Raw genomic sequence first — 56,898 nt, 5'->3', positions numbered from 1 at the left:
ATCACCATCGCGGTGGGCAGACCGCGGGTGCGGAGCAGGCCGCGGCGCTCCCCCACTGCGACCGGCACTACAGCAACCTGAGAACGCCCGCCACGGCTGCCAGCACCGCCAGTGCCAGCAGCACGCCCGAGGCCAGTTTGTTGAACTTCCACATGGAGTACGCGCCGCCCGCCGCGATACCCGCGGCGATGAACAGGACGTAGACGAGGACGACGCTCACGAATGCGTCCGGTTCACAGGCTGCCCTTGGTGGACGGCACGCCCGTGACGCGGGGATCGGGTTCGACGGCCTCACGCAGTGCACGGGCGACGGCCTTGAACTCGGCCTCGGTGATGTGGTGCTGATCGCGCCCGTAGAGCACGCGCACGTGCAGGGCGATGCGCGCGTTGAGTGCGATCGACTCGAACACGTGCCGGTTGATCACGGTCGCGTACGGCACCCCCGGGTACCCGCCGATGACGGCGTGCAGCAGGTGCTCGGGTTCGCCGGTGTGGACGCAGTACGGTCGCCCGGACACGTCGACCGACGCGTGGGCGAGCGTCTCGTCCATCGGGATGAACGCGTCACCGAACCGGCGGATGCCCTTCTTGTCGCCGAGGGCCTGCCCGAGCGCCTGTCCGAGCACGATCGACGTGTCCTCGACCGTGTGGTGCGCCTCGATCTCGATGTCGCCCTTCGCGTGGACGGTGAGGTCGAAACTCGCGTGGGAGCCGAGCGCGGTCAGCATGTGGTCGAAGAACGGAACCCCGGTGGAGACGTCGACGATGCCGGTGCCGTCGAGGTTCAGTTCGACGGTGATGCTCGATTCCTTGGTGGTGCGCTCCACGCGGGCGATGCGGTCGGTCATCCTCGGTCTCCTGAGCTGGTGAGTTCGGTGGAGGCGATCTCGTCGCTCGCCACGATGAAGGCGTCGTTCTCGGAGGCCAGCCCGACGGTGGCGCGCAGGTATCCGGGGATCCCGACGTCCCGGATCAGCACTCCGCGGTCGAGGTAGGCCTGCCAGGCTCGGGCACTGTCGGTGAACTCACCGAACAGGATGAAGTTCGCGTCGCTGGGGATGACGTGGAAACCCGTGTCCTCCAATGCCTTCGACACCCGCACCCGCTCCGCCGCGAGGGCGTGTACGCTGCCGAGCGTCTCGTTCGCGTGCCGCAACGCCGCGCGGGCAGCGGCCTGCGTGACCACCGACAGGTGGTACGGCAGCCGGACCAGGAGCAGCGCCTCGATGAATGCCGGTGCGGCCGCGAGGTATCCGAGCCTGCCGCCGGCGAACGCGAACGCCTTGCTCATCGTCCGCGACACCACCAGCTTCGACGGGTACTCGTCGATCAGCGTCAGGGCGCTCGGTGCGTCGGAGAATTCGGCGTACGCCTCGTCGACGATCACGATGCCGGGCGCGGCGTCGAGGACACGGCGCAGTTCCGCGATGCCGACGCTGTGCCCGGTCGGGTTGTTGGGGCTGGTGACGAACACGACGTCGGGCCTGCGTTCGGCGATCGCCGCGGTCGCGGCCTCCACGTCGAGCGCGAAGTCGGCGCGCCGGAAGATCGGCAGCCACTCGGTCTCGGTGCCGTCCGCGATGATCGGGTGCATCGAGTACGACGGCACGAATCCCATCGCGCTGCGACCGGGACCGCCGAACGCCTGCAGCAGCTGCTGCAGGATCTCGTTGGACCCGTTGGCCGCCCACACGTTGTCGACCGTGACCGGCACCCCGGTCTGGCGAACGAGGTACGCGGCGAGGTCGGTGCGCAGCGCCACCGCGTCGCGGTCCGGGTAGCGGTGCAGTTCGCGTGCGGCCTCCCGCACGGACTCCGCGACGTCGTCGACGAGCGCCTTCGTCGGCGGGTGCGGGTTCTCGTTGGTGTTCAGCTGAACGGGGACCGTCAGCTGCGGCGCCCCGTACGCCGACTTGCCGCGCAGATTCTCCCGGATCGGCAGGGCGTCGACCCCGATCGACGAACCGGGCACGTTCGCGGCGGTCACCGCAGCGCCTCGAACCGCAGCCGCACGGCCTCACCGTGCGCGGGCAGGTCCTCGGCGTTCGCGAGGGTGATGACGTGGCCGGAGACCTCCTTCAGCGCGGATTCGGAGTAGTCGACCACGTGGATGCCGCGCAGGAACGTCTGCACGCTCAGGCCCGAGGAGTGCCGGGCGCAGCCCGCGGTGGGCAGGACGTGGTTGGACCCGGCGCAGTAGTCGCCGAGGCTGACCGGCGCCCACGGCCCGACGAACACCGCGCCCGCACTGGTCACCTTCGCGGCGACGGCGGTGGCGTTCTCGGTCTGGATCTCGAGGTGCTCGGCGGCGTACGCGTTGACCACCCGCAGCCCGGCCTCGACGTCGGAGACCAGGACGGTGCCCGATTGGGTGCCGGACAGCGCGGCGGTGACGCGCTCCTTGTGCTTGGTGATCTCGAGCTGCGCGGCCAGGGCGGTGTCGACGGCGTCGGCGAGTTCGACGCTGGACGTGACGAGCACGCTGGCGGCCATCACGTCGTGCTCGGCCTGGCTGATCATGTCGGCGGCGACGTGCACCGGGTCGGCGGTGTGGTCGGCGAGGATCGCGATCTCGGTGGGGCCCGCCTCGGCGTCGATGCCGACCAGGCCGCGGCAGAGGCGCTTTGCGGCGGTCACGTAGATGTTGCCGGGGCCGGTGATGAGGTCGACGGGGGCGAGTTCGGCACCGTTCGTGTCGGTGCCGCCGTAGGTGAGCAGGGCGACGGCCTGACCGCCGCCGACGGCCCACACCTCGTCGACACCCAGCAGGGCGGCCGCGGCGAGGATGGTCGGGTGCGGCAGACCGCCGAACTCGGACTGCGGTGGCGACGCCACCACGAGCGAGCGGACGCCGGCGGCCTGCGCGGGCACCACGTTCATCACGACGCTGGACGGGTAGACGGCGTTGCCGCCGGGGACGTACAGCCCGACGCGGTCGACGGGCACCCACCGTTCGGTGACGGTGCCACCCGGGACGACCTCGGTGGTGGTGTCGGTGCGGCGCTGGTCGGCGTGGACCTTGCGGGTGCGTTCGATCGCGACCTCGAGGGCGGCGCGGACTGCGGGGTCGAGTTCGTGGAGGGCGCGGTCCAGCTCGGCCTGCGGCACCCGCACCTGCGCGGGGCGGACGCCGTCGAACTTCTCACTGAATTCGAGGGCGGCGTCGGCGCCGCGTTCACGGACCGCCTCGACGACGGGGCGAACCTGATGCAGGACCGCGTCCACATCCACTCCACCTCGAGGAAGTGCGGCGCGAAGTTCGGCCGTGGAAGGGGTACGACCACGAAGGTCGGTGCGGGCGAGCATGAGAGGTCCTCTCTGCGACTGTCGGGACACGGTGTCTCGGACGAGCGGACTGTTCTGCGGAGAACAGGGCTCGACACCGATTATCCAGGATAGGCGCACCCCGTTTTCACCGGTCGGCGGCCGACCGGGTTTCAAGTTCGGTGGCCGCGCATGCAACAGCACCCGCCGGCGTGACGCCGGCGGGTGCCGCACTGTGCTGCGCGTCGTCCCGGCCGCGGGAATCCGGCGGCCTAGAGACGGGTCGAGTGCAGGAACCTCCTCGCCAGGTTCTCCTCGGTCGACGCGCCGGGCGTCCACTCGGTGATCCAGGGGCCGGTGCCTTCGCTGGGGTCGACCACTCCCCGCTCCAGCCACGCGTACCGTCCTTCGAGGATCGAGCGCGCGACCTGCTTGTCGGCGTCGTCGGTGTTGTGCCACAGACCGTCGAACAACTTCTCGACCCGCAGCGCCGCCTGTCGGCAGAACACGTCGGCGAGTTCGTAGGCCGCGGCGCCCTCGGCCTCGTTCTCCTCCCGCTGCATCTCCGCCTTGACGCAGGTGGCGGACATCGCGAACAGTTCGGCGCCGATGTCGACGACCCGGCCGAGGAAGCCCTGCTGCTTCTCCAGGGCAGCCTGCCACCGGGCCATTCCGTAGAACGTGGAGCGGGCCAGCTTGCGGGAGTGCCGTTCGACGAAACGCAGGTGCTTGGCCAGGACGCCGAATTCGCCGAACGACGTCGGCACCTGTCCCTTGCCCGCCACGAGTTGCGGCAGCCACTTCGCGTAGAAGCCGCTCGCCTTGGCCGCCGCCCGGGCCTTCGCACCGGTGTCGGCGTGCGGGTCGGCGAGATCGCCCGCCGCTGTGAGGTGCGCGTCCACGGCCTCGCGCGCGACCAGCAACCGCATGATCTCGCTGGACCCCTCGAAGATCCGGTTGATGCGCAGGTCGCGGTCCAGCTGCTCCACCGGCACCGCCCGTTCACCGCGGGCGGCCAGCGACGCCGCTGTCTCGTATCCGCGACCGCCGCGGATCTGGATCAGCTCGTCGGAGATGACGCAGGCCATCTCGGACGACCACAGTTTGGCGAGCGCCGCCTCGATCCGGATGTCGTTGCGACCCTCGTCGTTCATCTGCGCCGACAGGTCCACGACCGCCTCGAGCGCGTACGTGGTCGCGGCCATGAACGACAGCTTGTTGGCGACGGCCGCATGCTCGGCGATGGCTTTGCCCCACTGGACGCGGACACCGGACCATTCGCGGGCGATCTTCAGCGACCACTTGCCTGCGCCCGCACACATCGCCGGAATCGCCAGCCGGCCGGCGTTGAGGGTGGTGAGTGCGATTTTCAATCCGTCGCCCTCCCGCCCGATCAGGTTCTCCCGCGGAACGCGCACCTTGTACATACGGGTGACACCGTTCTCGATCCCGTGCAGTCCCATGAACGCGTTGCGCCGTTCCACGGTGATTCCCGGGGTGTCCGCCTCGACGACGAAGGCGGAGATGCCGCCGCGATGGCCTTCGCTCTTCGGTACCCGCGCCATGACGACGAGCAGTTCCGCGACGACGCCGTTGGTCGTCCACAGCTTCACGCCGTCCAGTTCGTAGGCGGCACCGCCCTCGATGGGTACCGCCGAGGACGCCAGCCGCGCCGGGTCGGACCCGACGTCGGGTTCGGTGAGCAGGAACGCGGAGATGGCGCCGCGGGCGCAGCGCGGCAGGAATTCGCGCTTCTGCTCCGGGGTGCCGGCCAGCTTGAGCGGTTCGGGGACGCCGATCGACTGATGGGCCGACAGCAGCGCGCCGAGGCTCGGGTGCACCGACGCGACGAGCATCAACGCCCGGTTGTACGCGACCTGGGAGAGTCCGAGGCCGCCGTACTCCTCCGAGATCTTCAGGCCGAAGCACCCGAGGTCGGCGAGGCCGCGGACGTATTCGTCGGGAATGCGGGACTGCGATTCGATGACACTGCCGTCCATCTCCTCGCAGTATGCGTGGAGGCGAACGAGGAATTCTTCGGCCTTGGCGGCGTCCTCGGCAGCCGGCCGTGGGAAGGGATGAACCAGATCCAGCCGGAACCGTCCGAGAAACAGTTCTTTCGCGAAGGAGGGTTTGTCCCAGCCGGATTCCCTCGCCTCCTCTGCGACTGCTCGTGCTTCTTCCTCGGTGACCTTCGGAGCTGAGGTGTCGACCATGACGCGCCTCCTACTGGCGGGTAGTCCTACTCGCCAGTATCCCCCAATCGGCGCACTCGGGACAGCGTTTCCGCTACTGTTCGGCCGGTGCGGACTCCCACGCGACTCCTGGGTGCCGGCGCGGTCCTGCTGTGCTTGCTGAGCCCCGCCGCCGCGGTGCACGCCGCCCCGCTCCCCGACGACTTCCTGTGGGGTGTGGCGACGTCCGGGTTCCAGTCGGAGGGTTCCTCCCCGGACAGCAACTGGCGGCGGTATTCCGACTCCGGCCGCACCCACGACGTGATCGGCACCTCCGTCGACTTCCGGCACCGGTACGCCGAGGACATCACAAGCGCAGCGGACCTGGGTGTCGACGTCTTCCGGTTCGGCGTCGAGTGGGCGCGCCTGCAGCCCGCGCCGGGCGTGTGGGACGAGACCGAGCTGCGGTACTACGACGACGTCGTCCGCGAGATCACCGGCCGCGGCATGACCCCGATGATCACCCTCGACCACTGGGTGTACCCCGGATGGGTCGCCGACCGGGGAGGGTGGGCGAACCCGGAGATCGTCGACGACTGGCTCGCGAACGCGCAGAAGGTGATCGAGCGCTATTCCGGTGTGGGCGCGCTCTGGATCACGATCAACGAGCCGACCGTGTACGTGCAGAAGGAGCTGTCGTTCGGCGGCATCGGCCCCGACCGGGCGCCGCGGATGCTCGACCGGCTCGTCGAGGTCCACCGCCGCGCCTACGACCTGATCCACGAGAACGACCCGGGCGCCCGGGTCAGCAGCAATCTCGCGTACGTCCCGGCCGCCATGGACGCGCTCGACACCACATTCGTCGACCGCGTCCGCGACAAACTCGACTTCCTCGGCGTCGACTACTACTACGGCCTCTCCCTCGACAACCTCACCGCGGTGAGCGCGATCACCGACGCGTTCTACGACATCAGTCCCCAACCGGACGGCATCTACCACGCCCTGATGCGGTACACCCGCAAGTTCCCGGGACTACCGCTGTACGTCGTGGAGAACGGCATGCCCACCGACGACGGGAAACCCCGCCCGGACGGCTACACCCGGTCCGATCATCTCCGCGATCACCTCTACTGGATGGAGCGGGCGCGAGCCGACGGCGCACCGGTGATCGGATACAACTACTGGTCGATCACCGACAACTACGAGTGGGGCACGTTCCGTCCCCGGTTCGGCCTGTTCACCGTCGACGCTCTGACCGATCCCACCCTCACGCGGCGGCCGACCGATGCGGTGGCGGCCTACCGGGACGTCGTCGCGAACGGGCTCCCGCCCGGCTACGAACCGGGCCGTCGCGCCGGAATCTGTTCCCTCGTCGATCCGCCCCTCAGCTGCACGAATCCCCCGTAACGGGAACACCGGGACGCGACGTACGATCAGCTCGTGTCGTGGCAGATGTGGTGTGCAGTGCTCGGGGCGTCCTGCGTGATCAGCCTGTCGCCGGGTGCGGGCGCGATCGCGTCGATGGCCACCGGAATGCGATTCGGGTTGCGGCGCGGCTACTGGAACATCGCCGGTCTCCAGCTGGGGTTGCTGTTGCAGATCGCGGTGGTCGCCGCGGGGCTCGGGGCGCTGCTCGCGAACTCGACCCTCGCGTTCACGGTGATCAAGTGGTTCGGCGTCGCGTACCTGGTGTTTCTCGGCGTCCGGCAGTGGCGGGCGAGCGTGACCGATGTGTCCGGCGTCGACGGCGAGGTCGCCGAGACCAGCGGGCCCGCGATGACGCTGCGCGGTTTCCTCGTCAACGCCAGCAACCCGAAGGCCGTCGTCTTCATGCTTGCGGTGCTCCCGCAGTTCATCACCCCGTCGGCGCCGCTGCTCCCCCAATACCTGATCATCGCCGCCACCATGGTCGCGGTCGACGTCGCCGTCATGACCGGCTACACCGGCCTGGCGTCGAAGGTCCTGCGGCTGATGCGTTCACCGCGCCAGCAGCGGGCCACCAACCGGACGTTCTCCGGGTTGTTCTTCGTGGCGGCCACGTTCCTCGCGACCATTCGCCGTGCCGTCTGACCCGTGAGTACTTCTCAACCGCCGGCGGTTGAGAAGTACTCACGGGTGGGGTCACATGTCGAGGCCGAGATCCAGCACGGTCACCGAATGGGTGAGCGCGCCGACCGCGAGGTAATCGACTCCGGTCGCGGCGTACTCGGCCGCGACGTCCAGCGTGAGACCACCCGACGATTCCAGCCTGGTGGCGGGGGCGTTCGCGTCGCGGCGCTGCACCGCGATCTGCGTCTGCCACAACGGGAAGTTGTCGAGCAGCACCAGTTCCACGTTCTCGGCGAGTACCTCGTCGAGTTGCGCGAGGCTGTCGACCTCCACCTCGCATTCGATGTCCGGCGCCGCGGCGCGGACGGCCCGCAGTGCCGCCACCACCGACCCCGCGGCGGCGACGTGGTTGTCCTTGATCAACGCGGCGTCGCCGAGACCCATGCGGTGGTTGACGCCGCCGCCCACCCGGACGGCGTACTTCTGCAGCGACCGCAGTCCCGGCAGCGTCTTGCGGCTGTCGCGGATCTTCGCCCCGCTGCCCTCGACCGCATCCACCCACGCGGATGTGGCGGAGGCGATGCCGGACAGGTGGCAGACCAGGTTGAGCATCGTCCGTTCCGCGGTGAGCAGTCCCTGCGTGGGCGCGGACACCGTCAGCACGGCCTGGCCGGGCACGATCCGGGTGCCGTCGGCGACCCTGTCGAGGACCTCGTAGCGGCCCGCCCCGATCACCTCGTCGAGCACCAGCAGTCCCACGTCGAGGCCGGCGACGGTGCCGTGCGCACGGGAGACCACGGACGCCTTGGCGACCGCGTCGGCCGGGACCGTGGACGCGGACGTCACGTCGGGTCCGTACCGCAGGTCCTCGTCCAGGGCGAGGCGCACGAGCGTACGGACCTCGTCCGCGTCCAGACCGCCGGGAAGGACGTGGTCGGCCATCACAGCACTCCTGTCAGTTGGGGTTGGAGAAGCTCGAGTTCGCCGCCGCGCAGGCGCACGTGCGTGCTGCGGCGCCACTCGCCGGACGTCTCCGGGTAGTCGCTGCGGGTGTGGCATCCGCGACTTTCGGTGCGCGCGCCTGCGGCGAGCACGAGCGCTGCCGCCGTCAGGGTCAGCGCGGCGTCTTCGAGCGCGGTCTGTCCCTCGGGCACCGTGCGCGGCGCGGCGGCGAGGGCGGCGGTGACCGCCTCGAGGCCTGCGCCGTCCCGGACGACGGAGGCGTTGCCGGTCATCAACTGCTGCACCAGTTCCCGCGGCGCGGACGGCAGTGCGTGGCGGCCGGGATCGGCCGCCTCGACGCGTAGGTCGGCGCGTTCGACGGCTGCGGCGCCGGCCCGTTCGCCGACCACCAGGCCTTCGAGGAGGCTGTTGGAGGCCAGCCGGTTCGCGCCGTGCAGCCCGGTGCGAGCCACCTCCCCCGCCGCGTAGAGGCCGGGGACCGAGGTGCGTCCGTCGACGTCGGTGACCACGCCGCCGCACGAGTAGTGGGCGGCAGGTGCGACCGGGATCAGCTGTTCGCGCGGGTCGATCCCGGCTTCCAGGCAGGACGCCGTCACGGTCGGGAACCGCTGCGCGAACCCGGGCAGCTGACGGGCGTCGAGGTAGACGTGGTCGTGACCGAGTTCCCGCAGCCGCGACGCGATGGCCCGCGACACGACGTCGCGGGGTGCCAGGTCGCCGCGCGGATGCACGCCGGCGGTCACCGAATCGCCGTTGGCGTCGACGAGGATCGCGCCCTCGCCGCGGACGGCCTCGCTGATCAGCGGGCGCCGGCCGAGACCGCCGGGGGTGAACAGCACGGTCGGGTGGAACTGCACGAACTCGAGATCGGCGACGGCCGCGCCTGCGTCGAGTGCGAGGGCGATGCCGTCGGCGGTGGCGCCGGGCGGGTTGGTACTACAGGCGTACAACTGCCCGAGTCCGCCGGTCGCCAGGAGAACGGCGGGTGTGTGGATCACGCCGAGGCCGCGCGGGGAGTCGACGAGCACCCCGGTGACTCCGCGTGCATCGGTGAGCACGCGGACCGCGGAACTGTCGAACAGGACCGGAAGCCCGGCCGCGCCCAGCGCGCGCTGCACCTCCGCGCCGGTGGCGTCGCCGCCGGCGTGGATGATCCGCCGGGTGCTGTGCCCGCCCTCGCGGGTGCGTGACACGGTGCCGTCGCGGCCGCGGTCGAACACCGCACCCAGATCGGTCAATGCGGCCACGGCGTCGCGGCCGCCGGCCACGATCGACCGCACGGCGTCCTCGTCGCACAGGCCGACGCCGGCCTCGCACGTGTCAGCGACGTGAGAGTCCACCGAATCGGTGACGGCGTCACCGACCACGGCGATGCCGCCCTGCGCGTACTGCGTCGCGGTGTCCGTCGCCCCACCCTTGCTGACGGTGAGCACGGTCAGCCCGCGCAGTGAGGCGGTGCGTGCGGCCGTCAGTCCGGCCACACCACCGCCCACCACTACGAGGTCGGCGTGCTCTTCCCAGGAAATCCCCCGGGCCGGGCTGCTCACTCGCCGCCGCCCGGATTTCCGATCTCGATCATCCGCTGCACCGACTTGCGGGCACGCTCGGCGGTCGCGAGATCGACGTGAACCTCGTCCTTGCCCTCGAGCAGGCAGCGGAGCAGGGCGGCGGGGGTGATCATCTTCATGTACGGGCAGGACGCGCGCTCGTTGACGGCCTGGAAGTCGACCTCCGGCGCGGCCTTGCGCAACTGGTGGAGCATCCCGACCTCGGTGGCCACCAGAACCTGCTTGGCCCCGGTGGCGCGGGCGGCGTCGAGCATGCCGCCCGTCGACAGGATCTTCACCTTGTCCTCGGGCACGAATCCTTCACCGGCGAGGTAGAGCGCCGAGGTGGCGCAACCGCATTCGGGGTGGACGAAGAGTTCGGCACCGGGGTGCGCCTTGGCCTGCGCGGTGAGCTCGTCGCCGTTGATGCCGGCGTGGACGTGGCACTCGCCGGCCCAGATCTGCATGTTCTTGCGACCGGTGACGCGCTTGACGTGGGCGCCGAGGAACTGGTCGGGCAGGAACAGGACCTCGCGGTCGGGGTCGATCGACGCGACCACGTCGACGGCGTTGGACGACGTGCAGCAGATGTCCGTCAGACCCTTCACCTCGGCGGTGGTGTTGACGTACGACACGACGACGGCGTCGGGGTATTCCGCCTTCCACTCGCGCAGCTGATCGGCGGTGATCGAGTCGGCGAGCGAGCAGCCCGCGCGCTCGTCCGGGATCAGCACCGTCTTGGCGGGGCTGAGGATCTTCGCGGTCTCGGCCATGAAGTGCACGCCGCAGAACACGATGGTGTCCTCGGGGGCTTCGGCCGCGATGCGCGAGAGTGCCAGCGAGTCGCCGACGTGGTCGGCGACGTCCTGGATGGCGGGCAACTGATAGTTGTGTGCGAGGAGGGTTGCTCCCCGCTCACGCGCCAGCCGTTTGATCTCGGCAGCCCACTCTTCGCTCGCCTCGACGCCCGCGTAACCGCCGGGACCGTCCTGAATCTGCGGGTTGGTACCCGCCCACAACGTCGTGGTCGTCATGGCTTGCTCCTTCACCGTGAACTCGGGCGGGCTGGCCCGAATTTCCGCAATCGAGGTTTTCGACTTAGGATCGAAAACATGCCCAATAGTAACACCACGCATGAAGTGCTTACCGCGGTGTTCCAGGTTCGCCACTTTCCCGACCACATCGCCGCAGGTCACAGCGGTGATGCGCGTCACGCGGCGGGCACCGGCGAGCTCGCCGTGCTGCTGTGGCAACGGGCCCTCGATCCGCAGGCGGGCGCCTGGTCCCTGCCCGGCGGATTGCTCCGCGAGGACGAGGACCTCACGACGTCCGCGCGACGCCAGCTGGCCGAGAAGGTGGACGTGCAGGAGGTCTCGCACCTCGAGCAGCTGTCGGTGTTCAGCGATCCGCGACGGGTGCCCGGTCCGCGCACCATCGCGTCGACGTTCCTGGGGCTCGTCCCCCTCCCCGCCGACCCGCAGTTGCCGCCGGACACCGCGTGGCATCCGGTGTCCGCCCTGCCCGAGATGGCGTTCGACCACGGCACCGTCGTCCGGCACGCCCGGACCCGCCTCGCGGCCAAGCTGTCCTACACCAACATCGCGTTCGGTCTGGCGCCCGACGAGTTCTCCATGTCGACGCTGCGCGAGATCTACTGCGCCGCACTCGGGTACCAGGTGGATGCGACCAACCTCCAGCGCGTCCTCGGACGCCGCGGGGTGCTGACCCCCACCGGCAACACAGCACCGTCCGGCCGCGCCGGTGGTCGCCCGGCCGCCCTCTACCGCTTCACCGACTCCACCCTGCGGGTGACGGACGAGTTCGCGGCGCTTCGACCGCCGAGCTGAATCCGATCGTCAGGCGGCCGCGGATCCACCCTCTTGCGTGGTGCGCCGCCGCCACGCCGACGCGACCGAGGGCTCCGCGCCGAGCACCGAATCGATGCGGCCGAAGCGGCCGAGAACGCGGTCGAGAAACTGCTCGACCTGGCGGGGGTCGTCCGGATCGGCGGCGACCGCGAGGAGTCGGTGACCGGACATGCCCGGCATGATCCGGGCCAGTTCCGCGACCGTGCGTGCGGTGACCGCAACGCACCAGCCCGAATCGAGCAACTCCTGCGCGGTACGCCTGCCCTGCTCGCTGCCGGCGGCAGTCACCACCACGACACCACGGGCCGAGCCGGCTTCGTCGGTACGCATCATCTTCGCCTCCTGGGGATCGACATTTCCGACTCCAGGTAAGCGCCAGTACTCGAGACTGCGACGGGAGTGCGCTGTGAGATCGCCGGGAGACGGTGTCACGCCCGGGCGAGACCCCGCCAGAACGTGTCGGATGCGGCGGTGACCACTTCGTCCACCGGCGCGTCGTCGAGCATTCCCCCGGCGGCGAGGGTCGCGATCCCGTGGAAGGTCGCGAACGCGACCAGGGCGATGCGCGAGGCGTCCCCGGGTCCGATGTCGCCCGCGGCCTGGGCCTCGGTGACGATCCGGACCGTCAGGTCCATCGAGGTGTGGCCCGCCTCCACGACCTGGGAGGCGGCCCCGGGCGCGTGCTTGTTGCCGTACATCAGGGCCAGCAACTCCCGGTGCGCGAGCGCGAAGGTCACGTAGGCGTCGGCGAGCGCCGCGAAGCGGGCCCGGGCATGGGGTTCGGCCTGGTCGACCGCGCGTTCGAGGGCGGCGGTGAGCCGCCGGAAACCGGATTCGGCGAGTGCGTCGAGCAGCGCCTGACGGTCGCGGAAGTGCTTGCTGGGTGCGGCGTGACTGACCCCGGCCTCTCGGGCGAGCTGTCGCAGGGACAGGCCGTCGACGCCGTCCCGCTCGAGGGTGCTCTCGGCGCGTGCGAGCAGCACCTGGCGAAGACTCCCGTGGTGGTAGGGCTGTTCGGCGGCGGACACGGCGCAAGCCTAGCAAAATGTTGTCATTGACTACATAGATGGCACTGACTACATTCGGAATCACCCCACCGCTAGGAGCAGACATGCCTTTCGACGCATCCGGAACCACCGTCCTCATCACCGGCGCGAGCGCGGGCCTCGGTGCCGAATTCGCCCGCCGGTTCGCCGGGCGCGGCGCCGACCTCGTCCTCGTCGCGCGGCGCGCCGACCGGCTCGAACAACTCGCCACCGAACTCCGCGCCGCACACCACGTGACGGTCACCGTGCTCCCGTTCGACCTCGCGGCACCCGGCGCAGGCGCGCGGTTGCGCAGCGAACTCGCCGCGCGCGACATCCGCGTCGACTCGCTGATCAACAACGCGGGATTCGGGACGCACGGAGACTTCGCGTCCGCCGACCTGGAGCGGCTGACCTCCGAGATCCAGCTCAACGTCACCACCCTCGTCGAGTTGTCGCACACGTTCCTGCCCGACCTGCTCCGGGGACGCGGCGCACTCGTCAACGTGGCGAGCACCGCCGCGTTCCAGCCGACGCCGGGCATGGCCGTCTACGGGGCGACGAAGGCGTTCGTCCTGAACTTCACCGAGGCGTTGTGGGCGGAGGCGCGAGGAACCGGCCTCACCGTGCTCGCCGTCTGCCCGGGCCCCACCCGCACCGAATTCTTCGACGTCGTCGGCTCCGACGACGCCGCCGTCGGCCGCATGCAGACCGCCGACCAGGTGGTCGCGACGGCGCTGCGAGCCCTGGACCGGCGCAGCACACCGCCGAGCGTCGTCTCCGGGCTGATGAACTGGGTGTCGTCGGTCAGCACCCGCTTCGCGACCCGCCGCATCGGCGCTCTCGCCAGCGGGCGCCTGCTCGGTGACGTCCGGATGCAGGCCTCCGTCACCCGGTAAGCGTCACGAAGTCACCGTCGCGTCGCGCTCCTCCGGCTCGTCGAGTTCGACCGGCGCATCACCGACGCCGAGATCGTCGTACGGGTTGAGCGCGGCGAGCACCAACGTCACGACGCACGCGACGAGCGGTTGGAAGATCAGCACCAGCGGGGTCCCGATCCCCGGCGCGACCGCCACGACGGCACCGGCGGTCGAGGTGTCGGGATCGGGGAAACGCAGGGCCGCCACACCGATGCCGCCGAGGGCCATCACACAGGCCCCGGCCACGCTGCCGGCGAGTACAGCGCCCAGTGCCACCGGTCCGCGACTTCGCCGCGCCGTCCACGCCGCGACCGCGGTGAGGATGCCGACCACCAGGCCGGCACACGCGAACATCCCGATCGCGTCGAACCGGTGCACGCTCTCCCCCGTCAGCGACACCCCGCGGTCGGGGGACACCACCAGCAGATGTTCGGGTGGTGCCAGGAGTCCCCACAGCACCCCGGCGAGCACGCTCGCCACCACCGTCCCGCAGAAGATTCCGGCGGCAGATCGAACCCTGAAGCGCGGGAGCGTGGTCACGCGTGCGACGCTACCGCCGTCCGCGGCAGATCGAGTCGAACACACCGTGGCGGGAACATTTCGCCCACCAGCCGTCGGGGCTGATCTGCACCACCATCCGGCGGCCGCACGCCTCGCAGAAGCGGGGCGGTTCCAGCCCGAGTTGCGCGGCGGTGGAGACCGTGTCGTCCACACCGGCCACCACGCGGCGGCCGGTGTACGGGTTGTAGCGCTCCTCCAGACCGTCGGCGTCGCCCGCGGTCGTCTCCATGGTCGTCACAGGGTCTCGTTCAGGGCCTTGATCGGCATCTGCAGATCGACGAGCAGGTCGAGGTCCTGTTCCGCCGGACGGCCGAGGGTCGTCAAGTAGTTGCCGACGATGACGGCGTTGATGCCGCCGAGGATGCCCTGCTTGGCACCGAGGTCGCCGAGGGTGATCTCGCGGCCGCCCGCGAAGCGGAGGATGGTGCGGGGCAGCGCGAGCCGGAAGGCGGCCACCGATTTGAGAGCCTCGCTCGCCGGCAGCACCTCGAGGTCGCCGAACGGGGTTCCCGGACGCGGGTTGAGGAAGTTCAGCGGAACCTCGTCGGGTTCGAGTTCGGCCAGGTTGGCCGCGAACTCGGCGCGCTGCTCGAGGCTCTCACCCATGCCGAGGATGCCGCCGCAGCACACCTCCATGCCGGCTTCGCGGACCATGCGGAGGGTGTTCCAGCGTTCGTCCCACGTGTGGGTGGTGACGACGTTCGGGAAGTGGGACTTCGACGTCTCCAGGTTGTGGTTGTAGCGGTGCACCCCCATCGCGGCGAGCTGGTCGACCTGTTCCTGGGTGAGCATGCCCAGCGAGCAGGCGATCTGGATGTCGACCTCGTTGCGGATCGCCTCGATACCAGCGGCGACCTGGGCGAGCAGCCGCTCGTCGGGCCCGCGGACGGCGGCGACGATGCAGAATTCGCTGGCACCGGACTTGGCGGTCTGCTTGGCGGCCTCGACGAGCGACGGGATGTCGAGCCACGCGGCGCGCACCGGCGACTGGAACAGCCCGGACTGCGAGCAGAAGTGGCAGTCCTCGGGGCAGCCGCCGGTCTTGAGGCTGATGATGCCCTCGACCTCGACCTCGGGGCCGCACCACTTCATCCGCACGTCGTGCGCGAGGGCGAGCAGGTCCTCGAGGCGGTCGTCGGGAAGTTGCAGGACTTCGAGCACCTGGCTCTCGTTCAGCGCTTCGCCGCGCTCGAGAACCTGCTCACGCGCGAGGGCGAGAATGTCTGTCTGTACCGGGGCCGAGGTCACACGTATCTCCTGGAAAACGGGCCGATCACGTGCCGTGAGTCGACGGAACCGAAAAATTGAACACCGTACAAGTTGAACGGTGTTCACGTTAGATCCGTGATGGAATACTGTCAAAGCCGGAGCAAGCTTTTCGACGAGATTGGGAGATCACACAGTGCAATTGCGACGCGGCGACGTACTCGACGGCGCAATGGCCATCCTCGACGAGTTCGGCCTCGCCGACCTCACGATGCGCAGACTCGCAACGGCCCTCGGCGTGCAGCCCGGCGCGCTGTACTGGCATTTCCCCAACAAGCAGACGTTGCTCGGTGCCCTCGCCGACAAGATCCTCGAAGACGTCGACGCCCCGGTCACGGCGCCCGGATGGGACGCGGAGTTCACCGAACTGGCGCATCGGCTGCGCACAGCGCTGCTCGCCCACCGTGACGGCGCCGAACTGGTCTCCGCCACCTACGCGTCCCGCATGACCAACTCCCGGGTCCGGGAAAGCTTCGCGGCCGTGGGTCTGCGATCCGGGCTGTCCCGCGAACACGCCGAACTGTCGTCCTACTCGCTGCTCTACTACGTCCTCGGCCACACGGTCGACGAGCAGTCGCGGGCGCAGATGGAATCGGCAGGCGCCCTCACCCGCGCCGCGCTCTCCCCCGACGCCCCGCAGTCGCAGATCGCGGCGTACGACGAGGATCTCCTCGACGGCGATCCGGCGGTGCGGTTCGACTTCGGCTTGTCGCTGTTCGTCGACGGAATTCGCGCGCGACTGAAAGAGCCCGCCCACCGCCCGTGAGCGGGCACAATTGAGTGGACGCCGCGCCGGCCACTCGCGGACCGCGCGGCGCCTCCCACGGCCCAGGGACGGACGCGATGACGTCTTCGCTCGGCCGCCGCGCCGGAACGGCCCTCGCGGCGGCACTCGCACTGTCGCTTCTCGGCGCGCCCACGCCGGCGCCGGCGCAGACCGCGGTGGGCGATCCCGGTGCCGTCGTCGCCGAGACCCCGGTGGCGCCGGACGCGCGGCCGGCGGGTGTCGCCGAGGCCACGTACGTCACGTACTGGACGACAGGGCCGATGAACGAACCCGCGCTCAGCACCGGCGCGGTCCTGCTGCCACCCGGTGACGCGCCACCCGGCGGATGGCCCGTGGTGTCCTGGGCCCACGGAACGGTCGGCATCGCCGACGCGTGCGCGCCGACGGTGACGGGGAAACTCGCCGGACCGTACGTCAAGGCCTGGCTCGACCAGGGGTACGCCATCGTCGCAACGGATTACGTCGGCCTCGGCACACCCGGCGTGCACCCGTACCTGGACGGACCCACCGAGGCGCACAGCGTGATCGACATGGTGCGCGCGGCGCGGGCCGTCACGCCGTCCCTGTCGAACCGGTGGGTCGCGATCGGTCAATCGCAGGGCGGCCACGCCGCTCTCGTCGCCGCCTCGATGGCCACCACCTACGCACCCGATCTCGACTTCCGCGGCACCGTCGCCACCGGCGCCCCGTCCAATCTGGAGAACCTCGCGCCCCTCGTCGGCCCAGGTTTCCCGCAGATCCCCCTCACCGGGAGCACGGTGTTCGTGGCGTACGCGCTCGCGGGACTGCGGGCGTCGCGGCCCGACCTGGACGTCGACAGCTACCTCACCCCGCTCGGCGTCGACGTCCTGAATCGTGTCGAGTCGCTCTGCTACGAGGAGGCGGCCCCGCAACTCGCCGGCATCTCCATCGGGCAGTTGATGTCGCGCCCCCTCGACGACCCGGCGGTCCTGGCGGCGCTGCGCACCACGCTCGGAGTCCCCGTCCGGGGCTACGACCGGCCGTTGTTCATCGGTCAGGGATTGTTCGACGACGTCGTCCCCATCGCCCTCACCTGGAAGTTCACCGCCGACCTCACCGCGAACGGGCAGCAGTTCCTCTTCCGGACGTATCCGACGGGCCACCTCACGACCATGCCCGCGTCCCTGCCCGACACCACCGCGTTCGTCCGGAGCCTGTTCGGTTGAGATTCACTGGTAAGACCACTTGACCTCTTACCTGTAGCCGTTCTAGTGTCGGGTCATGATGTTCGAGCCGATCGCGCGGAAATCCGCCTCCACCGAAGTCTTCGACCAGATCACCGCGCGCGTACTCGGCGGCGACCTCGCCGCCGGCGAGGCCCTGCCCAGCGAGCGGCGCCTGGCCGAGGCGTTCGGGGTGTCCCGGCCCGCGGTCCGGGAAGCGATCCAGAAACTCGCCCAGGCCGGGCTCGTCGAGGTCCGGCAGGGCGACGCCACCTCGGTCCGCGACTTCCGGCAGCACGGCGGGCCCGAACTGCTGTCCCAGCTGCTGATCCGCGGCGGTGAACCCGACTGGGCGGTGGTCCGCAGCATCCTCGAGGCCCGGCGGATGATCGGCGTGCAGATCGCCCGGCTCGCCGCGGACCGGGCGACCGAGAAGTCGGCCGCAGCTCTCCGCGAGGCCGTGGATCACCTTGCTGCCGAGAGCGATCCCGTCGCGCAGCAGGTCGGCGCGCTGGCCTTCTGGGAGCGCGTCGTCGACACCGCCGATTCCATCGCGTTCCGGCTCATCTTCAACAGCCTCCGCAACGCGTACGAACCGACCATGACCGCGATGGCCGCCGTGATGGTCGCGGAGGTCGGCCGCGCCGACCTGTACCACCGGCTTGCGGACGCCATCTCCGCACACGACGAAGACCTCGCGGCGCACACCGCCACCACCCTGCTCGACCTCGGGACGGCGGCCGTGACCGCCGTGATCGACACACTGCAACACCACGATTCGGAGAAGGACACATGACCACGACACCTCCCGCAGATCGCCGCCAACGCAGGTCGATCACCCTCCGCGACGCCGCAGACCAGTTCCGCCGCCACCCGTCACCGTGGATGATCGGCGGCATGCTCGCCGCTGCAGCGGTCGCCCGCGTCGTCGTCGGCGACTGGCAGGTCACCGATGCCGTCGTGCCGCTGGTGATGCTGGCGGTGTTCCCGTTCGCCGAATGGGTCATCCACGTCTGCATCCTGCACTGGAAGCCCCGGAAGGTCCTGGGCCTGACCGTCGATTCGCTCCTCGCCCGGAAGCATCGCGAGCACCACGTCGATCCCCGCGACGTGCCGCTCGTCTTCATTCCGTGGCAGACCCTGATGTGGCTGATCCCGGTTCTCGTGGCGCTCGCAGTGTTCACGTTCCCCCGCACCGGGCTCGGGCTGACCTTCCTCGTGGTGCTGAGCGTCCTGGGCGTCCTCTACGAATGGACGCACTACCTCATCCACAGCGACTACAAGCCGAACTCCCGCCTCTACCGCGCGATCTGGCGCAACCACCGCCATCACCACTACAAGAACGAGCACTACTGGTTCACCGTCACCACCTCGGGAACCGCCGACCGGATCCTCGGCACCGACCCGGACCCCGAGTCGGTCGAGAAGTCGCCCACCGCCCGCAACCTCCACGCCGTGCGCTGACGCACCCGTGAGTACTTATTAACGTCGGGCGGTTAACAAGTACTCACGGGCCCGAAGGGCACTAACGGCAATGCCGCGCAGTTAGGGATTGTCCTGGCAGGTCAAGTTGGGCGTGTCGTGAGATAGGGCAACGGAACTCCTGGTAGGGAAGCTTTGTCCGCCAAAGACAAGCCTCTCCGGGAGTTCCGTTGCCTGTTCAGTCTGTCATCAAACATGAGTCGGTGGTTGCCGCCGGGCGGTTCGCGCCGGGGCATATCGGTGAGTTGACGCGGATCGTGCCGTTCGAGATGGTCGATGCCGCGCTCGAGTCGGCGAGGGCCACGCAGGCTCGACTGCGGGAGTTGCCGTCGCGGGTCGTGGTGTACCTGCTGCTGTCCGCGTGCCTATTCCCTGATATCGGCTATACCCGGGTGTGGACGAAGCTGACCGCGGGACTCGGAGGAGCGGTGGCCGATCCGGGTTCCTCGGCGTTGTCGCAGGCCCGCCTCCGGGTCGGCGCCGCACCACTGAGGGAATTGTTCAACCTGATCAAAGGCCCGGTCCCCGGTACCGCTCGGTGGCGGGGACTGTTGGTGTGCGCGATCGACGGCACCTCGATGTTCGTGCCCGACAGCGTAGCCAACCTCGGTGCCTACCACCGTCAAACCGGCGGCCCCAACGGCGACTCGGGCTACCCGATGGTGCGCATGCTCGCCGTGGTGGCGTGCGGTACCCGTACCATCGTCGATGCTGTGTTCGGAACCTACGGTGTCTCCGAGATCGCCTATGCGCCCCAGCTGTTGGGGTGCCTGCGCGATGGCATGTTGTTGTTGGCCGACCGCAACTTCGCCGTCGCCTCGTTGATCGAGCAGATCGCGGACACCAAGGCCGACCTGCTCATCCGCTGCAAGAGCAACCGCAAGCTTGCCTCCATCGAACGGCTGCCCGACGGGTCCTGGCTCGCCCCGATCGGCTCGGTGGTCGTCCGGGTCATCGATGCCGAGATCGTTGTCACCCCGAAAGGTGGCACACCCCGCACCGGCCGATACCGGCTGATCACCACCCTCAACGATCATCGCCGCTACCCGGCATCGGAACTGGTCCGGCTGTATCACCAGCGATGGGAGATCGAGACGACCTATCTCGAGCTGAAGTCGACCATCCTCGGCGATGCGATGCTGCGGGCCCGCACCCCGTCCGGGGTCGCCCAGGAGGTCTACGCGTTGTTGACCACCTACCAAGCGCTGCGTATCGCGATCGCCGACGCAACGACCGGTGCGGATGTCCCACCGCTGCGCGCGAGTTTTACGATCGCCCTCACCACCGCCCGCGACCTGGTGGTACTCGCGTCAGGCGTGATCGCCGGCACGACGATCGATCTGGTCGGCAAGATCGGCCGCGCAGTCCTCGCCGAACTCAATCCCGTACGCCGAGCACGTGATTGCCCCCGCGTGGTCAAACGAGCGATTTCCAAACACCGCGCCAAAGGCGACATCGACCGCACCAACTACCCCACGGTCAACATTGCCATCAACGTTCTCGAACCGCCCGATTGGACAGGCAGCCCAAACCCTTAACTGCGCGGCATTGGCACTAACGGCGGCGAAAGAGCTTGTTGCCCAACCAGACGATCGGGTCGTACCGCCGGTCGACCACCCGTTCCTTCATCGGAATGATGGCGTTGTCGGTGATCTTGATCCCTTCGGGGCACACCTCGGTGCAGCACTTGGTGATGTTGCACAGCCCGAGACCGAAGTCTTCCTGCGCCGCGTCACGACGGTCCGCCGTGTCCAGGGGATGCATCTCCAGTTCGGCGACACGGATGAAGAAGCGGGGACCGGAGAACGCCGGCTTGTTGTCGTCGTGATCACGGATGACGTGGCACGTGTTCTGGCAGAGGAAGCACTCGATGCACTTGCGGAATTCCTGCGACCGTTCGACGTCGATCTGCTGCATTCGGTACTCGCCCGGCCCGAGTCCCGGCGGCGGGGTGAACGACGGGATCTCCCTCGCCTTCTGGTAGTTGAACGACACGTCGGTGACGAGGTCCCGGATGACGGGGAACGCCCGCAGCGGTGTCACCGTCACCACCTCGTCCTCCGTGAACGTCGACATCCGCGTCATGCACATCAGCCGCGGCTGGCCGTTGATCTCCGCGGAGCACGACCCGCACTTGCCCGCCTTGCAGTTCCATCGCACCGCCAGGTCCGGGGTCTGCGTCGCCTGCAACCGGTGGATGATGTCGAGCACCACCTCACCCTCGTTGACGGGAATGGAGTAGTCCTCGAGGGCGCCGCCGTCGGCGTCGCCGCGCCATACCCGGAACTGCGCGTCGTATCCCATCTCAGGCCGTCCTTCCCGGATGTTCCGCGAGTTCGGCGTCGGTGTAGTACTTGGCCAGTTCGTCGATGTCGAACAACTCCAGCAGTTCCGGTCGCATCGGAAGCTGCGGCTCGCGGGTGACCGTGACGTCCGGGACCACGGAATCGGGGTGCGCGGACATGTCGCCGACGACGCTGCACACCAGCAGGGTGTTGCGCCACTCCGCCTCCATGCTCGGGTGGTCGTCGCGGGTGTGCCCGCCGCGACTTTCCGTGCGCAGCAGGGCCGCCTGCGCGACGCATTCGCTGACCAGCACCATGTTCCGCAGGTCCACGGCGAGGTGCCATCCCGGGTTGAACTGGCGGTGCCCCTCCACCTCCACGCCCCCGATCCGGCCCTTGATCTCCGTGAGTTTCTCCAAGGCGCGGACGATCTCGTCTTCCTTCCGGATGATGCCGACGAGGTCGTTCATGGTCTGCTGCAGTTCGGTGTGGAGCGTGTACGGGTTCTCGGTGGTACCGCCCTCCCCGACCGCGGGATCGAACGGCGACAACAGCATCCGCGCCGCCGCATCCACGGCGGCCGCGGAGACAACCGGCCGCTCCTGCAGCGACTTCACGTACTCCGCCGCCCCCAGTCCGGCGCGACGCCCGAACACGAGAAGGTCGGACAGCGAGTTGCCGCCGAGCCGGTTGGAGCCGTGCATCCCGCCCGAGCACTCCCCCGCGGCGAACAGACCCGCGACGCTGGACGACCCGCTGTCGGGGTCGACCTCGATGCCCCCCATCACGTAGTGGCAGGTGGGCCCGACCTCCATCTGTTCCTTGGTGATGTCGACGTCCGCGAGTTCCTTGAACTGGTGGTACATCGACGGCAGCCGCCGGACGATCTCGTCGGCGGGCATGCGCGAGGCGATGTCGAGGTACACGCCGCCGTGCGGAGTCTGCCGTCCGGCCTTGACCTCGGAGTTGATAGCGCGGGCCACCTCGTCGCGGGGCAGCAGATCCGGTGTGCGGCGGTTGTTGTCGGAATCCTTGTACCAGCCGTCGGCCTCTTCCTCGGTCTCCGCGTACTGCCCTTTGAAGACCGGCGGGATGTACGAGAACATGAACCGCTCGCCCTCGGAGTTCTTCAGGACCCCGCCGTCGCCGCGGACGCCTTCCGTCACGAGGATGCCCTTGACGCTCGGCGGCCACACCATGCCGGTGGGGTGGAACTGCACGAACTCCATGTTGATGAGGTTGGCGCCTGCGCGGAGAGCGAGGGCGTGACCGTCGCCGGTGTACTCCCACGAGTTCGACGTCACCTTGAACGACTTGCCGATCCCGCCCGTGGCCATCACCACGGCGGGTGCCTCGAACAGCACGAAACGTCCACTCTCGCGCCAGTATCCGAAGGCACCCGAGATCCGGTCGCCGTCCTTGGTCAGCTCGGAGATGGTGCACTCGGCGAAGATCTTGATCCGCGCCTCGTAATCGCCGGTGGCGGCGAAATCTTCCTGCTGCAACGACACGATCTTCTGCTGCATGGTGCGGATCAGTTCCAGCCCGGTGCGGTCACCGACGTGCGCGAGCCGCGGATACGTGTGACCGCCGAAGTTGCGCTGGCTGATCCGGCCGTCGGGGGTCCGGTCGAACAGGGCCCCGTACGTTTCGAGTTCCCACACCCGGTCGGGAGCCTCCCGGGCGTGCAGTTCGGCCATCCGCCAGTTGTTGAGGAACTTGCCGCCGCGCATCGTGTCCTGGAAATGCGTCTGCCACGTGTCCTTCTCGTTGGCGTTCCCCATCGCGGCGGCGCAACCGCCCTCCGCCATGACGGTGTGCGCCTTGCCGAACAGCGACTTGCAGACAACGGCCACGGACAGGCCCTGCTCCCGGGCCTCGATGACGGCTCGCAGTCCGGCGCCCCCGGCACCGATGACCACGACGTCGTACTGGTGCCGTTCGACTTCCGTCATTCCACTCCCTCTTCGGTGAAGTCAGTTGATCAGGCGCAGGTCGGAGATGGTGCCGCTCGCCACGAGCATCACGTAGAAGTCGGTGACGATCAGTGTGGCGAGGGTGGTCCAGGCGAGCTGCATGTGCCGGGTGTTCAGTTTGCTGACCCCGGTCCAGAGGCGGTATCGGATCGGGTGCCGGGAGAAGTGGGTGAGCCTGCCGCCGGTGACGTGCCTGCAGGAATGGCAGGAGACGGTGTACGCCCAGAGCAGGATCACGTTGCCGACCATGATGAGGGTGCCGAGCCCGATTCCGAAGCCGCCGTCGGCGCCGTGGAACGCGCGGATCGCGTCGTACGTGTTGATCAGCGACACGACGAGTGCGACGTAGAAGAAGTAGCGGTGCGCGTTCTGGACGATCAGCGGCAGCCGCGTCTCCCCCGTGTATTTGCCGTGTGGTTCCGCGACCGCACACGCGGGCGGCGAGAACCACACCGACCGGTAGTAGGCCTTGCGGTAGTAGTAGCACGTGAGCCGGAAGCCGAGCAGGAACGGCAGCACCAGGAACCCCAGCGGGATGATCATCGGCAACTCGCCGATGGGTGTCCCGAAGTCGCTCGAACCGGGCACGCACGAATCGCTCAGGCACGGCGAGTAGAACGGCGTCAGGTAGTGGTAGTCCTCGACGAAGTACGCCGTGCGGACCCACGACCGGACCGATGCGTACACCACGAAGACGGACAGGCCGAGCACCGTCAGCAGCGGCGCCAGCCACCACCGGTCGGTGCGGAGCGTGCGTTCCGCGATCCGGGCACGCGTCGGCGCCCCCACACCGGCACTTTCGGAATTCTTCGGCGGCGCGCTCATCCGCGCTCGTAGTGGAGCCCGCCCAGCCCCTCGTCATCGATACCGAGCCACATCGACGCGTCGTACGGGGTGTCCGACACCTTGATTCGTTCCACCGGTTCGCGGTGGACGACGTTCGGTGGCGAGGAGTCGAGGTCGCGCGCGTCGATCTCGAGGCGCTCCAGATCGTTGCTCAGCCGCCGCACGGATGCGGCGTCGCCGTACATCGTTCGCAACGAACCGACTGCGCGCCGGAGGCGGTCGATGGTGCGATTCAATTCGAGCATTTCGGAGGTCGACATGTGACCCCTCCCAACCCAGCCGGATGTATCCGTGACCTGAATCACACTACCGATATTCCGGGAACCCGGGGCAGCTTTCGGCCCGCGGAAAACCGGGGCGATGAATTTCGCCGGGCGGCCGAGTCGATACCTGTAGGACAACCGAAACCGAACCCTCACCGGGAGGAAATCATGGCCGACGCCACCATCGGAAGCATCCTGCTCGCCAGCACACACCCCGAACGATTGAGGGACTGGTACACGGCCGCGTTCTCGCCGAAGGTCGACCGCACGCCCGGCGAACCGGGCTACGACGTCCTCGATTTCGACGGTTTCTACGTCATGCTCGACCGGCGCGACGACGTCGGCGACACGAACCCCGAACCCGGGCGTGTCCTCCTCAACGTCGAGGTCGGCAACGCCCGCGCCGCGGCCGGCCGCCTCGACGAGCTCGGGGCGACGTGGCTGTCCCCGCTCGAGGATCGTGACGGCAGCTGGTTCGGCACCGCCGTCGACCCCGACGGCAACTACGTTCAGATCATCCAGCTCAGCGCGCGGGCGCGCGCCGAGATGTCCTGACCACCGGCAGTGGAAGAGAGACCGACATGTTGAACAACGCCAGAGCATTCAGCGGATTCGCCGTCGACGACATCGCCGCGGCCAAATCCTTCTACAGCGACACCCTGGGGCTCGAGGTCACCGAGGAGGAGATGGGCCTGCTGGGCCTGCATCTCCCCCAGGGTCCCGTGGTGCTGATCTACCCGAAACCCGATCACACGCCTGCGACGTTCACGATCCTGAACTTCGCGGTCGACGACGTCGAGAAGGCCGTCGACGCGCTCACCGAACGCGGGATCCGGTTCCTGCGGTACGACGGTTTCGATCAGGACGACAAGGGAATCATGCGCGGCAACGGGCCGGACATCGCCTGGTTCACCGACCCGGCAGGCAACGTGCTGTCGGTGCTCGCGGAATCCTGACCGTCCCGCTCAGCGAGCCGTGATCGTCGCCTTCAGCCACGTACCGTCGAACCACGTGGACGCGGACGCGGCGAACGACGCCGGGTCGAGACGGCCGCTGCCCGCCGGGATCGAGCCGGCCAGTTCGACGCCCGTCACCGCGGGCAGGTCGTCCAGATTGCACCGCTCGGCGAGTCCGGGCTCGTCCGGCCACGACCCGATCACCGTGCCCGCGCAGGCGATCCCTGCCGCCGCCAGAGCCCGGGTCGTGAGTTCGGTGTGGTTGAGCGTGCCGAGTCCGGCCGCCGCGACCACGACGGCCGGTGCGCCGAGCGTGAGCGCGAGATCGACGAGCGTGAAGCCCTCGGCGCCCATCCGCACCAGCAACCCGCCCGCACCCTCGACGAGGACTAGATCGTGCCGGTCGGCGAGGGCGCGGACCGACTCGACGACGTCGCCGCACCGCAGCATCGGCAGGCCGCTGCGCCGGGCGGCGGTGTCGGGGGCCAGTGGCTCCGGATAGCGGGCAAGTTCCACCACCGCAGTGACACCGGACAGGCGGGTCACCTCCGCCAGATCGCCCGGTTCTCCTGGCGCGACCCCGGTCTGCGCGGGCTTGCACACCGCGACGGACAGCCCCGCCTCGCGCGCGGCCGCCGCGAGCGCCGCCGTCACCACCGTCTTGCCGACGTCCGTCGACGTTCCGGTGACCATGAGGATGCTCATGCCGACGCCCCCGCCAGGACGTCGGTGAGCACGGACTCGATCCGGGCCAGTTCGTCCTGATCGAGCGTCGCGCGGGCGGTGAGCCGCAGCCGCGACGTGCCCTCGGGCACCGACGGGGGCCGGAAGCAGCCGACGTGCAGCCCCTGCTCGCGGCAGGCGGCCGCAGCGTCGAAGGCGCGTTGCGGATCCCCGAGGATCACCGAGACCACCGCCGACTCCGGTGCCGCGGCACCGGTGAACCGCGCGAGATCCCGGGCGCGGTTCAGGACGGAGTCGGCGCGGTGCGGTTCACGCCGCAGAACGGCGAGGGCGGCCCGGGCCGCACCGACGGCGGCCGGGGCCAGTCCGGTGTCGAAGATGAACGTGCGCGCGGCGTCGACGAGATGTGCGCGCACCTTCTCCGACGCCAGCACCACACCGCCCTGGCTGGCCAACGACTTCGACAGCGTGGCCGTGACGACGATGTCGGGTTCGCCCGCGAGCCCCACCTCGTGCACGAGTCCGCGGCCCCCTGCGCCACGGACTCCGACACCGTGGGCCTCGTCCACCACGAGAAACGCGCCGTACTCGCGGCACACGCGGTGCAGGTCGACGAGGGGCGCGAGATCACCGTCCGCGCTGAACACCGAATCCGTGACGACCAGCGCCCGCTCTTCCGGCCGGGTGGCCAGTGCGCTGCGGACGAAGTCGAGATCGGCGTGCGGTGCGACGGCGACCCTGGCCCGGGACAGCCGGCACGCGTCGACCAGCGACGCGTGGCTGCCCGCGTCGGAGACGATCAGCGATCCGGCGCCGGACAGTGCGGTGACGGCGCCGAGATTGGCGGTGTATCCCGAGGAGAACACCAGCCCGGCGTCGGCGCCGACGAACTCGGCCAGTTCCGTTTCGAGCAGTTCGTGCTCGGTGGTCGAACCGGTGACCAGTCGCGAGCCGGTGGCTCCGGCGCCCCACCGCCGCAGCGCGGTCATCGCGCCGTGCAGCACCTCGGGGTGCCGTACGAGCCCGAGGTAGTCGTTGGACGCCAGATCGATGAGCGCGCTGCCCGGCGTGCGTGGACGCAGCTCGCGGCGCAGTCCCGCAGCGCGCCGCCGCTCCTCGACGTCGTCGAGCCAGGTGGTGAAGGTGTGGTCGGTACTCACACTCGGCACCATACGCGACTTGAACGGTGTTCAACCCGGGTGGACCCGTTTTTCCTCCGATGGCTAGGGTCGAGACCGTGACCTCCCCGAGCCTGTCCGCCGACGACATCACCTCCCTCGATGCCTCCCTGCTCTGGCATCCGTACGGCGCCTTTCCCGCGTCGACCACCCCGCTCGTGGTGGCCGAGGCGAGCGGCACCCGCCTCACACTCGCCGACGGACGCGAACTCGTCGACGGCATGAGTTCGTGGTGGGCGGCGGTCCACGGCTACCGGCATCCCGTCCTCGACGCGGCGGCGACCGCGCAGCTCGGCCGGATGAGCCACGTGATGTTCGGCGGGCTGACCCACGAACCGGCCGCGCGGCTCGCCCAGCTGCTCGTGGAGATCACCCCGGACGGACTCGACAAGGTGTTCCTCGCCGATTCCGGTTCGGTGTCCGTCGAAGTCGCCGTCAAGATGTGCCTGCAGTACTGGCGCAGTCGCGGCAGGCCGGAGCGGCATCGGCTGCTGACCTGGCGCGGCGGCTATCACGGCGACACGTTCGCGCCGATGAGCGTCTGCGACCCGGACGGCGGCATGCATTCCCTGTGGACGGACGTTCTCGCGCGGCAGGTCTTCGCGGGACCGCCGCCGCGCGAGTTCGACCCGCGGTACGTCGCGGAGTTCGAGCGCCTGGTGGCCGCGCACACCGGCGAACTGGCGGCCGTCATCGTGGAGCCGGTGGTGCAGGGCGCCGGAGGCATGCGTTTCCACGACCCCCGGTACCTCTCGGAGCTGCGCCGCATCTGCGACGAGCACGGGCTCCTGCTGGTGTTCGACGAGATCGCCACGGGCTTCGGCCGCACCGGCGAACTGTTCGCCGCGGACCACGCCGGGACCCGCCCCGACATCATGTGCGTCGGCAAGGCCCTCACCGGCGGATACCTGACCCTCGCCGCGACGCTCTGCTCCACCGACGTCGCCGAGACCATCAGCGCCGGCGACGCAGGCGGGCTGATGCACGGCCCCACGTTCATGGCGAACCCGCTGGCCTGCGCCGTCGCGGTGGCGTCGATCGAACTCCTGCTGTCGCGCGACTGGCGCGGCGAGGTCGAGGACGTGCGCCGGGGGCTCGAATCGGGTCTCGCGCCTGCCTGGGAACTGCCCGGCGTCCGGGACGTCCGGGTGCTCGGCGCGATCGGAGTGATCGAACTCTCCGAGCCCGTCGACATGCGGGCCGCAACCGACGCCGCGGTGGCGGCGGGGACCTGGTTGCGGCCCTTCCGCAACCTGATCTACGCGATGCCGCCGTACGTGTGCACCAGCGAGGACGTGCGGAAGATCACAACCGGAATGCTTGCTGCCGCACGGACCTCCACCCGGGGCTGACGGTGCGCTCTCGTCGGGCTGAGAGCGACGCGAACGCGGGCTAGTGTTCTCGATATGGAAGCGAGCGAGTCGACCGGCACCACGCCCATTCCCGTGTGGCCCGGCAGCGCCTACCCGCTGGGCGCCACCTACGACGGGGCCGGGACGAACTTCTCCTTGTTTTCCGAGGTCGCCGAGGCGGTCGATCTGTGCCTGATCGCGAAGGACGGCACGGAGACGCGGGTGCGCCTCGACGAGGTCGACGGCTACGTGTGGCATGCATACCTGCCGACCGTCGTGCCCGGGCAGCGGTACGGGTACCGGATCCACGGCCCCTGGAACCCCTCGGCCGGGCACCGCTGCGACCCCAGCAAGCTTCTCCTCGACCCCTACGGCAAGGCGTTCGACGGCGAATTCGACGGCGACCGGTCCCTGTTCTCCTACGACATCGACGCGTCCGCGGAGGACGCCCTCGCGGACGCCGGGGACGAGGAATCCGGGGACGACCCGCTGATCGTCGACACCGACGACGACATCGAGGCGGAGGACGCCGAGGACGCACGCGCAGCGGAAGCCGAGGCCGACTCGGCGCCGGGACTGCCCGGACACGATTCGCTCGGCCACACGATGACGACGGTCGTGATCAACCCGTTCTTCGACTGGGCCGCCGACCGCGCACCGAAACACCCGTACCACGACACCGTGATCTACGAGGCCCACGTCAAGGGCATGACGGCGACGCATCCCGGTGTGCCGGAAGAACTTCGCGGCACGTATGCGGGCCTCGCGCATCCGGTGATCATCGACCACCTCGTCGACCTCGGCGTCACCGCGATCGAACTGATGCCGGTGCACCAGTTCATGCACGATCAGACCCTGCTCGACAAGGGGTTGCGGAACTACTGGGGCTACAACACGTTCGGCTTCCTGGCCCCGCACACCGGGTATTCGTCGGCGGAGAAGCCGGGCGCCGCGGTGTCGGAGTTCAAGGCGATGGTCCGCTCGTTCCACGAGGCGGGCATCGAGGTCATCCTCGACGTCGTCTACAACCACACCGCCGAGGGCAACCATCTCGGTCCGACCATCTCGTTCCGCGGCATCGACAACGCCGCCTACTACCGGCTCGTCGACGGCGACGCCGAGCACTACATGGACTACACGGGCACCGGGAACAGCCTCAACGCCCGGCACCCGCACACCCTGCAGCTGATCATGGACTCGCTGCGGTACTGGGTCACCGAGATGCACGTCGACGGCTTCCGCTTCGACCTCGCGTCCACGCTCGCCCGCGAACTGCACGACGTCGACCGGCTCTCCGCGTTCTTCGACCTCGTCCAGCAGGATCCGATCGTCAGCCAGGTCAAGCTCATCGCCGAACCCTGGGACATCGGCGAGGGCGGCTACCAGGTGGGCAACTTCCCCGGACTGTGGACGGAGTGGAACGGCAAGTACCGGGACACCGTCCGCGACTACTGGCGGGGCGAACCGGCGACGCTCGGCGAATTCGCGTCCCGGCTCACCGGCTCCTCCGACCTGTACGAGGCGACCGGCCGCCGCCCCGGCGCGAGCATCAACTTCGTCATCGCCCACGACGGGTTCACCCTGCACGACCTGGTGTCGTACAACGAGAAGCACAACGAGGCCAACGGCGAGGACAACAACGACGGCGAGAGCCACAACCGGTCCTGGAACTGCGGCGTCGAGGGACCCACGGACGATCCGGAGATCCTCGATCTGCGGGGGCGGCAGACCCGCAACATCCTGGCCACCCTCCTGCTCAGCCAGGGGACGCCGATGCTCGCGCACGGTGACGAGATGGGCCGCACCCAGCAGGGCAACAACAACGTGTACTGCCAGGACTCGGAACTGTCGTGGATGGACTGGTCGCTGGGGGACACCAACGCCGACCTCGTCGAGTTCACCAAACGGGTCATCGCGCTGCGGATGAAGAATCCGGTGTTCCGCCGCCGCCGGTTCTTCGAGGGCACCCCCATCCGCAGCGGCGACCAGACCCGTGACATCGCCTGGCTCACCCCGTCCGGTGAGGAGATGACCCCCGAGGACTGGGACAGTGGTTTCGGGAAGTCCCTTGCGGTGTTCCTCAACGGCGAGGGCATCCCCGAACCCAACCACCGCGGCGAGCGGGTGGTCGGCGACTCGTTCCTGCTGTGTTTCAACGCGCACGACGAGGAGATCGAGTTCTCCACGCCGAACTCCGATTACGCCGACGAGTGGGCGGTCGTGCTCGACACCGCCGTGCCGACGGGGGCGAAGGACGCGGTGATCAAGGCCGGGAATTCGCTGCAGGTCGAGGCCCGGTCGCTGGTCGTGCTGCGCCGGACCGCCTGAGCCGGGGACGACGATGGGGATCACGGCGACCTACCGGCTGCAACTGCGCGGAGACTGCTTCACCCTGGCGGACGCCGCCGCCGTCGCCGACTATCTGGACGACCTCGGGATCTCGCACGTCTACCTGTCGCCGATCCTGACGGCCACCACCGGTTCGACCCACGGTTACGACGTCACCGACGTGACCCGCGTGTCCCCCGCCCTCGGTGGCCGGGAGGCGCTGGCCGCGCTGTCACGGGAGTTGCGCGGCCGCGGCATGGGCATCGTCGTCGACTTGGTCCCCAACCATGTGGGGGTCGCGAATCCGCGTGAGAACGCCTGGTGGTGGGACGTTCTCACGCACGGTCGCGGCTCCGGGTACGCCGGCTTCTTCGACATCGACTGGAGCGAAGACAACGGCGCGGGCGGACGGCTCGCGCTGCCCGTCCTCGGGTCGGACGCCGACCTCGAGTCGCTGACCGTCGACCGCTCGGGACCGGAGCCGCTGCTCGCGTTCTACGAGCACCGGTTCCCCATCGCCCCCGGCACGGACGCGACCGAGCCGGAGTCGGTGCACGACGCGCAGGCGTACCGCCTGGTTCCGTGGAACTCCGGGCTCATCGGGTACCGCCGATTCTTCGCGGTCAGCGAACTGGCCGGGATCCGTCAGGAAGATCCCCGCGTGTTCGAGGCCTCGCACCGCGAACTGCGGAGCTGGGTGGCGGACGAGTTGATCGACGGCGTGCGCATCGACCACCCCGACGGGTTGTCCGATCCGGCCGAATACCTCGACCGGCTGCGCGGCGTGATCGGCGCGGACCGCTGGCTCGTGATCGAGAAGATCCTCGGCCACTCCGAACCCCTGGACGATCACCTGCCGATCGAGGGCACCACCGGCTACGACGCACTGGCCGAACTCGGCGGCGTGTTCGTCGACCCGTCGGGAGCTCCCGCGCTGACCGCCCTGTCGGCGTCCCGCACGGGCGACCGGGGTGACGCGACGTGGATCCACGGGCACGAAACCGCGATCAAACGCGACGTCGCGAGCACCGGCCTCGCCCCGGAGATCCGGCGCCTCGTCCGCGCGATCCGCGCGGAGACCGGCACCGATTGCGCAGATCCTGACCTGCGCGACGCCGTGGTGGACGTCGTCGCGGCGATGCCCGTGTACCGGTCCGACTACAGCCCGCTCGCCGGGCTCGCGACCCGCGTGATCGGTGACGCCGCGCGGCGCGAACCGGGGCGGTCCGCGGCGCTGTCCGCCCTCGCCGCCGCCCTGATCGCCGGCGGTGAGGCGGCCACCCGCTTCCAGCAGGTCTGCGGCGCGGTGATGGCGAAATCCGTGGAGGACTGCCTGTTCTACCGCACGGCCCGGCTGGTGTCGCTGCAGGAGGTGGGCGGCAACCCCGCGAACGTCGGCGTCTCCCCCGCCGAATTCCACCTCGCCGCGGCCGAGCGCGCCACCCGGTGGCCGCAGGCGATGACGACGCTCTCGACGCACGACACCAAACGCGGCGAGGACGTCCGCGCCCGGATCGGCATCCTGTCGCAGGTGCCGGACCTGTGGGCCGAATGCGTCGACCAGTGGGAGCGCATTGCCCCCAGCCCCGATCCCGCCACCGGACTGTTCCTGTGGCAGAACCTGTTCGGGGTGTGGCCGGTCGACGGCCGGGCCGCGGGCGAGGTGCCCGACTTCCGTGACCGCGTCCACGCGTACGCGGAGAAGGCCGTCCGGGAAGCCGGGACCCGGACGTCGTGGAACGACGTGAACGAGGACTTCGAACGCGACCTCCACCGCTGGCTGGACACGGTGATCGACGGCACCGTCGGCAAGGCCCTCGGATCGCTGTGCACGCAACTGGCGCCGCACGCCTGGTCCGATGCGCTCGGCCAGAAGCTCCTCCAGCTGTGCGGGCCCGGGATCCCGGACGTGTACCAGGGCACCGAACTGTGGGAGGACTCGCTCGTCGACCCCGACAATCGCCGCCCCGTGGACTACGACGTGCGGCGGACCGCGCTCGCGGGGCTGGGCACCCCTCCGGTCGACGCCACCGGCGCGGCGAAGATGCACGTCGTACGGACGGCCCTGCGCCTGCGCCGGGACCGTCCGGGGAGCTTCGTGGGCGGCACGTACGCGCCGGTCTTCGCATCGGGGACCGCGGCCGAGCACCTGATCGGTTTCACCCGCGGGCCCCAGGGATCGGCGCCGGACGTCGCGGCCCTGGCCACCCGGCACAGCGTGGGGCTGCAACAGGACGGCTGGGGCGACACCGCGGTGACCCTCCCGGACGGAACCTGGACCGACCTGCTCACCTCCGCGACGCACCCCGGCGGCCGCGTCGACACGTCCACCCTGTTCGCCCGCTACCCCGTGGTGCTGCTGGCCCGTGAGTACTTCTTAACCGCCCGCGGTTAAGAAGTACTCACAGGGGTACTGGCCTGTGTATGCGACGTGTGGTTGCCCGGGCGTACGGAGGGCCGGAGGTCCTCGCGTTGGTCGATGCGGAACCGGCGGGTCCGGCACCGGGTGAGGTGGTGATCGAGGTCCGCGCGATCGGGGTCAACCCGATCGACTACAAGCTGTACAGCGGCGCGTTCGGCGCCGATCCCGCCGTCCTGCCGATGCGGCTGGGCAGCGAGGCGGCGGGCGTCGTCGCGGAGGTGGGTGACTCCGCCACGGGGCCGAGGGGCCCGATCGCGGTGGGCGACGAGGTGATCGCGTACCCGTTGTCGGAGGCCTACGCGGACCGGCTTGTGGTGTCCGGTGATTCGGTGGTCCCGAAACCGGCGTCGTTGCCGTGGAACGAGGCCGCCGGACTTCTCGCGGTGGGTGCCACCGCGGTCGACACCCTCGACACGGCGAACGTCGGCACCGGCGACCTGCTGCTCGTGCACGGCGCGGCAGGCGGCGTGGGGTCGTTCGTCGTGCAGTTGGCCCGGGCCCGCGGCGCCACGATCATCGGCACTGCCCGCCCCGGCAACCACGACTACGTGCGGTCGCTCGGCGCGACCCCGGTGTCGTACGGGGACGGCCTGAGCGACCGGATCCGTGTCCTGGCACCGGACGGGGTGGACGCCGTCATCGATACCGCGGGCAGCGACGAGGCCGTCGACGTGTCCGTGGACCTGGTGCGGGACCGGTCGCGGTTGGTGACGACCGTTCCGGGGACACGGGCGGGCGAGGCCGGGTTCCGGATCGTGGGGGCGCTGGGGCCGGAAGGCATGGAACTGCGTAAACGTTTCCGAGCCGCCCTCGTCGACCTCGCCGGCAACGGTGACGTGCGGGTGCGGGTCGCGCGCACGTACGCGCTGTCGGAGGCGGCGCGCGCTCACGCCGATCTCCGGAAGCCGCACGCGGCGGGCAAATTCATCCTGTTGCCGTAGGCGGGGATGTCGGCCCTCAGTAGAGCAGGCCGGCCCGGATCGTCGCCTTCACCCAGTTCCGGTACTCGTCGACATCCCACCCGCACTGCACGCGCAGCATCGAATACACCTGCGGCGACACGACCGTGAACAGCACGTCGGCGGCCCGCTGGACGGAGATCTCGGGGCGCAGCAGTTCGTGGGCGGCGAGTCCCTCGGCGAGGGTCATCGCATTCTCGGCGGACGCCCGCGCGCCCTCGTCGGCGAACCGCCGCATGTCCTCGTCCGCCCCCGAGGATTCGATCGACGTCGCCATCAGGGTTCCGGCCCGCTCCAGGACGTCGGTGCTGTAGCCCACCATCTGTTCGAGGATCCGCTCCACAGGGTCGCCGTCCCGGGGTGTGCGGGCACCACGCGCGGCGTCGGTCTCGCTCTGAATCGCCGCGTGCAGTGCCTGGTGGAACAGTTCCGCCTTGCCGCCCGGAAACGCGGTGAACACCGTGCGGGTCGACACCCCGGCTGCTTCGGCCACGTTTCGCACCGTGGTGCTGACGTATCCGCGTTCGGTGAACAACCGGGCCGCGGCATCCCGGACGAGGAGGCGGGTCCGGCGCGCCGATTCCGCACGCAGCGGCGAAGAGTAGGGCCTCTTGGCGGAGTCGGGCACCGTCTCACGATAGACGCATTCGATTCATCGATCGTGCAACCAATGAGGCACGGCGATCCGCCGCGCCTGGACCGGGCGAAACGCCCGATGCCTATGACTTCGGGTGTTCCACCCAGGCATCGGATCCGGGAAACACGAGGGCCTCGTGGCCGTCGTCGTATCGGACGAGATAGGGCGGTTCGCCGTTCTCGCCGTGTACCTCCACGACCTCGGCGGTTGTCTCGTGCACTCCGACCACCCGGCCTTGAACGTGCAACCGGTCTCCCACTGCTACGTGCATGACTGCTCCTCGCGACGTTCGAGTCCGTACTCTCAGCTTGCTACTTCCGGATGCGGGGCGAAAGGGCCGACTCGCCGCCATCTCTGCCGCCGTGTGCCATCGTGGGGACATGGCTACGTATCGATACCTCGACAAGGACCGTAACGTGCTCGAGGAGCAGGACTTCGGCACCGTGCAGGACGCCGAGGAACACCGGTTGTCGGTTCTCGGCGCCGAGATAATCGAGGAGGTCGAGGACTCCGGCACGCCCGAGAGCTGACTGTCCTGCGCGGCCCGCCCGGCCGAGGCATGCTGATCGGGTGCACACATTCGAGGTATGGGCCCCGATCCCGACATCGGTTTCCGTGGAGGTCGACGGCAGGCGCCACGAGATGACCCCGTCACCGGACGGGTGGTGGCGGGCCGACGTCGACGCGTCACCGGACTCCCGGTACGCGTTCCTCCTCGACGGCAGTGACACCCCGCTCCCCGATCCCCGGTCGCCGCGCCAGCCCGACGGCGTGCACAGCGCGTCCCAGCTCCACACCCTCGACGAGAGCCTCTGGACCGACTCGCAGTGGACCGGGCGGCAACTCGCCGGCTCCGTCGTCTACGAATTGCACGTGGGCACGTTCACTCCGGAGGGCACCTTCGCCGCCGCGGTCGACCGGCTCGACCATCTCGTCGGCGTCGGCGTGGATTTCGTGGAACTGATGCCCGTCAACGGGTTCAACGGAACCCACAACTGGGGATACGATGGCGTCCTCTGGTACACGGTGCACGAGGGCTACGGTGGACCGGACGGGCTGCAGACCCTCGTCGACGCGTGCCACGCCCGCGGTCTCGGCGTGGTCCTCGACGCCGTCTACAACCACCTCGGACCGTCGGGGAACTACCTCGACCGGTACGGCCCGTACCTGGCGCAGGGCGCCAACACCTGGGGCCGCAGCATCAACCTGGACGGACCGGACAGCGGCGAGGTGCGCCGCTACATCATCGGCAACGCGCTGCGGTGGTTCCGCGAGTTCCACATCGACGCGCTCCGACTCGACGCCGTCCACGCGCTCGTCGACCACACCGCCACCCATCTTCTCGAGGATCTGGCCATCGAGACCCGCCGGTTGTCCGCGCACCTGAGGCGACCGCTGACGCTCATCGCCGAGAGCGACCTCAACGATCCGCGCCTGATCACGTCGCGGTCGGCAGGCGGCTGCGGCCTCGACGCCCAGTGGGACGACGACGTGCATCACGCCATCCACGCTGCGGTGTCGGGCGAGAGGCAGGGCTATTACGGAGATTTCGGTTCGATGGCCTGCCTCGCGGACACCCTGCGCCAGGGCTGGTTCCATGCGGGCACGTTCTCGACGTTCCGGGGTCGCACGCACGGCAGGCCGCTGGACACGCGGCGGACCCCTGCCAGTTCGCTGGTCACGTACACGTGCACGCACGATCAGATCGGCAACCGGGCGACCGGCGACCGGCCCGGCACGTATCTCGATTCCGGGCAGCTCGCCGTGAAGGCGGCGCTCGTGCTCTGCTCGCCGTTCACGCCGATGCTGTTCATGGGCGAGGAGTGGGGGGCGAGCACCCCGTTCCAGTTCTTCACCTCGCACCCGGAGCCGGACCTCGCGCGGGCGACGGCGGAGGGACGCAAGGCCGAGTTCGCGGAGCACGGCTGGAGCACGGACGACGTTCCCGACCCGCAGGACCTGGAGACGTTCGAGCGGTCCAAGCTCGACTGGGACGAACCGGTCCGGCAGCCGCATGCCCGGCTGCTGGACTGCTATCGCTCGCTGCTGCGGCTACGGCGGGAGCGCACCGAGCTGACGGATCCGTGGCTCGAGAACCTGTCCGTCGACTACGACGAGGCGCAGCAGTGGATCGTGGTGCACCGCGGCGCACTTCGCCTCGCCTGCAACCTGGGTGCCGAACCGGTGACCGTCCCGGTCGGCGGCTCCCCCGTGCTGTGGTGGGAGCCGCCGACGCAGGACGGGACCGGGTCGGCGACGGTGCTACCGGGTCACTCGTTCGTGGTGCTCGACAGCTCACCCTGACGGTCGCGCAGCATCCGCAGGACGAGGATCGCGGTCGTGAACAGGATCACGGCCGTCGCGCCCGCGGCGACGTGCATGCCGTCGACGAACGCCGACTGCGCGGACTCCAGGAACACTGCCCGCGCCGCCTCGGGAAGATGCTGAGCCTCCGCGACCGCGGCGCCGAGCGTGCCCTGGGCGGGCTCGATCTGTTCCTGCGGCAGCATCGACGTGTCGAGGCCGTTCCGGAAGATCGCCATGACGACGCTGCCGAGCACGGCGACACCGAGCGCGATGCCGAGTTCGTACGCGGTCTCGGACACCGCGGAGGCGGCGCCGGCCCGTTCGGGCTCGACGGCGCTCACCACGAGGTCGGACGTCAGCGTCAACGCGATACCGACACCCGCTCCGGCGAGACCGAAGCCGACCACGAACATCGTCGGGGCACCGTCCACGCCGAGCGTGAGCATCAGTGCCGCACCCACACCCGCGACGGCGAGGCCGCCGCCGAGCACGTGCGAGGTGGCCCACCGGCGCACCATCCAGGCCGCTGCGAGCGCGGTGACCGCGCTCATCAGCATCCCGGGCAGCATCAGCACACCCGATTCGAACGCAGTGTTGCCGAGCACCAACTGCAGGTACTGCGAGCCGAAGAACAGCACACCGGCGAGCGCGAAAATGGACAGCAGGTTGGTGAGGACGGCGGTCGAGAACGCGGGCTTCGCGAACAGTCCGATGTCGATCATCGGGTCCTTCATCGACTTCTGCCTGCGCACGAACACCACACCCGACACGACACCGACGAGACCGACGCCGAGGAGCACCGGGTCGACGCCGTGCACCACGGTCTCCTTGACCGCGTACACCAGCGGCAGCATCGTCGTCATCGACAACGCCGCGCTGAGCAGGTCGAACCGTCCCGGCGCGGGGTCCTTCGACTCGGGAATCACGATCGGTCCCACGGCGATCAGCACCAGCATCACGGGGATGTTGATCAGGAACACCGAGCCCCACCAGAAGTGCTCGAGCAGCCAGCCGCCGATCAGCGGGCCCGCCGCGGTGCCGCCACCGGCCATCGCTCCCCACACGCCGATGGCGAGGGTCCGCTGGCGCGGGTCGACGAAGATCGTGCGGATCAGGCCGAGGGTCGCGGGCATCAGGGTGGCACCCGAGATTCCCTGCAGCACACGGGCTGCGATCAGCATCTCGGGTGTCGGCGCCCATGCCGCGATCAGCGAGGCGATACCGAATCCGGCGGCGCCGAGGAGCAGTAGCCGGCGCCGCCCGATCCGGTCGCCGAGCGTGCCCATGGTGATGAGCAGTCCGGCGAGGACGAAGGAATAGACGTCGATGATCCACAGCAGCTGCGTGCTGCTGGGCTCGAGGTCGGCGCTGATGAACGGCAGTGCGAGGTCGAGCACCGTGCCGTCGACGGCGATCAGGAGGACGGCGAAGGCCAGGACGACCAATCCGAGCCAGTCTCGGCGTGATGCGGAGGACTGACCTGGCGCGCCGTAGGCGTCGTTGATCCCGCGATCCGTGGAGACAGACATTTATCTTCCTGCGACTTTCCGATTGGGGCCGGCAGCGTGATGAACCGTCCGGCCGGTACAGTTTCGTTACCTTACCGTGAACCGTCCGGACGGTAAAGTTATTTCCCGGGTACAGTCCCTCACCATGGCTGCCGGTACGCGCGATCGAATACTCGACGCCCTCGAGAAGCTGCTGCTCGACGTGGGTATAGCCCAGGTGACCCTCGAAGCCGTCGCTGCGGAGGCCGGGGTGTCCAAGGGCGGACTGCTCTACCACTTCCCCAGCAAGGAAGCGCTTCTCGCCGCGATGGTGCGCCGGCTCGGCGAGCGGGCGGACGCCCAGCTCGCCGACGCCGTGTCCGGCGGCACCTCGCTGTCCGAGTGGTATCTCCAGGTTCCCGACGCGAGCACCACCGAGGAACTCGCCCTCTATCGTTCGACCATCGCCGCGCTACGGAGCGTCGACGGTCAGCACGACGAGATCCAGAAGGCCGTTACCGAAGTGATGCGCGGCTGGGACGAAGGTCTCCAGAGCGAGATCGACGATCCCGTGCAGGCCGAGATCGTGCGCCTCGTCGGCGACGGCATCTACCTGGCCGCTCTGCTCGGGCTCCCCATGCCCGAGCCCGAGCTGTACACGAAGGTCGTCGCGCGGCTGCTGCAGAAGTAGCGGCTCAGGTGAGGTAGCGGTAGGCGGGGCTCCCCGGCTCCAGGCGTTCCACCTGCATCCGGGACTGCTCCATCCGCTCGAGCAGCTCGCCGAGCCCCTCGGCCTTACCGAGTTCGATACCCACCAGGGCGGCGCCGGTCTCCCGGTTGTTGCGCTTCACGTACTCGAACAAGGTGATGTCGTCCTCGGGGCCGAGCACCTCGTCGAGGAAGCGGCGGAGCGCGCCCGGCTCCTGCGGGAAGTCGACGAGGAAGTAATGCTTCAGGCCTAGATTCACCAGCGAGCGTTCCAGGATCTCGCCGTACCGCGAGACGTCGTTGTTGCCGCCGGAGATCAGGCACACCACCGTGGAACCCGGTTCGAACGTGATGTTCCCGAGGGCCGCCACCGACAGGGCGCCCGCGGGCTCGGCGATGATGCCCTCGTTCTGGTACAGCTCGAGCATCGCGGTGCACAGCGCGCCCTCGTCGAGGTTGGTCATCACGAACGTCTCCGGATCGAGCCGGATCGTGGACGCCCCGCCGGCCTGGCCCAGCGACGTGTGCGTCACCACCTCGGCGCCGAGGGCGGAGACCACGGCGTAGGGCAGGTCGCCGACCCGCTTCACCGACGCGCCGTCGACGAACGGGTCGATCTCCGTCAACGTCACGGGACCACCGGCGACCAGGGCCGCCGTCATCGACGCCGCTCCCGTCGGCTCCACGCCGACGATGGCCGTGCGCGGTGCGTGCGCATGCAGGTAGGTGGCGATGCCGGCGATGCACCCGCCGCCGCCGACCGGGACCAGGACGGAATCGGGGGCCGCGCCGAGCTGGGCGAGGATCTCGGCGGCGATGGTGCCCTGACCGGCCGCGGTCCGGGCGTCGTCGAACGGCGCAACCATCGTCGCGCCCGTCCGCCGCACGTCGGCGGCGGCCGCAGCGGCGGCGGCGTCGTACGTCTCCCCCGTCAGGATCAGCTCGACGAACTCGCCGCCGTGCGCACGGATGCGGTCACGCTTCTGCTTGGGTGTGCTCGACGGGACGTAGATGCGGCCGGTGATTTCCATTGTGCGGCAGGCGAACGCGACGCCCTGCGCATGGTTGCCTGCGCTGGCGGTCACGACTCCGGCGGCACGCTCGGCGGCGTCGAGCTGGGCCATGAGATTGTAGGCGCCGCGAAGTTTGTAGGAGCGCACGACCTGCAGGTCTTCACGCTTGAGGTAGACGTTCGCGCCGGTCAGGGTCGACAGGCGGTCGCTCCACTGCAGTGGGGTGGCGTCGATCACGTGGGAAATTCGCTCGATAGCCGCGTCGATATCGCCCACCGTCAGGGGCGAGGTGATGTTCTGGGCTGCGGTATCGGGCGATGTGGACACCCGGATATGTTCCCACTCTCCGGCCATGGGATACCAGTCGGGTTCAGCCGCGCGGATCGAACTGGGACGGTCGCGGCACGTTCCGGACGTTCGACTTCGCCATTTTCACGGCCTCGCCGACACCCCCGTTCATCACCATCTTCGACAACGCCAGTGCGAAACCGGTGAGCTGCCCACCCGTGATGGTCGGCGGCAGCGACAGCGCCAACGGGTCGGTGACGAGATCGACGAGGGCCGGTCCGTCGTGATCGAACGCCTGACGCAGACCCGATTCGATGTCGGCCGGATCCTCGATCCGGCGGGCGAAGATGCCCAGCGCGGACGCCACCGCCGAATAGTCGACCGGCGCGACGTCGACCCCGAAATCCGGCAGCCCGTCCACCAGCATCTCCAGCTTGACCATGCCGAGAGTGGAATTGTTGAACACCACGACCTTGACCGGGAGCCGGTACATCGCGACCGTCACCAGTTCCCCCAGCAGCATCGACAGCCCGCCGTCGCCCGACACGGACACCACCTGCCTGCCGGGCGCGCACACCTGGGCGCCGATCGCGTGCGGCAGGGCGTTCGCCATCGATCCGTGCAGGGCCGAGGAGAGGAAACGCCGCGAGCCGTTCGGCGTCAGGTAGCGCGCCGTCCACACGTTCGACATTCCCGTGTCCGTGGTGAAGATCGCGTCGTCGGCAGCGAGATCGTCGAGGATCGACGCGGCGTACTCGGGATGGATCGGGACGCGCTGCTTGGCCGGTTTCGTGTACGCGCCGACCACCTTGTTCATCAGCATCCGGTGCTTCTCGAGCATGTCGTCGAGGAATCGGCGGTCGTCCTTCCGCCGGATCAGCGGGACGAGCGCACGCAACGTGCTCTCCACGTCGCCGTGCACCGCCAGATCGACGTCCGTTCTCCTGCCGATTCGCTGTGCGGCCCGGTCGATCTGCGCGGTGCGGACGCCGTCGGGGAGGAACTGGTTGTACGGGAAGTCCGTTCCGACGAGCAGCAGGAGATCGGCGCCGTGCATCCCGTCGTGCGCCGCCCCGTACCCCAGCAGCCCCGTCATCCCGACGTCGAAGGGGTTGTCGTACTGGATCCATTCCTTGCCGCGCAGGGTGTGACCGATCGGCGCACCGATCGCGTCGGCAAGGCCCAGCAACTCCTCGCGTGCCGCGCGCACCCCTTCCCCGGCGAAGATCGCGACCTTCCCTGCCGCGTTCACGGCGTCCGCGAGTGCCTGCACGTCGGACTGGTCCGGCACGACCGACGGCGCAGCCGTGCGCGGCACCGACGGCGCCCGCCCCTCGGCGGGGCGGTCCGCGATGTCACCTGGCAGGGTGATCACCGCGACGCCGGACAGCGCGGTCGCATGCGCGATGGCGGACGCCATGACGCGCGGGGCCTGGGCGGGACTTCCGATCAGCTCCGTGTACCGGGAGCACTCGACGAACAGCCGGTCCGGGTGGGTCTCCTGGAAGTAGCCGAGACCGATCTGCTCGCTCGGGATCTGCGCCGCGATCGCGAGCACCGGCGCCCCGGACCGGTCCGCGTCGTAGAGACCGTTGATCAGGTGCAGATTGCCCGGCCCGCACGAGCCGGCGCAGACCGCCAGTTTGCCGGTGACCTGCGCCTCCGCGGCCGCGGCGAAGGCGGCGGCCTCCTCGTGCCGGACGTGGATCCAGTCGATGCCGCCGTTGTCCGCCCCGCCCGAACGCCGGACGGCGTCGACGACGGGATTGAGGCTGTCGCCCACGATTCCGTAGATCCGCCGGACGCCGGCGTCCTGGAGTTGACGTACCAGTTGATCGGCAACGGTTTTCGCTCTCATCGGGCCTCCGGTCGGGGACGGTCGAACGGCGAACGACAGCGGCGGGGCGAGACTCAGGCGGGTTCGAGCACGAACACCGGGATCTCCCGATCGGTCTTGGTCTGGTACTCGGCGTAGTCGGGGAACGCGGCGACAGCCCGCTCCCACCACGTGGCCTTCTCGTCGCCCGTGACCTCACGGGCCACCATGTCGCGGGTCGCCGAGCCGTCGCGGAGTTCGACGTGCGGTTCGGCCTTCACGTTGTAGTACCAGACCGGGTTCTTGGGGGCGCCGCCGAGCGAGGCGACGATCGCGTACGTCCCGTCGTGCTCGACACGCATCAACGGCGTCTTGCGGATCTTGCCGGATTTCGCGCCCCGGGTGGTCAGCAGGACGACGGGCCTGCCGCCCAACGTCGTGCCCTCGGCCCCGTCGGTGGATTCCATCAACTCGGCCTGATCCGCTGCCCACTTGGACGGACTGGGTTCGTATTCACCTGTGAGTGGCATGCGTCCAGTCAACACCTGATCCGCGAGAGCCCGCCACCGATTCCACCGAACCAGCGCGCATGCGAAGGACCGCATCCGTTTGTTCGTTGCGCCGAACTCCGGATTCCGAGTACCCTGATCGCACGCGGGGCCGTCCGCTCCCCCGACCCACTCCAGTGAGGTGACCTGCGATGACGACACACGACGCTTGGGTGCGCCGCGATGTGCCCCGCAGCACCCCCGCCCGGACCGTCGATCTGGCCGGCACCGAGTGGCCCCTCTACAAGCTGGAGGCCCTGGCAGTCGCGCTGCTGGTCTTCGTCACGATCCTCGTCGTCACCCAGACGCTGCAGGCGGCCGTTCTCACGGCCGCCGCTGCCGCCGTCGTGGTGTGGTGGGCGCGGCGGCTCTTCCCGCCGCGCTCGTAGCCTCACCCATCGAAGCGATCAGACGGACAGGCAGCTCGGTCCGAGCAGCGCCTTGAGGTCGCCCATCAACGCCGACGACGGTTCCACCCGGAGCACGTCGTCCACCTTCCACAACGTGACCTCGGTGCCGCCGATCAACCGCACGTGCACGTCCGAGGTGCCCGGATGGCGGGTCAGCACCTGACGCAGCGCGCCGATCTTGTCCTTGGTGCACTGACGCAGCGGCAGACTGACCGCCAACGGCTTCGCTACCCCCACCGCCGAGAGGTCCGGCACCGCAAGGTCGTTGGCGATGAGTGAGATCCGGTCGTCACGGATCGACACGCGCGCCTTGACGAGCACCACGGAGTCCTCGGTGACATCCATCCCGTACACCGAGTAGGCCTGCGGGAAGAACAGCACCTCGATACCACCGGTCAGGTCCTCGAGCTGCGCGGACGCCCAGGTGAGACCGTTCTTGTTGATCCTCCGGTTCACCGACGCGAGGATGCCGCCGACGGTGACCTGGGTGCCGTCCTTGATGTCGCCTTCGAGGATGGTCGGGATCGCGGTGTCGGACTGCGCCGACAACACGTGCTCGACACCGTTGAGCGGGTGCCCGGACACGTACAGTCCCAGCATTTCCCGTTCCAGCGCCAACCGGTGCTTGGAGTCCCACTCCTCCTCGGGGATCTTCACGTTGAACACCGAGGCGATCGACTCGTCGGCGTCGTCGCCGCCGAACAGGTCGAACTGGCCGATCGCCTCCGCCTTCTTGGTACCCATCACCGCGTCGATGGCGTCGGCGTGGACGAGCATGAGCCCCTTGCGCGGGTGGCCCAGCGAGTCGAATCCGCCTGCCTTGATCAGCGATTCGGTGACCTTCTTGGAGCAGGCGGCCGCGTCGATCTTGTTGAGGTAGTCGGAGAAGTCGACGAACTTGGACTTCTCCTTGCGCGCCTTGATGATCGAGCCCACCACGTTGGCACCGACGTTGCGGACGGCGCCCATGCCGAACCGGATGTCCTCACCGACGGAGGCGAAGTTGACCTCCGATTCGTTGACGTCCGGCGGCAGCACGGTGATGCCCATCTTGCGGCAGTCCGCGAGGTAGACGGCGGCCTTGTCCTTGTCGTCACCGACCGAGGTGAGCAGACCGGCCATGTACTCGGCCGGATAGTTGGCCTTGAGGTACCCGGTCCAGAACGACACCAGGCCGTACCCGGCGGCGTGCGACTTGTTGAACGCGTACCCGGCGAACGGGAGGATGGTGTCCCACAGCGCCTTGATGGCGGGCTCGGAGAACTCGTTGGCGAGCATGCCCTCGCGGAAACCGGCGTACGCCTCCTCCAGCACCGACAGCTTCTTCTTACCCATGGCGCGGCGGAGAATGTCGGCCTGCCCGAGCGAGTACCCGGCCACCTTCTGCGCGATCTGCATGATCTGCTCCTGGTAGACGATCAGGCCGTACGTGTCGGCCAGGATCTCCTTCAGGGGCTCCTCGAGTTCCGGGTGGATGGGTTTGACCTCTTGCCGCCCGTTCTTGCGGTCGGCGTAGTCGTTGTGCGCGTTCATGCCCATCGGACCTGGCCGGTACAGCGCGAGCACCGCGACGATGTCCTCGAAGCCGGTGGGCTGCATGCGGCGCAGCAGATCGCGCATCGCACTGCCGTCGAGCTGGAACACGCCGAGAGTGTCGCCGCGCGAGAGCAGTTCGTACGTGGCCGTGTCGTCGAGCGCGAGGGTGTCGAGATCGAGTTCGATCCCCCGGTTCGCCTTGATGTTGTCGATGGCGTCACCGATGACGGTGAGGTTCCGCAGTCCGAGGAAGTCCATCTTCAGCAGGCCGATGGCCTCGCACGACGGGTAGTCCCAGCCGGTGATGATGGCGCCGTCCTGGGCGCGCTTCCACACGGGAATCGCGTCCATCAGCGGTTCGGACGACATGATCACCGCGCAGGCGTGGACGCCGGCGTTACGGATCAGGCCCTCGAGCCCCTTGGCCGTCTGGTAGATCTTCGCGACGTCCGGGTTGGAGTCGATGAGGGCGCGAACCTCCACCGCTTCCTTGTAGCGCTCGTGGTTCGGGTCGGTGATGCCGGACACCGAGATGTCCTTGGCCATGATCGGCGGCGGCAGCGCCTTGGTGATCTGGTCGGCGATCGCGAAACCGGGCTGACCGAACTGGACGCGGGCGGAGTCCTTGATGGCCGCCTTCGTCTTGATGGTGCCGAACGTGATGACCTGGGCGACGCGGTCGCTGCCCCATTTGTCCGTCGCGTAGCGCACCATCTCGCCGCGACGGCGGTCGTCGAAGTCGATGTCGATATCAGGCATGGACACGCGCTCGGGGTTCAGGAACCGCTCGAACAGCAGGCCGTGCGGGATGGGGTCGATGTTGGTGATGCCCATCGCGTAGGCGACGAGCGAACCGGCGGCCGAGCCTCGGCCGGGGCCGACCCGGATGCCGACCTCGCGCGCGTGGTTGATGAGGTCGCCGACGACGAGGAAGTAGGCGGGGAAACCCATTTCGAGGATGACGCCGATCTCGTAGTCGGCGCGGGCCAGGTACTCTTCGGGCGGTCCGTCGGGGAACCGGCGGTCCAGCCCGCGCATGACCTCCTTGCGCAGCCAGGTGCCCTGCGTCTCGCCCTCGGGGACCGGGAAGATCGGCATCCGGTCGTGGTGCGCCCACACGTCGTCGTACGGCTGGACACGCTCGGCGATGAGGAGGGTGTTGTCGCACGCGCCGGGGACCTGGTCGTCCCACAGGGCCCGCATCTCCGCGGCGGACTTGAGGAAGTAGCCGTCACCGTCGAACTTGAACCGGGTGGGGTCGGACAGCGTCTTGCCGGTCTGGATGCACAGCAGCGCCTCGTGGTTCTCCGCGGCGTCCTTCGTGACGTAGTGGCAGTCGTTGGTGGCGAGCGGCGGAATCTCGAGCTTCTTGCTGATCTCGAGGAGGCCCTCACGCACGCGTCGCTCGATCGACAGCCCGTGGTCCATCAGCTCGAGGAAGAAGTTGTCCTTGCCCCAGATCTCCTGCCACTTGGCTGCCGCCTCGAGCGCCTCGCGGTCGTGGCCGAGTCGCAGCCGCGTCTGGATCTCGCCGGACGGGCAGCCCGTGGTCGCGATGATGCCCTCGTGGTGGGTGGCGATGAGGTCTTCGTCCATTCGCGCCCACTTGCCGAGCTGACCTTCGATCGACGCGAGCGAGGACAGCTTGAACAGGTTCCGCAGACCGGTCGCGTTCTCGGCGACCATCGTCATGTGGGTGTACGCGCCGCTACCGGAGACGTCGTCGGACTTCTGGCTGCGGTCGCCCCACAGCACACGCTTGGTGTTGAAGCGGGACTCGGGCGCGACGTACGCCTCGATGCCGATGATCGGCTTGATGCCCTGGTTCTTCGCCACGTTGTAGAACTCGCTGGCGCCGTACATGTTGCCGTGGTCGGTCATGCCCACCGCCGACATCTCCAGCCGCGCGGCCTCTTCGAACAGGGGGCCGACCTTGGCCGCACCGTCGAGCATCGAGTACTCGGTGTGATTGTGCAGATGTACGAACGAGTCAGCCACGTGCGCCTCTCTGAAGGTCTGGGAGCCTCACGAGTGTAGGCCCTCGGACCGACAGCTCCGGTCGCCGACAGCGGGTGTCGGCGAAGTCGTGACGCGAGTTACGGGACGGGCGCCTGGGACGGGGCGGGATTGCGCCGCTCGCGCCGGACCCGTACCAGCGCATCGGTACTGAAGATCGCGAGCGCCACCCAGATCAGGGCGAAACCGATCCACCGCGACGCGGGCATGTCCTCGTGGAGAACGGCGACGCCCCACGCCATCTGCAGCGCCGGTGTCAGGTACTGCAGCATGCCGAGTGTGCGCAACGGCACCCGTTGCGCCGCGGCGCCGAACAGCAGCAGAGGCAGGGCGGTCACCGGGCCTGCGGCCATCAGCAGCAGGGTGTGCCCGACCCCGAACCCCAGGAACGTGCCTGCGCCGGTGAGGGCGAGGAACACGAGATAGCCGACCGCGACGGGTGCGGCGACGATGCCCTCGGCCGTGAGGCTCGTCCGCGGATCGAGCGGCATCACCTTCTTGCACAGCCCGTACAGCGCGAACGAGGCGGCCAGGGTGAGCGCGATGTACGGCGGATGCCCGTAGTCGACGGTGATCACGATCACCGCGACGGCGGCGAGGGCGAGCGCGACGATCTGGGCGGGCACGAGCCGTTCCCGGAAGATCACGACCCCGAGCAGCACGCTCACCAACGGGTTGATGAAGTAGCCGAGCGCGGTCTCGACCACCCGGTCCGACGTGACCCCGTAGATGTAGGTGCCCCAGTTCACGGCGATGGCCGTCGACGCGGCCGTGACCAGCAGCCAGGTGCGCGCGCTGAGCCCGCGCAGCGAGCGGAGCCGGCCCGAGACCGCGAGGACGACGAACATGAGTGCGAGCGTCCACACCACGCGGTGCGCGAGGATCTCCACCGACCCGGCCGGGCCGAGCAGACCGAAGAACGCGGGGAACGCACCCCACAGCACGTAGGCGCCGACTCCGCAGGCGGCGCCCACGGTTTCCGCCTTCCGCGCCGTCACGAACCGCTCCCCGGGACGGCCCCGTCGTCGGGGCCGGGCGCGACGGTCTCGACCTGCTCCGGCAGCAGCGGGCGCACAGCGAACCGCCCGGCCACGGCGTCGGCGCCGAGCGCCTCGACCGCCCGGACGTCCGGTTCGGACCGCAGCGCGGCCAGCGCGTCGTGATCACCGCGGACGACGACGCCGATCACACACGCGCAGTTCCGGGCGAGTTCCGCCGACGAGACCGCCGCGACCTGCGCCTGCCGCGCCGTCTCTCCCGTCATCGCCTGGACGCGGCCGGCGGCCAGGACGCTCGCCCGGGCGAGGGCCGCGTCGCCTGCCGCGACGGACACGGGCACGAGGGGGGTCTGCACCCGGCCGAGCGGCACGCGGAAGAGCACCTGCGACACCCGGGTGCCGGGGGCGGCGCCCCGGACGGTCTCCGTGGTCACCGGACGCGTGAACGAGACCAGCGCCCAGTGCTCGTGGCGACCGTCCGCCTCGTCGAGCGATCGGTCCGCCCGAGCCAGGTAGTCGGCCACCGCTTCCCCGTTGTCCGGGCCCAGCGTGTCCGTCGACACGGGCGCCCGCCGAACGGGGTTCAGTGCCCCGAGCACGACCGTCACCGCGATCAGCACGACGACGGTGAGCACTGCCGGCACCGCGGCACCGCCGGGGCGCGGGAGCCGCACCTCAGCTCGCCCGCAGAACCCCGAGAGCGTCCTCGAGATCCTTCGGGTACTTGGACGTGATCTCGACCCACCGCCCGTCCGCGGGATGCGCGAAACCGAGCGACCGGGCGTGCAGCCACTGGCGCTCCAGCCCGAGGCGCTCCGCCAGCCGCGGATCGGCCCCGTACGTGAGGTCGCCGCAGCACGGGTGCCGCAGCGCCGCGAAGTGGACGCGGATCTGATGGGTCCGGCCCGTCTCCAGGTGGATGTCCAGCAGGCTCGCCGCCTGGAACGCCTCGACCGTGTCGTAGTGGGTGATGCTGGGCTTGCCGTCGGCGGTGACGGCGAACTTCCAGTCGTTGCTGCGGTGCCTGCCGATCGGCGCGTCGATGGTTCCGCTGCTCGGATCCGGGTGACCCTGCACCAGCGCGTGGTACCGCTTGTCGATGGTCCGCTGCTTGAACGCACGCTTGAGGAGTGTGTAGGCGCGCTCCGACGTGGCCACCACCATCACTCCGGACGTGCCGACGTCCAGCCGGTGCACGATGCCCTGACGCTCGTGCGCACCGGACGTCGAGATCCGGAAGCCCGCGGCGGCGAGGCCGCCGATCACCGTCGGACCGGTCCACCCCACGCTGGCGTGGGCCGCGACCCCGACCGGTTTGTCGACGGCGACCACGTCGTCGTCGGCGTACAGGATCTCCATGCCCTCGACGGGTTCCGCCTCGATGGTCAGCGGCCGCGGCGGTTCGGGCAGTTCCACCTCCAGCCAGGTGCCTGCGGACAGCCGGTCGGACTTGCCGACGGGCGCGCCGTCGACGAGCACCGAGCCTTCCTCGGTGAGCTGCGCGACCGCGGTGCGCGACAGACCGAGCAGCCGGGCGAGGCCGGCGTCGACCCGCATCGCTTCGAGCCCGTCCGGGACCGGCATCGACCGTGTTTCCCTCACTTCTCTACCCCCTTACGTGTTCCGTCCGGTTCCAGCCCCACCAGCGTGAGCACGACGAGCAGGATCGCACCGCACACGATCGCGGAGTCCGCCACGTTGAACACCGGCCACCAGCCGACGGAGACGAAATCGACGACGTGCCCCTGCATCACTCCGGGGGCCCGGAAGAACCGGTCGACGAGATTGCCGAGGGCGCCCCCGAGCACCAGCCCGAGACCGAGCGCCCACCACGGCGACCGCAGCGTCCGGCCGATCCGGACGACGCCGATCACCACACCCACGGCGACGAGGGTCAGCAGCCACGTCATGCCGGTGGCCATGGAGAACGCCGCGCCCGGGTTGCGCACGAGCCGCAGCGAGACGAGGTCCCCGATCAGCCAGACCGGGCGGCCGGGCTCGATGTTGGCGACGGCGAGGATCTTCGTCAGCAGGTCGGTCGCGAGGATCGTCCCTGCGATCGCGAACAGCAGCAGCCTGCGCTGATGCTTCGCCGGCCGGGGGGCTACGGCGCCGGACGTGTCACCGTCGTTCCGGTCTTCGGCGTCGGTCTCGTTCTCTGCCGTGGGGTCTTGACTCACCCGTTCATCATCCACTACGGAGGCAAGCCTCCGTTCACGCGCTCCCGCGCGCACTAGCCTGGGGTCGTGCCACTGTTCTCGAAAGCTCTGCGACCCGGATTCTGCCTACTCGCCGCAACCCTCTCCCTGGTCGCTCTGACCGCCGGGTGTGGAGGTGACGGCGACTCCTCGGAGTCGACCCCCGCAGGGTCCACGTCCACTCCCGCCGAAGTGACCGTCCCGATCTCCGCCACCACCGTCGAACTGATCCAGCCCGGCGAGGAACCGCGGGAGGTGATCTCGCGGAGACCGCCGGCGGGAGTCACGCAGGACGTCCAGCTGACCACGGACGCGCAGGTGTTCCAGCAGATCGACGACCAGCCCGCCCAGGACTTCTCCTCCCCCCAGGTGACGCTCCCCCTCACCGCGGCCCTCGGCCGGGCGACCGAGGACGCGGACGGCGGCACCACCGTCGACCTCACGCTCGGCGACGTCACCAGCCCCGACGGCCGCCTCGGCAGTGCGCTCGAAGCCAGTGCCGGTTCCGGCGCCGGCTTCACCGTCGATCCCACCGGTGCGATCACGGCGCTGCGCCTGCGACCGGACGCCGAGTCCCAGGACATCGCCCGCTCCGCGATCGAGCAGGCCTTCTACCAGGCCGTGTACCGCACGGTCCCGTTTCCGGCGGAACCGGTCGGCGTGGGCGCCCAGTGGACGATCCGCCAGCAGGTGATGAGCGGCATCGCCCTCGACCAGACGACCGTGGCCACCCTGACCGCGCGGGACGGCAACCGCCTCACCGTCGACTACACGATCGACCAGAAGCCGAAGTCGCCCGTGTGGGAACTGCCCGGAGAGGCAGGCACGCTGAACGTCGACCAGTACGTGATGCAGGGCTCGGGCACCATGACCGTCGACCTCGGTCTGCCGCTGCCGGTGTCCGGGACCGTGACCGTGGGCGGTGACCAGCAGTACAGCGACCCCGACGGCGCCACCCGCCTGCACCAGACCACGTCGAACTCGGTCCGGTGGGGTTCCTGATGCGCCGCGGACCCGTCGCCGCCTCCTGCTCCTTGCTGGCCGTGCTCGCGCTGTCGGCGTGCTCGTCGAACGCGTCCGGCGACGCGGGCGACGCCACCGCGCTGGAGCCGCTCGGTCCGGTGGTGACCGCCGCGCCGGACGCGGCGGGTACACCGTTCGCCGATCAGGCCGCGCTGAAGGCGGCGCTCCTCGACGTCGGCGACCTTCCCGTCGGATTCACCCCGGTGCCCGATCCCGAGGACGATCTGGGGTTGCCGCCGGCGTCGGAGTCGGCGGAATCCGACAAGTCGAGCACGGATCCCGCGGACTGCGGCGCGGTGCTGTCACCGGTCGCGGACCAGCGCGCGGGAGCGGCGGCCTCGGCGTCCGGCTGGTTCACCGGCCCGGGCTTCGCGACCATCGACCAGGACGCGGCGAGCTACGCCACCGGCGCCGATGCGTCCCAGGCCTTCGCCGCGGTGCAGGAGCGGCTGCCGGGATGCACCCAGTACAGCGGCACGGACGCCGACGGCGTGCAGGTGCAGTACCGGATCGGGGGCCGCGAGCAGCAGCCCGCGGGCGACGCGTCGACGGCGTTCCGGCTCGTCACCACCAGCGAGGGCGTCAGTCTCGTCTCGGACGTGGTGGTGGTCGTCGTCGGCACCACCGTCACTCAACTGGTCGCGACGGGACAGGACCCGATCGACGCCGGCGTCTTGAACGGCCTGACGAGCACCGCCGTGGCGAAGCTCGCGCCCGCACCCGCCGGCTGACCCGGCCCCCGTAGACGACCGATGCCGGCGTCCCCGAGGGGACACCGGCATCGGTGCGGGAACGCGGCGATCCGTCAGGACCGCACGGTTCGGCCTGGAATCAGGCAGGGCATGCAGGCGAGGTCAGCTGCGCGAGCGACACGATCTGGCATGCGGTGATCTTCGACAGCTTCCACGTTCCGTTCTCGCCGGGAACGAAGATGGCCGGAACGCCACCCTGCTGGACCTGGCCGTTGACGGTCAGCTGCAGCTGGCCGCTGGCGGTGCCGTCACCGTTGTCGATGACCGGGTCGAGAACGGTGACCTCGGCGTTGTTGGCCTTGGCGGCCGCGGCGACCTGGTTGATGAGCTCCGGATCCTGCTCCGAGCCCTCGACCATCGCGGACTTGACCTCGAGCGGCGTCGCCGGGTCGAGGCCCTGCACCAGAAGCGCGTTGAGATCGGCCGCGGTGGGCACCTCGATGGCTTCCGAGGTCTCGGCAGCTGCGGAAGTCGTCGTCGTGGTCTTGGCCGCCGTGTCGCCCTCGTCGGAGCCACACGCGGACATCGTGAGGGCTGCGGCGATTGCAACTCCGGCAACCGTGATCTTACGAAGCTTCAACTCAATAACCTCTTCATTCTCGGTGTTCGTTCTCGGACGATCTGAGCTCGTTCGCTACCCGGGCGACATTACCCAAGGGTAGGCATCAGCGCCCGAGGCTACCTTCTCGTGGAGCCGGTCTCCACTCCCTCGTTCGGGCGGCGGGTCCGGTCACGCGAGCGAGCCTTCCACATCGGCCGGTTCGAGCTGCCCGTCGTCCTCCTTGAAGGTGCGGGCCTTTCCCGGACCCGTTGTGCGCGTTTCGAATCGAACGGTCACGACACCGTGCCCGGCACCCTGCACCCAGCCGTGGCCGAAGTCCGGGTGCGCCACGTCGAGACCGGGATGCCACCGGGTGTCGATCGCCCGGGCGGGTGCCGGGACGGGCTCGGAGAGGCCGTCGTCACCGGCCGCCTCCGTGATCTTCGACTCCTGGTATCCCGGCACGTCCAGGTCCAGTTCGGGGAACAGCGAGCCCTGGCGCACCGTCGACAGTCCGGCGAACCCCACCCCGACCAGACGCACCGGCCCGAGTTCGATCGGGTCGATCACCTGACGCTGCGCGGCCGCGACCAGAATCTGACGGTCGAGTGTCGCGTAGGGCAGCGTGACCGAACGCGTCACGATGCTCATGTCCGACTTCTTCAGCTTCAGCACCACCGTGCGCGCGGCCCGGCCGTCCTTCTGCAGGCGCACGAACGCGGACGCCGCGCTCGACTCGACGGCGCCCCGCAGTTCCGCCATCGTGACGATGTCGGTGGCGAAAGTCGTCTCCGCACTGACTTGTTTGGACTCGGCACGCTCGGCGACCGGCCGATTGTCGATGCCCTGCGCCAACCGGTGCAGGCCCGGTCCGATCGTGGTGCCCAGAATCGACGCGACCTCCGATTCGGGGGTCCGCGCGAAACCGCCGATGGTCTCGATGCCGAGCCGCTTCAGTTTCTCCTCCGCGACCGGGCCGATGCCCCACAGCTTCCGCACCGGAAGCTCGTCCAGCACCGCGTGCTGCTCGTCCGGCGAAATCACCGTGATCCCGTCGGGTTTGGCGAGACCGGACGCGATCTTGGCCACCTGTTTCCCCGACCCGGCCCCGATGGACGCGACGAGCCCCGTCTCCCCGAGGACCAGGGCCCGCAGACCCTCGCAATAGCGTTGCACCGCGGCCGCATCCGCTCCGGCCAGTTCGGTGGGTTCGCCGAACGCCTCGTCCATCGACAGCTGCTCGAGCACCGGCATCGGCCCGCGGAGCGCGTCGAACACGGACTTGCTGAGCATGCCGTACAGCCGGCCCCGCGGCGGCAGCACCACCGCACCCGGGCCCACCAGCCTCCGGGCCTGATGCATCGGCATGGCCGACCGCGCGCCGAACACCCGCGCCTCGTAGCTGGCCCCGGCGACGACACCGCGTCCGCCGAGACCACCGACGAGAACCGGGCGGCCGCGGAGCGTCGGCCGGGTGAGCTGCTCGACGGACGCGAAGAACGCGTCCATGTCGAGGTGCAGCACCCACCGACGACTCACCTGGTGCAAAATACCCGCCCGGTCCGACAGGTCACGCCTTCGTGATCGCCGCCCGCACACCCTCACCGAGTTCGACGGCATCGCCCGGCGCTTCGGCCAGTTCCAGCTCGACGGCGAGGATCTCGCCCGCGATCAGTTCCCGGTGCGCGAGCGCCCAGTCCCGCCGTTCCGCGGGCACGTCGAGGACGACGGTGATCCGATCCGACACCTCGAGCCCGGCCGCGCGGCGCGCGTCCTGCAACTCGCGGATCCGGTCCTTCGCCCAGCCCTCGGCTTCGAGTTCCTCGGTGACCGCCGAGTCCAGGACCACCAGACCGGCCCCGTCGGGCAGGGCCGCCGTGGATTCCGGTTCGGCGGCGACGAGCCGCTGCGTGTACTCCTCCGGCAGCAATTCGATCCCCGCGGCGACGACGACGCCGTCCGAATTCTCCGACCAGTCACCGGCCTTCACGGCCTTGATGACGGTCTGCACGTCCTTGCCCAGCCGCGGCCCCGCGGCACGCGCGTTGACGACGAGCTCGAAGCGGCCGTGCACGTCCACGTCGGTGGTGAGGTCGACCTTCTTGACGTTGACCTCGTCGGCGATGAGACCGAGGTACGGGCGCAGCCGCTCCGCGTCCTCGGACGCGACCGTCACCTCGGGCAGCGGCAGCCGCACCCGCAGGTTCTGCGCCTTGCGCAGACCCAGCACCGTCGAGCACACCGACCGCACCTCGTCCATCGCCGACACCAGCTCCGCATCCGCGGGCAGTTCACCCTGGGCCGGCCAGTCCGCGAGATGCACGGACCGTCCGCCGGTCAGCCCCCGCCAGATCACCTCACTGATGAGCGGCAGCAACGGGGCGGCAAGCCGGGTGACCACCTCGAGCACCGTGTGCAGCGTGTCGACGGCCTCGGCGTCCTCGTCCCAGAACCGCGAACGCGACCGCCGCACATACCAGTTCGTCAACGCGTCGCAGAACGTGCGCAATTCGTCGCACGCCCCGGCGATGTCGTTCGTCTCGAGCGCGTCGGTGATGACGTCCCGGGTGCCTGCCAGCTTCGCGAGGATGTACCGGTCCAGGACGTTCGTCGAATCCGTGCGCCACTCACCGGACGTCGGCGCGTACAACTGCAGGAAGCTCCACGCGTTCCACAGCGGCAGCAGCGCCTGCCGGACACCCTCCCGGATGCCCTGCTCGGTGACGACGAGATTTCCGCCGCGCAGGATCGGCGAAGACATGAGGAACCAGCGCATGGCGTCGGAGCCGTCGCGCTCGAACACCTCCTTGACGTCCGGGTAGTTGCCCTTGGACTTGCTCATCTTCAGGCCGTCCTCGCCCAGGACGATGCCGTGGGCCGCAACGGTCTTGAACGCGGGACGATCGAACAGCGCCGTCGCCAGGACGTGCAGCGTGTAGAACCAGCCGCGGGTCTGCCCGTTGTACTCGACGATGAAATCGCCCGGGAAATGCGCAGTGTCATCCCCCGTCGCTCCGCTCGCCCCGATGAACCACTCCCGGTTCTCGAATGGGTAGTGCACCTGCGCGTACGGCATCGACCCGGACTCGAACCAGCAGTCGAGGACCTCCGGAACGCGCCGCATCATCGACTTCCCGGTCGGGTCGTCCGGGTTCGGGCGCACCAGATCGTCGATCATCGGGCGGTGCAGATCCGTCGGCCGCACCCCGAAGTCACGCTCGAGTTCGTCGAGGGAGCCGTACACGTCCGTGCGCGGATACGCCGGGTCGTCGGACACCCACACCGGAATCGGGCTGCCCCAGTACCGGTTGCGGCTGATGTTCCAGTCGCGGGCACCCTCGAGCCACTTGCCGAACTGTCCGTCGCGGATGTGCTCGGGCACCCAGGTGATGTCCTGGTTCAGCTCCACCATGCGGTCGCGGAACTTGGTGACCGCGACGAACCACGACGGGACCGCCATGTAGATCAGCGGCTGTCCACTGCGCCAGCTGTGGGGGTACGAGTGCTCGATCGTCTCGTGCCGCAGCAACTTTCCAGCAGCCTTGAGGTCCTTGATGATCACCGGGTTCGCGTCGAACACCAGGAGACCCTCGTACGGCGGCACCATTGCCGTGAACTTGCCGCCCGGATCGAGCGGCTGCACCAGTTCGATGCCGTTGCGGACGCAGTAGTCGTAGTCCTCCTCACCGAAAGCCGGTGCCATGTGCACGATTCCGGTACCGGACTCGGTGGTCACGTAGTCGGCGGACAGCACCACGTGCGCGTTGTCGTGGCCGGCGAAGAAGTCGAACGGCGGGTCGTAGCTGAGCCCGACGAGCTCGGAACCCTTGTGCTCGGACAGCACCTCCGGCGCCTCGCCGAGTTCGCGGGCATAATGCCCCAGCCGGTCCTTCGCGAGCACGTAACGCTTCCCGTCGCCGCCCGCGACCTGCACGTAGTCGATGTCCGGGTGCACTGCGACGGCGAGGTTGGACGGCAGCGTCCACGGGGTGGTGGTCCAGATGATGGCGTTGGCGCCGTCGAGCGGGCCCTCACCGCGGAGCGGCATGTCGACCGTGACGGCGGGATCCTGGCGCATCTTGTAGGCGTCGTCGAGCCGCGTCTCCTGGTTCGACAGTGGCGTCTGCTCGTACCAGCTGTACGGCAGCACGCGGAAGCCCTGGTAGATCAGGCCCTTGTCGAACAGTTCCTTGAACGCCCACATGACCGACTCCATGAAGTCGAGGTCCAGGGTCTTGTAGTCGTTGTCGAAGTCGACCCACCGGGCCTGACGGGTCACGT

General features: G+C 69.2%; 55 protein-coding genes (2 of these 55 running past the window's edge). 21 read left to right on the top strand and 34 right to left on the bottom strand.

The features are described 5' to 3' along the window. The 6 genes from BLV94_RS42130 to BLV94_RS42110 all read right to left on the bottom strand — a co-directional run. Positions 1–68, bottom strand: partial view of an MFS transporter gene (locus tag BLV94_RS42130; RefSeq protein WP_072945246.1) — the beginning only. 1,114 nt of this gene lie to the left of the window's left edge; 68 of the gene's 1,182 nt are visible here — the first part of the coding sequence; it begins with the start codon at positions 66–68; its stop codon lies beyond the left edge, outside the window. Next, a complete protein-coding gene (locus BLV94_RS49755) occupies positions 68–220 on the bottom strand; it encodes a hypothetical protein (protein WP_167372216.1) in 153 nt (50 codons plus the stop codon). The genes BLV94_RS42130 and BLV94_RS49755 overlap by 1 nt, the downstream gene beginning before the upstream one ends. 13 nt (positions 221–233) lie before the next feature. Then, positions 234–848: an imidazoleglycerol-phosphate dehydratase HisB gene (gene hisB, locus BLV94_RS42125; RefSeq protein ID WP_005247522.1), complete on the bottom strand. Its 615-nt coding sequence runs from the start codon at positions 846–848 to the stop codon at positions 234–236. Beyond that, positions 845–1,987: a histidinol-phosphate transaminase gene (locus BLV94_RS42120; protein ID WP_072945248.1), complete on the bottom strand. Its 1,143-nt coding sequence runs from the start codon at positions 1,985–1,987 to the stop codon at positions 845–847. Before BLV94_RS42120 ends, hisB begins: the two co-directional genes overlap by 4 nt. Further along, positions 1,984–3,306 (bottom strand): histidinol dehydrogenase, encoded by a 1,323-nt coding sequence (gene hisD, locus BLV94_RS42115; protein WP_072945250.1) that lies wholly within the window; start codon positions 3,304–3,306, stop codon positions 1,984–1,986. The genes BLV94_RS42120 and hisD overlap by 4 nt, the downstream gene beginning before the upstream one ends. A 230-nt stretch (positions 3,307–3,536) precedes the next feature. Beyond that, a complete protein-coding gene (locus BLV94_RS42110) occupies positions 3,537–5,480 on the bottom strand; it encodes an acyl-CoA dehydrogenase family protein (RefSeq protein ID WP_072945252.1) in 1,944 nt (647 codons plus the stop codon). Positions 5,481–5,567: 87 nt separating this feature from the next. Between BLV94_RS42110 and BLV94_RS42105 the strand changes: the two genes are divergently transcribed. Both BLV94_RS42105 and BLV94_RS42100 read left to right on the top strand, forming a co-directional pair. Then, on the top strand, positions 5,568–6,845 hold the full coding sequence (locus tag BLV94_RS42105) for a glycoside hydrolase family 1 protein (RefSeq protein WP_072945254.1): 1,278 nt from the start codon (positions 5,568–5,570) through the stop codon (positions 6,843–6,845). Positions 6,846–6,878: 33 nt separating this feature from the next. Further along, positions 6,879–7,508 (top strand): LysE family transporter, encoded by a 630-nt coding sequence (locus BLV94_RS42100; RefSeq protein WP_072945255.1) that lies wholly within the window; start codon positions 6,879–6,881, stop codon positions 7,506–7,508. Positions 7,509–7,559: 51 nt separating this feature from the next. Here the strand turns inward: BLV94_RS42100 and nadC are convergent, their stop codons facing one another. From nadC to nadA, 3 genes are read right to left on the bottom strand one after another with little or no spacing between them, the layout of a single operon-like run. Then, the gene (gene nadC, locus BLV94_RS42095) at positions 7,560–8,429 is read right to left on the bottom strand and encodes a carboxylating nicotinate-nucleotide diphosphorylase (RefSeq protein WP_072945257.1); all 870 of its coding nucleotides are present in this window, start codon (positions 8,427–8,429) and stop codon (positions 7,560–7,562) included. Beyond that, on the bottom strand, positions 8,429–9,997 hold the full coding sequence (locus BLV94_RS42090; protein ID WP_072945258.1) for an L-aspartate oxidase: 1,569 nt from the start codon (positions 9,995–9,997) through the stop codon (positions 8,429–8,431). The genes nadC and BLV94_RS42090 overlap by 1 nt, the downstream gene beginning before the upstream one ends. Continuing rightward, positions 9,994–11,031 carry a quinolinate synthase NadA gene (nadA, locus tag BLV94_RS42085; protein ID WP_072945259.1) on the bottom strand — a complete coding sequence of 346 codons (1,038 nt, stop codon included), beginning with the start codon at positions 11,029–11,031 and terminating at the stop codon, positions 9,994–9,996. Before nadA ends, BLV94_RS42090 begins: the two co-directional genes overlap by 4 nt. Positions 11,032–11,109: 78 nt before the next feature. Between nadA and BLV94_RS42080 the strand changes: the two genes are divergently transcribed. Continuing rightward, positions 11,110–11,844, top strand: a complete 735-nt coding sequence (locus BLV94_RS42080) for an NUDIX hydrolase (protein ID WP_072945260.1) — start codon at positions 11,110–11,112, stop codon at positions 11,842–11,844. A gap of 9 nt (positions 11,845–11,853) precedes the next feature. Here the strand turns inward: BLV94_RS42080 and BLV94_RS42075 are convergent, their stop codons facing one another. Continuing rightward, on the bottom strand, positions 11,854–12,198 hold the full coding sequence (locus BLV94_RS42075) for an SDR family NAD(P)-dependent oxidoreductase (RefSeq protein ID WP_095865259.1): 345 nt from the start codon (positions 12,196–12,198) through the stop codon (positions 11,854–11,856). Positions 12,199–12,293: 95 nt separating this feature from the next. Continuing rightward, positions 12,294–12,893, bottom strand: coding sequence for a TetR/AcrR family transcriptional regulator (locus BLV94_RS42070; protein WP_072945261.1), 600 nt, complete (start codon positions 12,891–12,893; stop codon positions 12,294–12,296). 83 nt (positions 12,894–12,976) lie between these two features. On the opposite strand from BLV94_RS42070, the gene BLV94_RS42065 reads away from it, so the two are divergent. After that, the gene (locus tag BLV94_RS42065; RefSeq protein WP_072945262.1) at positions 12,977–13,789 is read left to right on the top strand and encodes an SDR family NAD(P)-dependent oxidoreductase; all 813 of its coding nucleotides are present in this window, start codon (positions 12,977–12,979) and stop codon (positions 13,787–13,789) included. A 3-nt stretch (positions 13,790–13,792) separates the two neighbouring features. Here BLV94_RS42065 and BLV94_RS42060 read toward each other — a convergent pair whose 3' ends face one another. Genes BLV94_RS42060 through bioB form a run of 3 tightly spaced genes read right to left on the bottom strand, consistent with a single transcriptional unit; the run spans position 13,793 to position 15,619 of the window. Beyond that, entirely contained in the window at positions 13,793–14,350 is a 558-nt protein-coding gene (locus BLV94_RS42060; RefSeq protein WP_072945263.1) for a DUF2567 domain-containing protein, read from the bottom strand. Between the two features lie 10 nt (positions 14,351–14,360). Next, positions 14,361–14,600: a biotin synthase auxiliary protein BsaP gene (bsaP, locus tag BLV94_RS42055; protein WP_072945398.1), complete on the bottom strand. Its 240-nt coding sequence runs from the start codon at positions 14,598–14,600 to the stop codon at positions 14,361–14,363. Positions 14,601–14,605: 5 nt separating this feature from the next. Further along, a complete protein-coding gene (gene bioB, locus BLV94_RS42050) occupies positions 14,606–15,619 on the bottom strand; it encodes a biotin synthase BioB (protein WP_072945264.1) in 1,014 nt (337 codons plus the stop codon). A 154-nt stretch (positions 15,620–15,773) separates the two neighbouring features. Between bioB and BLV94_RS42045 the strand changes: the two genes are divergently transcribed. The 5 genes from BLV94_RS42045 to BLV94_RS42025 all read left to right on the top strand — a co-directional run bounded on the left by BLV94_RS42045 (position 15,774) and on the right by BLV94_RS42025 (position 20,628). Further along, a complete protein-coding gene (locus tag BLV94_RS42045; protein WP_072945267.1) occupies positions 15,774–16,403 on the top strand; it encodes a TetR/AcrR family transcriptional regulator C-terminal domain-containing protein in 630 nt (209 codons plus the stop codon). A 77-nt stretch (positions 16,404–16,480) separates the two neighbouring features. Continuing rightward, on the top strand, positions 16,481–17,611 hold the full coding sequence (locus BLV94_RS42040) for a lipase family protein (RefSeq protein WP_072945268.1): 1,131 nt from the start codon (positions 16,481–16,483) through the stop codon (positions 17,609–17,611). Positions 17,612–17,666: 55 nt separating this feature from the next. Next, positions 17,667–18,404 (top strand): FadR/GntR family transcriptional regulator, encoded by a 738-nt coding sequence (locus BLV94_RS42035; protein ID WP_083395832.1) that lies wholly within the window; start codon positions 17,667–17,669, stop codon positions 18,402–18,404. Then, the gene (locus tag BLV94_RS42030) at positions 18,401–19,072 is read left to right on the top strand and encodes a sterol desaturase family protein (RefSeq protein WP_072945270.1); all 672 of its coding nucleotides are present in this window, start codon (positions 18,401–18,403) and stop codon (positions 19,070–19,072) included. The genes BLV94_RS42035 and BLV94_RS42030 overlap by 4 nt, the downstream gene beginning before the upstream one ends. A 188-nt stretch (positions 19,073–19,260) precedes the next feature. Further along, entirely contained in the window at positions 19,261–20,628 is a 1,368-nt protein-coding gene (locus tag BLV94_RS42025; protein ID WP_208613726.1) for an IS4 family transposase, read from the top strand. A 16-nt stretch (positions 20,629–20,644) separates the two neighbouring features. On the opposite strand, the gene BLV94_RS42020 is transcribed toward BLV94_RS42025, so the two are convergent. The 4 genes from BLV94_RS42020 to BLV94_RS42005 are packed head-to-tail and all read right to left on the bottom strand — an operon-like array spanning position 20,645 to position 24,457. Further along, entirely contained in the window at positions 20,645–21,394 is a 750-nt protein-coding gene (locus BLV94_RS42020; protein ID WP_072945273.1) for a succinate dehydrogenase/fumarate reductase iron-sulfur subunit, read from the bottom strand. Position 21,395: 1 nt separating this feature from the next. After that, on the bottom strand, positions 21,396–23,330 hold the full coding sequence (locus tag BLV94_RS42015) for a fumarate reductase/succinate dehydrogenase flavoprotein subunit (RefSeq protein WP_072945275.1): 1,935 nt from the start codon (positions 23,328–23,330) through the stop codon (positions 21,396–21,398). Positions 23,331–23,351: 21 nt separating this feature from the next. Then, complete coding sequence (locus tag BLV94_RS42010) at positions 23,352–24,176, bottom strand: hypothetical protein (RefSeq protein WP_072945277.1); 825 nt, start codon at positions 24,174–24,176, stop codon at positions 23,352–23,354. Continuing rightward, positions 24,173–24,457 (bottom strand): hypothetical protein, encoded by a 285-nt coding sequence (locus BLV94_RS42005; RefSeq protein WP_072945279.1) that lies wholly within the window; start codon positions 24,455–24,457, stop codon positions 24,173–24,175. The genes BLV94_RS42010 and BLV94_RS42005 overlap by 4 nt, the downstream gene beginning before the upstream one ends. Before the next feature lie 171 nt (positions 24,458–24,628). Here BLV94_RS42005 and BLV94_RS49750 point away from each other — a divergent pair, with 171 nt between their 5' ends. Then, entirely contained in the window at positions 24,629–25,015 is a 387-nt protein-coding gene (locus BLV94_RS49750; protein ID WP_167372215.1) for a VOC family protein, read from the top strand. Positions 25,016–25,041: 26 nt separating this feature from the next. Then, entirely contained in the window at positions 25,042–25,416 is a 375-nt protein-coding gene (locus BLV94_RS49745; RefSeq protein ID WP_167372214.1) for a VOC family protein, read from the top strand. Positions 25,417–25,425: 9 nt separating this feature from the next. Here BLV94_RS49745 and bioD read toward each other — a convergent pair whose 3' ends face one another. Continuing rightward, a complete protein-coding gene (gene bioD / locus BLV94_RS41995) occupies positions 25,426–26,121 on the bottom strand; it encodes a dethiobiotin synthase (protein ID WP_072945282.1) in 696 nt (231 codons plus the stop codon). Continuing rightward, on the bottom strand, positions 26,118–27,272 hold the full coding sequence (locus BLV94_RS41990; protein WP_072945284.1) for an 8-amino-7-oxononanoate synthase: 1,155 nt from the start codon (positions 27,270–27,272) through the stop codon (positions 26,118–26,120). The genes bioD and BLV94_RS41990 overlap by 4 nt, the downstream gene beginning before the upstream one ends. Before the next feature lie 65 nt (positions 27,273–27,337). Here BLV94_RS41990 and BLV94_RS41985 point away from each other — a divergent pair, with 65 nt between their 5' ends. Genes BLV94_RS41985 through BLV94_RS41970 form a run of 4 tightly spaced genes read left to right on the top strand, consistent with a single transcriptional unit; the run spans position 27,338 to position 34,321 of the window. Continuing rightward, positions 27,338–28,630 (top strand): adenosylmethionine--8-amino-7-oxononanoate transaminase, encoded by a 1,293-nt coding sequence (locus BLV94_RS41985; protein ID WP_072945287.1) that lies wholly within the window; start codon positions 27,338–27,340, stop codon positions 28,628–28,630. Between the two features lie 54 nt (positions 28,631–28,684). After that, on the top strand, positions 28,685–30,958 hold the full coding sequence (gene glgX, locus BLV94_RS41980) for a glycogen debranching protein GlgX (protein WP_072945298.1): 2,274 nt from the start codon (positions 28,685–28,687) through the stop codon (positions 30,956–30,958). A 13-nt stretch (positions 30,959–30,971) separates the two neighbouring features. After that, on the top strand, positions 30,972–33,353 hold the full coding sequence (gene treY / locus BLV94_RS41975) for a malto-oligosyltrehalose synthase (RefSeq protein WP_072945300.1): 2,382 nt from the start codon (positions 30,972–30,974) through the stop codon (positions 33,351–33,353). A gap of 29 nt (positions 33,354–33,382) precedes the next feature. Next, the gene (locus BLV94_RS41970) at positions 33,383–34,321 is read left to right on the top strand and encodes an NADP-dependent oxidoreductase (protein WP_072945303.1); all 939 of its coding nucleotides are present in this window, start codon (positions 33,383–33,385) and stop codon (positions 34,319–34,321) included. A 16-nt stretch (positions 34,322–34,337) separates the two neighbouring features. Here the strand turns inward: BLV94_RS41970 and BLV94_RS41965 are convergent, their stop codons facing one another. Together BLV94_RS41965 and BLV94_RS41960 are read right to left on the bottom strand one after the other, a co-directional pair. Further along, entirely contained in the window at positions 34,338–34,967 is a 630-nt protein-coding gene (locus tag BLV94_RS41965) for a TetR/AcrR family transcriptional regulator (protein WP_072945305.1), read from the bottom strand. A gap of 91 nt (positions 34,968–35,058) precedes the next feature. Then, complete coding sequence (locus BLV94_RS41960) at positions 35,059–35,247, bottom strand: DUF1918 domain-containing protein (protein WP_005247576.1); 189 nt, start codon at positions 35,245–35,247, stop codon at positions 35,059–35,061. 109 nt (positions 35,248–35,356) lie between these two features. Between BLV94_RS41960 and BLV94_RS49740 the strand changes: the two genes are divergently transcribed. Both BLV94_RS49740 and treZ read left to right on the top strand, forming a co-directional pair. Next, positions 35,357–35,506, top strand: a complete 150-nt coding sequence (locus tag BLV94_RS49740) for a hypothetical protein (RefSeq protein ID WP_005260252.1) — start codon at positions 35,357–35,359, stop codon at positions 35,504–35,506. Positions 35,507–35,546: 40 nt separating this feature from the next. Next, positions 35,547–37,280, top strand: a complete 1,734-nt coding sequence (treZ, locus tag BLV94_RS41955) for a malto-oligosyltrehalose trehalohydrolase (RefSeq protein WP_072945308.1) — start codon at positions 35,547–35,549, stop codon at positions 37,278–37,280. Here the strand turns inward: treZ and BLV94_RS41950 are convergent. After that, positions 37,247–38,812, bottom strand: a complete 1,566-nt coding sequence (locus BLV94_RS41950; protein ID WP_072945311.1) for an MFS transporter — start codon at positions 38,810–38,812, stop codon at positions 37,247–37,249. The genes treZ and BLV94_RS41950 overlap by 34 nt on opposite strands. Positions 38,813–38,936: 124 nt before the next feature. On the opposite strand from BLV94_RS41950, the gene BLV94_RS41945 reads away from it, so the two are divergent. Beyond that, on the top strand, positions 38,937–39,461 hold the full coding sequence (locus tag BLV94_RS41945) for a TetR/AcrR family transcriptional regulator (protein WP_072945313.1): 525 nt from the start codon (positions 38,937–38,939) through the stop codon (positions 39,459–39,461). A 4-nt stretch (positions 39,462–39,465) separates the two neighbouring features. Here BLV94_RS41945 and ilvA read toward each other — a convergent pair whose 3' ends face one another. From ilvA to BLV94_RS41930, 3 genes are read right to left on the bottom strand one after another with little or no spacing between them, the layout of a single operon-like run. After that, positions 39,466–40,818 (bottom strand): threonine ammonia-lyase IlvA, encoded by a 1,353-nt coding sequence (ilvA, locus tag BLV94_RS41940; protein WP_072945404.1) that lies wholly within the window; start codon positions 40,816–40,818, stop codon positions 39,466–39,468. A gap of 43 nt (positions 40,819–40,861) precedes the next feature. Further along, entirely contained in the window at positions 40,862–42,637 is a 1,776-nt protein-coding gene (locus tag BLV94_RS41935) for a pyruvate dehydrogenase (RefSeq protein WP_072945316.1), read from the bottom strand. 53 nt (positions 42,638–42,690) lie between these two features. Further along, positions 42,691–43,125, bottom strand: coding sequence for a nitroreductase family deazaflavin-dependent oxidoreductase (locus BLV94_RS41930; protein ID WP_072945406.1), 435 nt, complete (start codon positions 43,123–43,125; stop codon positions 42,691–42,693). A 170-nt stretch (positions 43,126–43,295) separates the two neighbouring features. On the opposite strand from BLV94_RS41930, the gene BLV94_RS41925 reads away from it, so the two are divergent. Beyond that, a complete protein-coding gene (locus BLV94_RS41925) occupies positions 43,296–43,532 on the top strand; it encodes a hypothetical protein (RefSeq protein ID WP_072945318.1) in 237 nt (78 codons plus the stop codon). 18 nt (positions 43,533–43,550) lie between these two features. Here BLV94_RS41925 and dnaE read toward each other — a convergent pair whose 3' ends face one another. From dnaE to lspA, 5 genes are all read right to left on the bottom strand, one after another. Beyond that, positions 43,551–47,087 (bottom strand): DNA polymerase III subunit alpha, encoded by a 3,537-nt coding sequence (gene dnaE, locus BLV94_RS41920; RefSeq protein ID WP_072945321.1) that lies wholly within the window; start codon positions 47,085–47,087, stop codon positions 43,551–43,553. 98 nt (positions 47,088–47,185) lie between these two features. Then, positions 47,186–48,103, bottom strand: coding sequence for an EamA family transporter RarD (rarD, locus tag BLV94_RS41915; RefSeq protein ID WP_072945328.1), 918 nt, complete (start codon positions 48,101–48,103; stop codon positions 47,186–47,188). Then, a complete protein-coding gene (locus BLV94_RS41910) occupies positions 48,100–48,777 on the bottom strand; it encodes a hypothetical protein (RefSeq protein WP_072945331.1) in 678 nt (225 codons plus the stop codon). The genes rarD and BLV94_RS41910 overlap by 4 nt, the downstream gene beginning before the upstream one ends. A 1-nt stretch (position 48,778) precedes the next feature. Continuing rightward, positions 48,779–49,705: an RluA family pseudouridine synthase gene (locus BLV94_RS41905; RefSeq protein WP_005260233.1), complete on the bottom strand. Its 927-nt coding sequence runs from the start codon at positions 49,703–49,705 to the stop codon at positions 48,779–48,781. Next, entirely contained in the window at positions 49,702–50,298 is a 597-nt protein-coding gene (gene lspA / locus BLV94_RS41900; RefSeq protein WP_174705524.1) for a signal peptidase II, read from the bottom strand. Before lspA ends, BLV94_RS41905 begins: the two co-directional genes overlap by 4 nt. Positions 50,299–50,349: 51 nt before the next feature. On the opposite strand from lspA, the gene BLV94_RS41895 reads away from it, so the two are divergent. Then, entirely contained in the window at positions 50,350–51,303 is a 954-nt protein-coding gene (locus tag BLV94_RS41895) for a hypothetical protein (protein WP_072945336.1), read from the top strand. Further along, positions 51,303–52,055, top strand: a complete 753-nt coding sequence (locus BLV94_RS41890) for a sensor domain-containing protein (RefSeq protein ID WP_072945408.1) — start codon at positions 51,303–51,305, stop codon at positions 52,053–52,055. The genes BLV94_RS41895 and BLV94_RS41890 overlap by 1 nt, the downstream gene beginning before the upstream one ends. A gap of 100 nt (positions 52,056–52,155) precedes the next feature. Here BLV94_RS41890 and BLV94_RS41885 read toward each other — a convergent pair whose 3' ends face one another. From BLV94_RS41885 to ileS, 3 genes are all read right to left on the bottom strand, one after another. Beyond that, complete coding sequence (locus tag BLV94_RS41885; protein ID WP_012688046.1) at positions 52,156–52,656, bottom strand: WKL family lipoprotein; 501 nt, start codon at positions 52,654–52,656, stop codon at positions 52,156–52,158. A gap of 150 nt (positions 52,657–52,806) precedes the next feature. Next, positions 52,807–54,156: a DNA polymerase IV gene (locus BLV94_RS41880; protein ID WP_443096528.1), complete on the bottom strand. Its 1,350-nt coding sequence runs from the start codon at positions 54,154–54,156 to the stop codon at positions 52,807–52,809. Positions 54,157–54,187: 31 nt separating this feature from the next. Beyond that, positions 54,188–56,898, bottom strand: the 3' portion of a protein-coding gene (gene ileS / locus BLV94_RS41875; RefSeq protein WP_072945341.1) for an isoleucine--tRNA ligase. Its footprint extends 454 nt past the window's final position; 2,711 of the gene's 3,165 nt are visible here — the last part of the coding sequence; its start codon lies off the right edge, out of view — the gene reads right to left on this strand; its stop codon occupies positions 54,188–54,190.

The sequence above is a fragment of the Rhodococcus koreensis genome, assembly GCF_900105905.1.
GTDB classification, from domain to species: Bacteria; Actinomycetota; Actinomycetes; order Mycobacteriales; family Mycobacteriaceae; genus Rhodococcus_F; species Rhodococcus_F koreensis.
Note: the sequence above shows the minus strand (reverse complement) of the source record. Positions and strands in the feature narration are given on the sequence as shown.

What these genes read in the sequence shown, in the direction of transcription:
- hisB (WP_005247522.1), bottom strand. Translation starts at nt 848, where the DNA reads ATGACCGACCGCATCGCCCGCGTGGAGCGCACCACCAAGGAATCGAGC.
- hisD (WP_072945250.1), bottom strand. Translation starts at nt 3,306, where the DNA reads ATGCTCGCCCGCACCGACCTTCGTGGTCGTACCCCTTCCACGGCCGAA.
- BLV94_RS42110 (WP_072945252.1), bottom strand. Translation starts at nt 5,480, where the DNA reads ATGGTCGACACCTCAGCTCCGAAGGTCACCGAGGAAGAAGCACGAGCA.
- nadC (WP_072945257.1), bottom strand. Translation starts at nt 8,429, where the DNA reads ATGGCCGACCACGTCCTTCCCGGCGGTCTGGACGCGGACGAGGTCCGT.
- nadA (WP_072945259.1), bottom strand. Translation starts at nt 11,031, where the DNA reads ATGACGACCACGACGTTGTGGGCGGGTACCAACCCGCAGATTCAGGAC.
- BLV94_RS42080 (WP_072945260.1), top strand. Translation starts at nt 11,110, where the DNA reads ATGCCCAATAGTAACACCACGCATGAAGTGCTTACCGCGGTGTTCCAG.
- BLV94_RS42075 (WP_095865259.1), bottom strand. Translation starts at nt 12,198, where the DNA reads ATGATGCGTACCGACGAAGCCGGCTCGGCCCGTGGTGTCGTGGTGGTG.
- BLV94_RS42065 (WP_072945262.1), top strand. Translation starts at nt 12,977, where the DNA reads ATGCCTTTCGACGCATCCGGAACCACCGTCCTCATCACCGGCGCGAGC.
- bsaP (WP_072945398.1), bottom strand. Translation starts at nt 14,600, where the DNA reads ATGGAGACGACCGCGGGCGACGCCGACGGTCTGGAGGAGCGCTACAAC.
- BLV94_RS42040 (WP_072945268.1), top strand. Translation starts at nt 16,481, where the DNA reads ATGACGTCTTCGCTCGGCCGCCGCGCCGGAACGGCCCTCGCGGCGGCA.
- BLV94_RS42035 (WP_083395832.1), top strand. Translation starts at nt 17,667, where the DNA reads ATGATGTTCGAGCCGATCGCGCGGAAATCCGCCTCCACCGAAGTCTTC.
- BLV94_RS42030 (WP_072945270.1), top strand. Translation starts at nt 18,401, where the DNA reads ATGACCACGACACCTCCCGCAGATCGCCGCCAACGCAGGTCGATCACC.
- BLV94_RS42020 (WP_072945273.1), bottom strand. Translation starts at nt 21,394, where the DNA reads ATGGGATACGACGCGCAGTTCCGGGTATGGCGCGGCGACGCCGACGGC.
- BLV94_RS42015 (WP_072945275.1), bottom strand. Translation starts at nt 23,330, where the DNA reads ATGACGGAAGTCGAACGGCACCAGTACGACGTCGTGGTCATCGGTGCC.
- BLV94_RS42010 (WP_072945277.1), bottom strand. Translation starts at nt 24,176, where the DNA reads ATGAGCGCGCCGCCGAAGAATTCCGAAAGTGCCGGTGTGGGGGCGCCG.
- BLV94_RS42005 (WP_072945279.1), bottom strand. Translation starts at nt 24,457, where the DNA reads ATGTCGACCTCCGAAATGCTCGAATTGAATCGCACCATCGACCGCCTC.
- BLV94_RS49750 (WP_167372215.1), top strand. Translation starts at nt 24,629, where the DNA reads ATGGCCGACGCCACCATCGGAAGCATCCTGCTCGCCAGCACACACCCC.
- BLV94_RS49745 (WP_167372214.1), top strand. Translation starts at nt 25,042, where the DNA reads ATGTTGAACAACGCCAGAGCATTCAGCGGATTCGCCGTCGACGACATC.
- bioD (WP_072945282.1), bottom strand. Translation starts at nt 26,121, where the DNA reads ATGAGCATCCTCATGGTCACCGGAACGTCGACGGACGTCGGCAAGACG.
- BLV94_RS41990 (WP_072945284.1), bottom strand. Translation starts at nt 27,272, where the DNA reads ATGGTGCCGAGTGTGAGTACCGACCACACCTTCACCACCTGGCTCGAC.
- glgX (WP_072945298.1), top strand. Translation starts at nt 28,685, where the DNA reads ATGGAAGCGAGCGAGTCGACCGGCACCACGCCCATTCCCGTGTGGCCC.
- treY (WP_072945300.1), top strand. Translation starts at nt 30,972, where the DNA reads ATGGGGATCACGGCGACCTACCGGCTGCAACTGCGCGGAGACTGCTTC.
- BLV94_RS41970 (WP_072945303.1), top strand. Translation starts at nt 33,383, where the DNA reads ATGCGACGTGTGGTTGCCCGGGCGTACGGAGGGCCGGAGGTCCTCGCG.
- BLV94_RS41960 (WP_005247576.1), bottom strand. Translation starts at nt 35,247, where the DNA reads ATGCACGTAGCAGTGGGAGACCGGTTGCACGTTCAAGGCCGGGTGGTC.
- BLV94_RS49740 (WP_005260252.1), top strand. Translation starts at nt 35,357, where the DNA reads ATGGCTACGTATCGATACCTCGACAAGGACCGTAACGTGCTCGAGGAG.
- BLV94_RS41950 (WP_072945311.1), bottom strand. Translation starts at nt 38,812, where the DNA reads ATGTCTGTCTCCACGGATCGCGGGATCAACGACGCCTACGGCGCGCCA.
- BLV94_RS41945 (WP_072945313.1), top strand. Translation starts at nt 38,937, where the DNA reads ATGGCTGCCGGTACGCGCGATCGAATACTCGACGCCCTCGAGAAGCTG.
- BLV94_RS41935 (WP_072945316.1), bottom strand. Translation starts at nt 42,637, where the DNA reads ATGAGAGCGAAAACCGTTGCCGATCAACTGGTACGTCAACTCCAGGAC.
- BLV94_RS41930 (WP_072945406.1), bottom strand. Translation starts at nt 43,125, where the DNA reads ATGCCACTCACAGGTGAATACGAACCCAGTCCGTCCAAGTGGGCAGCG.
- BLV94_RS41925 (WP_072945318.1), top strand. Translation starts at nt 43,296, where the DNA reads ATGACGACACACGACGCTTGGGTGCGCCGCGATGTGCCCCGCAGCACC.
- BLV94_RS41890 (WP_072945408.1), top strand. Translation starts at nt 51,303, where the DNA reads ATGCGCCGCGGACCCGTCGCCGCCTCCTGCTCCTTGCTGGCCGTGCTC.